This window comes from Parasegetibacter sp. NRK P23 (assembly GCF_023721715.1).
GTDB lineage: Bacteria > Bacteroidota > Bacteroidia > Chitinophagales > Chitinophagaceae > Parasegetibacter.
This window is the reverse complement of the sequence record NZ_JAMDLG010000023.1, coordinates 57,672-115,342: the sequence shown is the minus strand read 5'-3', so window position 1 is coordinate 115,342 and position 57,671 is coordinate 57,672. Positions and strand designations below refer to the sequence as shown.

Here is a 57,671-nt window from a genome sequence, read left to right as displayed (position 1 = left end):
CAATGGCAATGTCTGTCATGGGTATATTGGCGATTTGTTGGGCGGGCACCCTTACTTCATCCAAAAAGAACGTTACACCACCGCCTCGCCATGTGGCAGCGCCTGTTGGAGTTATTTGCAAACCGGCAACCCTTCCTTGCAAGTAGTTAAACAGGTTGAAAAACCCAATCGCGCTGGGATCATCCATAATGCTGATCAACCGCTCGTTTCCTGACCGGAATAAGCCACTCACATATTCTTCATTAAACTGTTGCGCCCGGGTTGTAGCGGTACGCTTTACAACAACCGCCGGCAGCATAGTACCGCGGTCAGCAAAAAGCGCTTCCGGCGTTTCAACCGGCATATTCAGGGTAGGCCGCACCGCAACCGGCGGGTTACCAATGTAAAAAGACCGGCCTGCCACGGCCACGGGTTCATAGCTGGAATCGAGCTGAGTTCTGATGCTGATGTTCAGCGGCTGGTTGTTGTTGTCTGTTCGATGGAAAGCCAACAATGCATTGTCTTCAAACAGCCAGTTACGGATAGCAAAGGAGCCGTCCGGGTCTACCGTTACGCGCTGCTCGGCCCATTCGCCGGTTTTGACCAGCAGCATCGCTTGTATACTGCCGATGTTCTTAACGTCTTTTACCTGGCCCACCACTTCGTAGAATCGCTGCTGCAAGCCGGCCAGCAAGGTGTATTTGCCAGGAGGTAACGAATTTGGCAAAAATATTGCACCTGAAGCGCGCCCTTCAATCACCGGCCAGCGGAGGCGTGTGCGCCGCCCTTCTTCGTTTTCTATTAACAGCTCAAGTGTTGCGAGGGACTTGTTCACTAACCGGCCACCGGCATCTTTGTAATCCACGGTTACTTGTAATGAATCGCCTGGTTGAAGAATGTTTTTGTTGAATTTTATGGCTAATCTGCCCGTTGGCTGCTGGGCCTGTATGGAAGCCGACAGCAGGAGGCAAATAAGTAATAACAGAGGGGTGCTTTTCATACATATACCTTATCAATATTGAAGCCAGGCACCAATATTAAAGTAAAATATTATGCTAAAATTCGGAGAAATCTATGCCAATGCACCCGACAACCAGGCATTGGTTTGTTGTCAGAAATAGGCGGCCAAATTACGAGCAGGAAAGGCGCCGAAGCCTTAAATCTTTTACTGCGGATTCAGCTCCTTATCCAACGCTCAATAATTCCTGATGGTGGCGTAAACCCCGTAATGCTCGTCCTCTATTGCATAGAATGGTTTCAATCTATACGTTTTCCCATTATTCTTCAGGCTGAAAACATTCGTGCCCTCTTCCTTAACAAGCTGCTTCAATATATCCTCCTGTGTACCTTTCAGGATCAGTTCCGACGCATCTTCAAACGCCAACAGGATCGGACCATAAAAAATCGCCAGCACATTGCTGTCATCGGGCATTGTTCGGATGTAAAAGTCGAATTGAAATTTTATCCTCACCTGGTCGTTGTGCTTCCAGGCTCGTTTCAGCGTGATGTAAGAATTCGGCGAAACACTTGTCTCTTGTTTTTGCCCATTCACGAAAACCTCCACTTTTTTCGCCCAGGAAGGCGCGAGGAAATGGATCGGCAACGCTGTTTTCGCCCCTGTTGTTATTGTAAATTCAACCTCCTGGTCATCGGTGAAATTTCCTTTCTGCTCCAGGGTAAATTTCTTTTCGGGCCAGGAAAGCTTCGAGGGTACAAAAAGGTTCACCCATAACCCGGTATCGTTGTGGTAATATATTCCGGTATTCAAGGCGGAAAACGCTTCTATTGAACTGCCGTTGCAGCAACGGAAATCATCTTCCTTCAGGAATATTTTCTTCCTGGGCGATCCTAGCGGTAAGTGATAGACGCACCTGCCGGTTTCCCCGCTTTGCAGGGCCATCGTGGAATTGTAAAACGTATTCATGTAGGCGTCCGCGAAAGCTGGTTTGCCGGTCCAGGTAAACAGGGTTGCCGTTAGTTTCTGAGTATTGTGCGAAACACAGGATTCAGAAGTTTCCCTCGTCATCGTGCTGCTGAGGTGGCCGGGTACGCCCCAGTGTTCGGCGGAGAGAGAAGTGGGCGCGGTAACATTGGGACGCGGACCACTGCTGGACCCGTTCACATAGGCATGAGACGTCATCAGCATGTTCCAGAAATTGACCGCGGCTTTACCGTATTTTTCTTCTTTCGTAACCTCATAACGTTTTGAAAAGCCATTTACCAGTACCAGGTGCGTATTGGCATGGAGACCAGACAATATATTCCTGTTTTCAGCCAACGGTACAGCGAACCAATCCCGGTCAAATATCCTGGCGAGCGCAAGGTGGCGAGGCTCACCGGACACTTTGTACAACGCGTACAAAACCTCATTCATAGCGCCCGCTTCGTTGGAAGGATTGGCCCCTACACTGTACAAAACTTTTTCTATGGTTTCCGGCGAGAGGCGGGCCATGCGCTTTTCCACATAAGCCGCCATGTCCTGCAGCATCTGGTAAGCTTTCGTATTACCGGTACGTACATACGCGTCCAGCATGCCCTGCATAAGTTTGTGGTAAGTATAATAAGGCGCCCATACGCCTCCGAAGTTCTTTTCGAGTGTATCAAAATCCCTTTCCGGGAATGCGCTGAGGTATTTATCCGGATGCTTTTGCTGGCATTTGTACAATTCATCTACCAGGTAAGTAAGTCTTCTTTTCAGCAGCGTATCTCCATAATTTTCAACCACCGTTGCAATGGCGGAGAGGTAATGGCCCACAAAGTGCCCCCTCAGCCCGATACCTGGCGCCTCCCACCCTTCCAGCGGCTTCGCTTCCGATGGCAGTTGGGCATTGACCCGGAAATTATGCAGCAGCCTGTCCGGATCAAGTGACGTAAGGTATTTGATGTTTACCATTTCCTGTTGTTTGATCCAGGAGGGTGTAAGTGTAACGGATTTTGCAGGAAATGGCTTGAACCGCACAACTGAAGATGAGGTCGGATGCTGGCCGTGGCCCGTAAGATGGGAAACGATCACCAATACAAAAATCAATATTCTCATACCTGGAAATTCTTTAAATGAATGTGCCAATACTTCAGTTATGAAAGTATTGGCACTTCTAAATTACGGAAGCAGGGTGTAAGTTACCAATCCTCCCTACTAATGTTTCACTTACGGAACAGTAATGTACGCATTGGTTTGCTTGCCCTTCGTCACCAATAAAGGTCCGGATTACCGGGAATATTTTTGTGGTCCCTGCTGTATACCGATGGCGTTCTTCCGAACAACATGAAAAACTGTTTTCTGAAATATTTTATATCACCGAATCCCGTCATGGCGGCGGCTTCAGCTACCATCATATTTCCTTCAGCGAGCAACAGGGCCGCTTTCATAAGTCTTACCCGCCTGATGAAACCATTAAGACTGAGTCCGGTGACCTGCTTTATCTTTTTGTACAAAGTGGAGTGGCTTAGCCCTAACTCCCTGCACAACACAGCAATATTAAATGCCGGATCATCCATATACCGCTCAATCACTTCGGTACATCTTGTAAGGAACAATTCCACCCCCGCTTCAGCTCCCGCTACAGGGGTGCATGCTTCAGCGGTGCCACGCAACATAGTGAGCGCCGGGGAAAAAGTAATTTCCTCCCGGCGCTTTGTTCTCAGTAATACGTTTTGCGGCATTAATCAGCGATGTTGAACAACTTAAAGCCCTTTATCCGAAGGTTCTGCGTACCGGTCACCATGTGTGCCACCACCCCTATGGATACTGTTTTTTCAGTATCCAGTGTGAAGCCGGCTTCAATGGTTTTATTGTTGAGCGAACCATCGGTGAGTTTTGCGTAACCAATGGAAGTGGCGTAGTTGGCCGCATCGGGTAAATCATTTCCTTCGGCCGCCACCAGGTAAGTGGCGGGCAATGGGTAAGCGATGCTTTCCACCGTAAGTTGTACGCTGTACTTTCCTGCAGGTAAGGTGACCGTTTGGAATATTTTCCCGTTGTTAATGGCCGGGGTTCCCCAATATTCAAAGGCCATGGTGCCGTATCCGGGATAATTATCGAATCCGCCATGTCCTGAAATATTTTTCGCGGCGGCATTGGTGGTCCAGTCGGCCAGTGTGCCGAACCTTCCGTTGGCCATGGAAGCGGCGCTGAAGGGGAATCCCGCGTTCTTCAGGTACATAGAGGTTACTTCCGCCGTTACGCCTTTAAAATCGGCCGCGGTATAGAAGGTATCCAATGCGAGGGAATCCGGTCTGAACGCGGTTCTGAAGGAGAACCTGGTACCCGCTTTAAAGTCGGGCAACTGGGTAATGTCCTCGTTGGGCAACACGCGCATGGTTACCTGGGCACCGCTCGCTTTTTCAAAGTTCAGTTCCGTGAACAACGCGTCCTGGTCGGCCCTGTACCATTGCACTTCGGCATAGCCTGTTTTCATTACCGTGCTTCTCACGAGACGGTTTAGCAGTGTTTGTTGGTAGGTTTCGCCATACACCGTACCACTTTTCTGTACAATCACGGAGCGGTTGTTATCGGCATCGAAGGTGATTATTTCAAAGTTGTAATTCCCTTCTGGAAGGTTGTTGAGCATCAGCTTCACGGTATCTACGCCTGAGGTTCGTTTGATGGTGGTTACCGCGGAATCGGTCCTGTTGTTCCAGTACACTTTCGCGCTCACCACTTTGGGATCCGCGGCGTGTATCCATTGCAGCATCACACGGTTCTTTCCGGGAAACAACTTTACCGAATCTGCTTTCCCGGTGTACAGTATCTCTTTGCCATCGGTAAAATCTTCCCTGTACGCGTCCATTTTGGTGCAGGCCGCGAGCGCCGTAGCCACTACCAGGAAAGTATATAGTATCTTTTTCATTTCGTGCTACTTTAAAGGTTATTTGTCGTTGCCGAAGAATGTCATTTCGGAAATATGGGCCGCCTGTCCTCCCTTACCGATCCAGGTATCCAATACGCGGATGCGGATGTAGCGTACCATTGGCGCCGACAGCGGTACATTGAACTCCTCCCCTCTTGCCGCGGCGGCAACATCTTCTGTAGAGTTCATGCCGGTAGGTTGGCCGGATGGTTTCACGGAGGTACAGGTCGTGAGTTTCACCCAATTGTTCCAGCTTCCGTCGGATGGCGGCGCCACTGAACCCCACACCTCATAATTTTTTGGATTGCCGTGGTTGTAAATCCATACCCCCTGCCGCTGCCAGACCGTAAAGCGACTGAGCTTCGCCGTTACACCAAGGTCGAAAGTGATGTGCATGGGCATGGGCGCATCGGCAGAGTGCCACATGTTGCCTTCGGCGCTGATTACCCCGTTCCACAAATTGGGAATAGGTAATCCCCATCCATCGGGCACATCACCAGGCAAAATCACGGTGCGGAATTTCGATTTATCCAGTTCTCTTTCAAAAATCGGCGTAAGGGAAGCGAAACTGGTATCGGTGCGGTTGTCCCACCTGTCGCGGATGTACACGGCGAATTCAGTGGGTTCAGAGGCGAAGCCCCTGGAGGTGAAGTTGCCTTCTTTCAGTTTTGAATAGAATGTTTCGTACAAACTGAATGCCCCGGTAGAATCTTTGTAACATACCACAATGGCAAGATCGGCTTCCGTGGGGTTTGAAAAGCGGATGTTCAGGCCCCCGAAATCTTCCTGCAAATGGAGCGATTTAAACACATCATAAATGGGTGGAGCATCGGCTTTCACGGGGATCTCCACCGGCTCCGATTTGTTTTCTGCCCTGTTCACCGCATACAGTTTCAGCGCATAGGTCGCGGTATCTGCAAACCCTTCCACGGTAAGTGTATTGGTATAATAGGAAGCTTTTTTATTCACTTCCTTACCATACTTGTCCGTATAACTGGCCAGCACGTAAAGCAGGTCTTTGTTGGAAGGAAGCGAATAGGTCAGTTTCACCGCTCCGGGCAAACTTTCGTAAGAAACGTTGAAGACCTTATCCGGCTTACCAGAACCGGATTCTATGGGCAGCCGCTCATCTTTGGTACAGGCCGTAGCCAGCACGATGGCGAGTAGGTTCACTAAAAATATCTTTTTCATATTTCAGCATTTTGAAGATTACCAGCCCGGGTTTTGAACCAGGTTGGGGTTAACGATCAGGTTGTATTCACGGATGGGCCAGAAATAATCTCTTGGTGCGGTGAAACGCTGGTTGAACAACAGTTTCTTCCTGTAGTACGCCGTCGCGTCTTCCTGTTCAATATCCCATCCGTATACTTGCGCGTTCAAAACCTCAGCGGCTTTTTTCCACCTGCGGAGGTCCCAGAACCTGGATCCTTCGAAAGCCAGTTCCACGGTTCTTTCCTGCTGAATAATGGCGCGCAGCCCTTCTTTGGTGGTGTATTTGGTGGGATTGGAAGAATACTGCGTCCATGATTCCTCCACGGTTTTTAGTCCGGCGCGTTTGCGAACTTCATTGATGTAGAAATAGGCTTCAGCAGTTGGTCCCGCTGATTCATTCAGTGCTTCGGCATACATCAGGTACAGGTCCGAGAGCCGGATAATTGGCCAGGCGTAACGCTCTATGGCGATGCCCTGTCCGGATTGTATCACGAATTTCCAGTTGGCGAGTTTCTTGGGGAAATAACCGGTAATGGAGTAACCGAATGCCGCTTTCCTGGATTGTGATTGTCCCGACCTGGCCTGCACTTTCCAGGTACCGTTTTGCATGTACCATAACCCGCCATCGAAGCCGATGTTCGCGTAGAAGCGCGGTTCCCTGTTGAAGTGGAGCCCAACGGTGGTGTACCCTTCCTGTACATGGTTCTTTTCGGCGCTTACCGCTGTTCTGAGTGAATAACGATCGGCGAAGTTCCAGGTTTTATCTTCGTTGATGGGTACGCCTTTGTCGCTGTAGAACGTTTCCGCCATCCGCATGGTGGGGGCGATTTGTCCGTACGTTTGTTCGTTACCGGGATAAGCCGGGTTCAGTCTTGGGATAGCCTGTTGCTGAATATCCGTTCCGGGTGCTATGGTATAACCCCAGATCACTTCGGAGTTCCATCTTTCTGAGAAAGCGTTGCGTATGCTCATTTCCCTGCGGATGGTATCATTCACATTCACCAGGTTGGTATCAAACTCGTACAACTTGATTTCCGCCTGTGCGCAGGCGTCGATCGCGGCTTTACATGCTTCAGCCGCCTTTGTCCATTTGGAGGCGTCGTAAGTGCCGTTCACCAGGGGATCGCCGGCTTTGTTCTTCAGGGAACTGAAATCGTTGTTACCATTGAACAGCGGACTGGCCGCGGCCAGCAGGATGCGCGCTTTGATGGCCAGCGCGATGGGTTTGGAAATACGACCGAGTTCAGACGTTTTGTTGGTGATCACCAGTGGCAGATCAGCGGCGGCTGTATCCATCAGTGCGGCGGCGTATTGGAACACGGAATCCACCGGCGCTCTTTCCACGCGCACCTCTTCGGTAGTGGCGTCGATCGCGAGATTGGTACGGATCAATGGTACCGGACCATACATTCTCAGCAGGTAGAAATGATAGTATGCTTTCAGGAACTTCACCTCGGCGATCCACCGGGCTTTCATGGAAGGATCAAGGTCCACTACTTTGTCCACGTTATCCAGGAAGATATTACAATCGCGGATGGCCCTGAACAGTGGTTTACCGTACACAAGTCCATCCCAGTAATTGAATTTGGGGTACACTTTCCCCTGGTTGCCGCGTGCCATATCCTGCGGTTCGAAAGGCAACCGGCTCAACGTAGTGATGGGCCAGTAGGTCCACATTTCGTCTCCGCCCAGGAGCGCGGGGTTTTCGTAAACATTGTTTTCCTGCGGCAGGAAAGAATAGCAGGTAAAGAGATATTTCTCCGCTTCGTTCCGGTTCGCGAAAGCGTTGTCGATCGTTGCAATATTGTCCGGAACGATATCCAGGTATCCTTTGCACGAACTGAAACAAGCCGATAGGAATAGTATAGCTATGATCGTTCTTTTCATGACTTTGTTTTTAGAATCCGAGTAATACGCCTATGTTAAACACTTTCTGAATGGGATATCCGAGGCCATTGCCACCCATTTCAATATCCCAGAGTTTGAAGGCGCTGAAATTAAGCAGGTTCGTGCCACTCACGTAAAAGCGCGCGGTGTTGAGGTAAGCCCTGGAAGCGATTTTCTTCGGCAGGGAATAGCCCAGTTCCACATTCTTCAGGCGAAGGAAAGCACCGTTGCGCATGAACCAGGTGTTCCACTGCGCGTTGTTGCTGACCACGTTGGTACTGAGCCTGGGCCAAAGCGCATACAGGTCGTTGTTATCTTCCGACCAGTGGTCATCGGCATAAGCTTTCAGCAATGCCTGCTGGTTGTAAAAAGGTGAGGTAGCTGTAGGATCGATCCAGAAAGAGGACCTTGCCGATCCCTGGAAGAACATGGACACATCGAAGCTCTTGTATCCGGTAGAAAAACCGAAACCGTAGATAATTTCAGGTACCGTGGGGTAACCGATGGGAACGATGTCCAGGTCGGTGATCTCGCCGTCGCCATTCACGTCCCTGTATTTGAGATCACCCGCCATGTATTCGCCGTAGTTTTGTCGTGGCGCGTTGGCCACTTCATGTTCGTCCACGAACAGGCGTTCCGCGACAAAACCATAGATCTGGTTAATGGATCTTCCGATACGGTATTTGTAGGGCTCGTTGTACGCGGGTTCTTCGTATTTGGTGAATTTACTTTTCGCGAAGGTGAAGTTGCCGTTTGCCTGGAGCCACACGCCAGAGGCGAAGTTCCTGTTATAGGTAGCCTGTACTTCCACCCCATTGGATCGGGCTTCGCCTAGGTTGGCGCTGATGCCTGCGGAAAGTCCCATGGTGGCTGGAATAAAAGCACGGTTCATCAGGATGTTATCCCTGTTCTGTACAAAGTAGCTGATGTCAACATTGAAATTATTGAAAAGCCCCATTTCCATCCCAAGCGTGAGCGATTTGGCGCGTTCCCAGGTAATGTCTTCGTTGTTGTACCTGTTTACGGTAATACCGTTTCTGTAATAGCCGAAGTTCTCGCCGAAAGTAGCGCCCACCGCGGCATCATTCATGTTTACTTCCGAGAGGTAAAAGAACCTGTCTGAAGCGCTGCCGATCGCGTCGTTCCCCACCAATCCATAAGTAGCTTTGAATTTCAACCTGGAGATGGTGTTCAGCAATGGTTCCCAGAACTTTTCGTTGGAGATGAAATACCCCACACCCGCCGCGGGGAAGAAACCATACCGTTCCGTTTTATAGAAACGCTCCGATCCGTTGTAGCCGAAGTTAAACTCCGCGAGGTAACGGTTATCGTACCCATAGGTGAAACGGCCGGATACCCCCTGGTTACGGTAGGGCAAAGACTGTTGCAGTGTACCCTGGTTCGCGAACAACTGGTGGCGCTTCATGTACACGAGCAGCCCGGAAACATCGTGGTTGCCAAACTTTGTATTGTAGTTCAGCGCGGATTCAAGATAAGCGGTGGTATTGATTTCTTTCGGTCCTTCAGAATAATTGAGGTATTCCGTAGCACTGTTTTCGTTCAGCAATTTGAGCGTATACAAATCCTTCTGCCTGTCGTAATAGGAAACGGAATAGAAGAATGGGTTGTACGCGCGGCTTACATCGAAATAGGAATACCTTGAAGTATTGAACAACGCTCTTGCGGACAGTCCTTTTATAACGAAGCCGAGGTCCTGTTTCAGTTCAGCCTGGGCGTTCATGGTAGAACGCGCGTAATCCTTGTACCCGCGAACCAGATCGGCATAAGGATTGATCAGCAGGGAACCGTCGGCGTTACCGAACAACGGATGGTTTACCCGGGGCATGATTTCCGATGGGAAATAAGCCGGGAACAACACCGGGTTGGAACGCATAATTTTACTGTACACGCCGGCTCCGCCATCTATCGGGCCACGGTAATCATCGAAAGTGCCCGTAAGCCTTACGATCACCTCGGTGGTCTTCGTCATGTTGATGTTCACGTTCGACCGGAGCTGGTAGGTTTTCAACTTGATGTTGTTGTTGAAATTGTTCATCTTCTCCACTTTCAGGATACCGTTGTCCTGGTTGAAGGATCCGGCTATATAATACCGGGCCACTTTTCCTCCGCCGCTGGCGTTGAAGTTAAGGCGCTGGTTATTGGTCTGCCGTTTGATGAGTTGAGCCATCCAGTCGTTGGCGGGGTATACATAAGGATCGGTTCCGGCGATGGTATTGTCGATCTTATTCTGAGAATATGGCAATACACCCAGGCGATTCCGGGTAAGCACCGCTTCATTTTCGAGTTGCATATAGGTTACCGGATCGGCGAGTTCCACGTCTTTCGTATTGGAAGAAGTGGAGTTTTCGAAACGGATGGATACGCGTGCGGGTCCTTCTTTACCAGACTTGGTGGTAACGAGTATCACGCCATTGGCGCCCCGTGCACCATATAATGCGGTGGCGGTGGCGTCGCGCATGATGGAGAAGCTGGCGATATCATCGGGCTGCATCCTTGCCAGGTCGGTTGGAGTTACTTCTACCCCATCCATCATGATCAGCGGATCTTTTTTATAGCCGAATGTAGTAACGCCGCGTATGAAGAAGGAAGCGTTGTCCTGCCCTGGTTCACCTGTGCGTTGGTAAGCGATTACACCGGCCAGCCTGCCGGCCAACGCGGTGGTCAGGTTACTCGACGGCACTTTCAGGTCGCTTGGATCAATCGTGGTAATGGCGCTCACCATACTTGATTTTTTCTGTCTGCCGAAAGCGACCACGGCCACATCTTCCATTTCATTGCCGAGCGCAACCATCTGAATAATGGCGGGTTTGCCTTTTTCCAGCACCTGCACTTTGTTGAGGTAACCTACACGGGAGAATTCGAGCGTGACACGATCTCCTGATACATCGAGTTCAAAATTGCCGTTGTCATCTGAACTTCCACCCTGCAGGCTCCCTTTGATGACAATGGTTACATGGGGCAATTTCTCACCCGACGCACTGTCGGTTACCACACCGCTGAATTTAGCGGGTGATTGCGCCCTGATAGCCTGACAAAAAAGAAGAAACATGCAGAAAAGAATGGGAATGGCTTTCCCAATGGGGACGAAGTGGCCCCAACGGTGTTTCAATCGAAGCATACGTTAGACTTTGGTTTTACGCGCCCGGATAGGCTCCGCTGCGCTGGTTTTAAATATGGGTCTATTCCTACAATCCGCTGAGGGTTAACGGGTATCAGCAGATCAATTGAAATGCGTTACTGAGATAACGGCTTCGTGTAGCCGACAAAATAAGTTTCTTAACCTACAACTTCTTCGAGTGCCGGTTCCAACGCGTAAATCCTGTTCATGACAAGCCATTTCTCTCCTTCTTTGGCCCAGGGCAAAGGGCGCTGGAAACGCGACATCAAACGCTCCCACTCCATCACTTTAGGATTCGCGGCATCCATTAAAGCTTTCTTTTCAAAACAAAAATCATCCACTGTTTCCATGATCATGAACAACCGGTTGCCGATGCAATATATTTCCATCTGAAGTACCCCGGCATCCCTGATACTCTGTTGTATTTCGGGCCAGGCATTTTCAGCTTTGTGCCATTCACGATAAGACTCAATAAGCTCCTTATCTTCTTTAAGATCAAGCGCCAGGCAATATCTTTTCATGTACATTCTTTTTGTTGAACGCCTTGCTTATCCTTCAGAAGACGGGTATAAAGTCGATCAGTTTATGTTCCTTCAATGCCTGCCAGAAACTTTCGGGAAGTCGGTTTTCAACAAGTCCCACATTTCCGGGCACACGCGAAGGGTCAGTAGTATTCAGTGCAATGCTCACAACACCGGGAACCCCAACCGCAAATTGCACGCATGCCGCCGCGGGCTTTACATTGAATTCATCGCATAACTCAAAGAAACGGCGCCGCCAGGTCAGCAATTCAAGATCACCGGACTGAACACCGCCCACCAACCTGTAATCGTAATACGCGCCGCCCACCAGGAAGCCGGAATGAAAAACAGCGGAATTAATTACACGAATTCCTTTGCTATAAGCCGCGGCGATAAAATCCAGCAGCTCGGCAGGATGACTTTTTACCGTCATGCTGTTCGCGATCATGATCCAGTCCAGGTCAACATATTCAGCGATGCGCCTGATCACGCGCCAGTCTTTCGCGCCTACACCAATCATGCTCACCTTTCCTTTGTCTTTCAGGTCACGCAAGGCCTGGTAAGCGTTCAGTATATCATCAAACCGCGCATGGGCATGAACATCGTTCGCAGCCCCCGCCAGGTATTCGTCGGGATCGTGCACGGAAACCATTTGCGGAATGTAGCCCTTCAACAATTCATTTCCCTGTTCAAAACACTCCAGTATGCCGTTATAGCTGATGCGCTGTACCGCGTCGTGCTGAAGGTCTTTCCATACCCCGGGCTCAAAGGTGGGCTCCGCTGTTTTCAAAGCAGTCCTGTACCAGCCAAGCTTATTGCTGACCACCACTTTCGCGGGATCGGCCTGCATGGCGGCAAAACAATCGCCCAGTACTTCCAGCGCAAGTCCCGCACCATACTTTCCCGCGGAGTCGAAAATGGTTTTCCCACTGGTACATTCGATACTCGCGCCTACAATAGCCTGTTTCGTTTCAAATGGAAGCGCTGTAAATAAATTACCCAATCCGCTTGTTCCGAAACATATCCCTGGCCATTCCGCAGCTAAAAACGCGCTCATTTATTACTACTTTAAAAAAACAATGTGACCCAAACTATCACCACCGCAAAACTACCCGGCACAAAAAATAAATTACTATCCGATTAAAAGATCCAAAGAACTGTGGATCCTGGGTGAGGAGCCATACAGCAACCGGCAATCGTACAAACTGTGCTTTACAAATGGTTATACATTCCCGCTATCTGAACAATACAATATTCAAATTCAGGTATCCGTTTCCGGTAGAACCAATGCAATGCATTTAGCATTATCAACTTTACAAAAATATTCACCCTTCACATTCTATATTTATCCTAAAAAGACTTTCCTTTATACAAAAGAGACTTTTACCCCTTTTTTCAAACGCTTGCATCTATGAACAAAAGAGTATTGAAACACAGCTTCTCCCTGCTGCATGTGGACCATGTAAAGCTGAGCGAGAAGTGGAACTATCCCAACGTACTCAGTCCTTATTACCGGATTTATTACATTGATGATGGAGAAGGTTATATACAGGACGGGAAAAAGAAAATCGTGCTGGAGCCCGGGCATCTTTATATTATTCCCAGTTTCACCTTGTGTAACCTGCGCTGCGAATCGTTTTTAAGCCAGTACTTCATTCACTTCTTTGAAGAGTTCGCGGAAACCACCTCCCTGTTCGAGCAGAACAGGAAAGTATTTAAAATTCCCGCGAGAGATGTTGACGTACAAAACATCCGGCAATTGCTGAAAAGCAATCCGGGCAGGGGCATTAACCGATCCGATAACCCAAGGGCCTACGAAAAAAAAGACTATTACACACACTATGAGGAACTCAATGAAAAAGTAAGCGACGCGGTTTACCTCGAAAGTCAGGGCATCCTGCTGCAACTGATTTCGAGGTTCATGCATTCAAATGAATTCGCGGCCAGCAATGTTGCTTCCTCGCCCTCCAAAATACTGGAGGCCATCAGTTATATTCATGTTAACCTGAAAGAAAACCTTACGGTGCACACCATCGCAAAGGAAGTAAACCTTCACCACGACTACTTCTCCAGGTTGTTCTTACAATTCACGGGAGAAAGGCCGCTCAATTATATTCACAACAAAAGAATACAACGCGCGCAATACCTGATAGCCACCACCGATCTTTCTTATAATAGTATCGCAGAAGAAACCGGATTTGAAAATACTCCTTACTTTTGCAGAATCTTCAAAAAGATTACAAAGGTTACACCCGGTGAATACAAGAAGCTCAACAACGTGAGCCTTACAAGCCGTTAATACTTTTACATTCTAATGTTTTCAACCATAAAACAACACAGTACAATGAGACGACGCCTCATTCCATTTTTTTTGTCTGCTACCTTGCTCACCACATTTTCCGCGCTGGCGCAAACTTCAAAAAAGAAGCAGTCGGCCAATGACAAGAAATACCAGGCTTACCTTTTCACTTATTTTAAAGGCAACGCGAAAAGAGATGAAGCCATTTGCTTTGCACTGAGCAAAGACGGGTATACCTATCATGCGCTGAACAACAATATGCCCCTGATCCGGTCGGAAGAAATCAGCAAAACCGGTGGTGTACGCGATCCCCATATTTTACGGGGCGCCGACGGCAAAACTTTCTACATGGTGGTAACCGATATGGTGAGCGCCAACGGCTGGAGCTCGAACCGGGGAATGGTATTGCTGAGATCGAACGACCTCATCAACTGGACCTCGAAAGCGATAGACATTCAACAAACCTATCCCGGCCAGGAAGACCTGGAGCGGGTTTGGGCACCACAAACCATTTATGATGCACAGGCAAAAAAATATATGGTGTACTGGTCGATGAAGTACAAAGGTGGAACAGATAAAATTTACTATGCCTATGCGAACAAAGACTTCACTGGCTTTGAAGAAGCGCCAAAGGAATTGTTCGTGAGCCCCGGTAACAAGTCCTGCATAGATGCCGACATCATTGAAAAAGACGGCGTGTTTCACCTCTTTTATAAAACTGAAGGAGATGGCAACGGCATTAAAAAGGCGGTATCCAAAAAATTAACGGGCGGCTATGTACAACAGGACCGCTACCTGCAACAAACCAAAGAGGCCGTGGAAGGATCAGGCATCTTCAAACTGAACGATGGCAGCGGGTACATCATGATGTACGATATGTACACCAGCGGTAAATACCAGTTCACGCATACCAGCGACCTTGAAAATTTCAAGGTGGTGGACCAGAACATCTCCATGGATTTCCACCCCAGACATGGCACGGTGATGCCGATCACGGAAAAGGAGGCCCAGGCCCTCACGGCAAAATGGTACTCCCCGCTGGCATTGCTGAAGTCGGCCAGTTCCCCTTCTATCAAGCCCATCAATACAGTAATTGATACCGCGGCTAAAACCGTTCAGTTTACCGCGATGCCCAATGCCGACAAACGCAACATCTCGCTGAAGTTCGCGCCACTGCCCGGTACTTCCGTTCAGCCCGCCACGCTGAATTTCACCACGGCAAAAACACCGGTCACCGTTACCACCGGCGGTAAAAAAACAACCTACCAGGCTTCACTGAAATTTTCCCATAACCCGGTGCTCCGCGGATTTTATGCCGACCCCGAAGTACTTTATTCAGAAAAAACAGGCCGGTATTATATTTACCCGACCAGTGACGGCTTCGACGGATGGTCCGGCACCTACTTCAAAGTATTTTCTTCCCCCGACCTGGTGAACTGGACAGACAGCGGTAAGATCATCCAGTTGGGAAGCGATGTGCAGTGGGCCAACAGGAACGCATGGGCGCCCTGCATTGTAGAGAAAAAGATCAACGGCGTTTACAAATACTTTTACTATTTCACCGCCGCGCAGAAAATTGGCGTGGCCGTAGCCGACAATCCTACAGGTCCGTTCAAAGACCTTGGTACGCCCCTCATCGCCGGGCATCCGGAAGGCATTAGTGGCGGTCAGGAGATAGACCCCGATGTATTTACAGACCCCGTTTCCGGGAAGAGCTACCTGTACTGGGGCAATGGCTACATGGCCGGCGCGGAACTCAACGATGACATGACCAGCATTAACAAAAGCACCCTTCGCATTATGACGCCTACCAACGATTTCAGGGAAGGCGCCTATGTATTTTACAGGAAGGGTAAGTACTATTTCCTGTGGTCACAAAACGATACCAGGGACGCCGACTACCAGGTGCGCTACGGCACCTCCGATTCCCCGCTGGGGAAAATCAGCTTTTCCAAAGACAACCTGATCCTGATCCAGGACAAAGAGAAGGGCATATTTGGCACGGGACACAATTCGGTGCTGCAAATCCCTGGTAAAGATGAGTGGTACATCGTTTACCACAGGTTCAATTACCCCAACGGCATCCATATGGGTGGCGCGGCAGGTTTTAACCGGGAAGTATGCATCGATAAAATGCTGTTCAATGAAGACGGCAGCATTCAAAAGGTGGTACCTACACATGAAGGTGTGCAGCCTTTGCGTTGAAAGTCCAAAAGATGAGCAGCGCTCCGGAAGATGCAGTGAGTGACACAACGGAAGCTGAAAAGTGTTCATCCGCTGATCTGCCCAGCCTTTGATGAAACAATAGAGCAGCAATAAAAAAGGTACTACCGGCGAATACGGTAGTACCTTTTTTGCTATCGGGAAATCCCGGATAAGGATCACTGTTACAGGCGGATCACTTGTAAAGTACGGGTTTCATTCCCCATCATCACTTTGATGAAATAAATTCCTGCAGCCTGGCCGGGCAGCAACAACCGCTGTTTCTCAAACACCGCGGCCGCCTGAATTTTCCTTACCCCCAGGATTCTTCCCGCTGCATCCGTGAGTACGATATCCAGTCTGCGGCCGGCGGCCCCACTCACCTGCACCCCTACTTCGTTGCCTGGCACAGGGTTTTGCATGAGTTGTACTGAAAGGCCCTTGTCTTCCGGAGCCGTAACGGTTTTGTTTGCAGTGATGATACCGGCAGGCAATGCGGCAGGCTCCGTACCATATACCAGTTGCCCCTTCAGATAGACGGTAAGGTGCACGTTCTCACCGAAAATATCTTCCGGTCGGAAAGAGTGGTCGTTGACCTGGTTGAAAGCGCTCCAGTTGCTTTTGGCCATGCGCTGCTGGATATTTCCCGTTGTACTGGCGGGGTACAAACTATCCGGCGCGGTGAAGGACAACTCCAGGTAAGTATCCGCGCCATTTAATGGTATCGCCGTTTTTACGATTTTCCCCTTCACATACGCATTGCCCATAGCGGCGTGGTCGAGGTAATAATTCACGGTACTGCCGCCATCCGCGGTAAACCAGTAGCGAAGCGTGATATCCTGGTAACTTACCGGCACATTGCCTTCATTATTCAGTTTTACGAAGGTGGCGATCGTATTGGCAGCATTGCCCGCATTGCGGCTGTATGCTTTCAGACTATTCACCAGCGGTATTTCCGATGGCTCTGTTCCGCCCACCAGCACTTCGTTCTGGTACACCGTTATGCGGTTGTTGACCGTGTAGTTGGCCGCGGGCGCGTAGGAATAATCGTTGGTCTTCTCGAAATTGGTCCAGTTGCTTTTGGCGGCCCAGGTTTGAATGGGTCCGGAATTGCCATTGGCCGATAGGAAGCCTGCGGTGCTGTCGAAACGGTATTCGAGGTAACCGTAAGCGCCTTCGCGCGGCGCAGACAGTTTCCGGTAGCTCATTTTCACCTTATTTGTTCCGATCTGCGCATAGTCGGTATAGAGCTGCGTCATCGCGGCGAATTCTTCGGCCGTGAGCCAGTAGCGGATGCTGAGTTCCTTATAAGGTATGGCTTCTCCTGTTTTATTTTCTATTTGCAGGTGGTTGTGGATGGTATTGTCTACCGACTTGTCGTAAGCGGGATCTTTGTGCAATATGGCAAGCCTGTCGGCTACCGGTATTGAAAAATAGCCCCATACCCTGAACTCCAGTATACCGGTAGATTCCAGTTCGTTCTTCATCACCACCCGGAGGCGGCTGGCATTGAGGCCATGTAGTGGCACCGTATTGAACGTATCCTTTACCAGCGGTACATCTGCCACGTGAACCCATGCCGTATCGTTCCAATATTCGAGGTAGGCCGTTGTGGGTGTGCGCACACCGCCGCCGTCGTCGAACCAGTAAATCTCAGCTTTATCCATCACACAATTGGCCGGCCATTCATACGCCACCCATTGCAGCGATGCGGGATTGTACCAGTTACCGTAAGCGCCGTGGGCTTTATCGTTGGAGCGCAGGGGCGTGAACCCATCGTTTACCGCGGCCAGCGATTCCCATGGAGATACATAGGAGGTGGAAGGTATAGCCTGCATGGCGAGGTTCTCCACCACTGTGCTAATTTTTACAACGGCGCTGTAAACACTGGTGCCGGAGCTGAACACCTGGCGCAGCCTGTAATAACTGTTGCCGCTGTTGCTGGCATGTACCACCTGGTAACTCTGCGCGCCATTTTTTGAAACGGTGCCCACTTTCATGAAATGAATGCTGTCGGTGCCATACTCCAGCTCATATTGTGTTACGGAATCATCTGCTATCGTTTCCCATTGCAGTTGGTTCGCGCCATCCGTGCGGGTACCTGCAAAAGACATCAGTTGGTAGCCCGGCGCGGGCAGAACGGAATCAGCGCCCCAAACCCGCCATTCAATGATACCGGTGGACTGCGTATTGCTGCGCATGGACAAACGAATTTTATCGGTGCTGATGTTGCCCGGCAACACCGTATTGAAAACATTGCGTTGCACCGGCACACTGCCGAGCGCAACCCAGGCGCCGTCTTTCCAGTATTCCGCGTAAGCCGTATCGGGGGTGCGCACACCGTTGTTGTCGTCGAACCAGTAAACATCCATTTTATTAATCAGATGGGCTTGCGGCCACTCGTACTGCACCCACTGGAAAGAATTGGGGTTGTTCCAGTTGCCGTAAACGCCATGTCCGCGATCGCCGGAACCCGCGGGTGTATAACCATCTTTGACCGCCGCCAGCGACTCCCAGGGAGACACATACGAAGTGGAAGGTGTGGCGCTCAGGGCAAGATTCTGTACAAATGCCGCGGGAATGCAGGGCGGTACCTCGCTGATGGCCATAGCTTCATTGGAGAACAAAGTATAAGCCGGGTTGATGTCTATATTAGACAGGTCCGTTGCGCCCTTACCATCGCATGCCGTGCGGCCATTGTTAAAATCAGGTGTTTGAAGGTATACGCCGGTAGTATTGCAATTTCCTATTTCCGCATCGCCTCCCACCACTACGCCATTACCCAGGGTAGCGCCCCACAACAGGGCATTCTGCTTTACGACCACTCTACCGGACGCATTGCAATAGTTGAGGACAGCGTTATCAGTTACCTGCACGTTACCGCTGAAACTACCACTGAAGATTCGGCCATTACCGCTTACCACCACATTATCGGTCAACACCGCGTTTTCCACCCAGGCTGTTCCTTCCACGCGTACATTGCCCGTAAGGCGCGATGTGCCCCGTACCAGGGCTTGTGGTCCTACGAATACGGAGGCGTCTACCGTTGCGCTGTTGCTCACCCATCCTCCGCCATTGGCATGGATATGCCCCGCAGACCTGAATTCATCCCGGTATCCGGACTGGTGGCCCTCCGGCACTGCATTGGCTACACTTATTTCGTAAGGGAACCTTTTTATTTTTGGAAAACCGGCTTCCCACACGTAGGTAGTATGCGAAGATGGCGCTCCCGCCACCACAAGGTAAAGCGCTGTTTCATCTTCCTGCATGGCGAAACTTACTTCGGCCTCCGGCGCGGAATAAGAAGCGCTGTACCGGGCGGTTTTGCCATCGGCTTTTACGGCCACGAAACCATACCGCCAGCCCGCGCCGGCAGCTTCCGCGTGTCCTTTGAACTTCAGTTTCACCATCCTGTTCGCGCAAGTAGGATGTAAGGGGATGATGTTGTAACCGTAATCCTGCGGCGCCTCATAATCCTGCACCACATAGCGTGGCGTTGAGTCGTTCACGCGCTTCAGTACAGTGTATTGCCGCCAGAGGTTATGTGGTTCCGCATCCTGGAGGCGGCGGCGTTCCGCACGGATGATGTCGCCGGTGCCCAGCACCTTATAATCGGCGATCACATCCCTTTTGGCGTATTGCCATATAAAATCATTCAACTGAGTTTGGGTCCATCCTTTCAGTCTGCGGTACGTCATCAGCGGATGTTCGTCGGCTGCCGATTCATACCAGAGCCGGTTCACCATTCCAAGGCTGTCCAGTTCCTGTATCGTCAGCAGCAGGTTAAACGCACAATAATGGTGTCGGGTAGAAGAGAACTGGAAGCTGCGCGTGGCCATCCAGCGTGACGCATCTTCTTTGGCGAACTGGGGGTACATCTGCAGGCGCATGAAGTTGGCGTGCGTTTCCCAGATAGCGCCCGTAGACGGGTTCCTGAAACCGCCGACCCGGTTGCGGTCGATATTGTTCTGGCCCTGCAGGGAATGCGTCAGTTCATGGCTCAGCACAGCGCCGTCGCGCGTAGCGTTGGGATGCACCCACATGGCGCCGATCACATCATCGTAGCTGCTGCCGAAAGCCCATCCGGTAGGACCGCCCGGCGGCCAGGTATCGTTCATGACGATAATAATTTTGTACTTGCCGAGATTGGTGGAAGTATCGTCGTTGCAGAATTTGATTTCGTGCACGAATTTCTCATACACTTTCTCCAGCGTATCCAGTACTTGCGCGGGCGTAAAACGGAGGTTAGGGTCGGCATAAGTTTCGGGGTGCTCCCCCACTACCGGTCCCCAGAAACATACAAAGTTCTCCGATTGCGCCGAACGGCTGTACGACCAGGTACTGAGCGCGGGATCGGTAGTAAATACATGGGGAATATAAATTTGCTTTTGGGCGCTTACAATAAGTGTAAGGCATAATAGGATAAGTGTGCAGTAATAGCGCATCAGATTGCGTTTGGTTTTGATTAAATCTATCTGTATTAAGATTTAATGAAGATAGAGTGATGCGTATGCCTTACTGTTACAAATATTAACTTAAAGTAATAAGAAGTTGACCGGTTTATTTGGTGCATTTATTTGACAGACCAACCGCTCCTCCATTTTCCAAGATAACTTTCCACCATTTTTTTTACCTTACTCCGCAAAACACATCAGATGCCCTTACTGGAAGTTCGCAACCTCAAAAAACACTATGCCACACAGAAAGCCGTGGATGATATCAGCTTTTCGCTGGAACCCGGCTCCATCTTCGGACTACTCGGCCCGAATGGCGCGGGAAAAACGACCTTACTCCGGATGATCACCGGTATCTTCTACCAGGATTCCGGAGAAATTTTGTTGAACGGTCAGCCCTTCAACGCCGAAAAAGATGTGCTGAACATCGGCTACATGCCTGAAGAACGCGGCCTGTATAAAAAAATGAAGATCGGCGAACAGGCGCTTTACCTGGCACAGCTGAAAGGCCTCGACAAACAAACCGCGCTGGAAAGAGCCAAACACTGGTTCACCCGCCTCGAAATGGAAAGCTGGTGGAACAAGAAAGTAGAGGACCTCTCTAAGGGAATGGGACAGAAACTCCAGTTCGTGACCACCGTAATGCACGAGCCCAAACTCATCATCCTCGATGAACCCTTCAGCGGACTTGACCCCGTGAACGCGAACCTCATCAAAGATGAAATATACCAGCTCGCGCAACGCGGTGCCACCATTATATTCAGCACCCACCGTATGGAACAGGTGGAAGAAATCTGCGACCATATTATCCTGGTGAACAAAGGACAGAAAATACTGGATGGCACGGTAGACAACGTGAAGCAGTCGTTTAAAGAAAATATTTTCCGGATCGAGTTCCAGGAAAAACTATTGCCCGAACTCCTCGCCATTCACCTGTTTGAGGCGATCAAAACGGAGGAAAAAGCGCTGGTGCTGAAAAAGAAAGAAGAATTTTCCACCAACGATATCCTGCAGTACTTCATCAACAAAGGCGCGGGCATCCAATCTTTTGTGGAGATACTGCCTTCGCTGAACGATATCTTTATCCGGCTCGTGGAAGGCACCAACGCCACCGCACGCCAGTTTCAACCAGCCCTTTCCTAATTCCCAATCAAATTTCACATGAACAAGACACTCATCATCATAAAACGTGAATTCTTTTCACGCACACGGAAAAAAACTTTTCTCCTTACCACGATCCTGCTGCCGTTGCTGCTCTTCGGCTTCTACGCGGCCATGATTTATTTCAGTGTAAAAGGAGAAAGCAGCAAGAAGATCGCGATCCTCGATGAACCGAATCTTTTTGAAGGCAAGATTGAAGGTTCTTCCAATGTCACATTTACATTTGTTTCCGGGAAAAATCCCGACGCTTATAAAACCGACTTCTCCAAAGAAGGGTATGACGCTTACCTCCATATTCCCGCTAACCTTGACCTGAAGAATCCGTCCAACATTGTAGTATACGGTAAGGACCAGGTAGGCATCGCCACGCAGGAACGCATGGAGAGCCGCGTCAACAAGGCGATTGAAAGAAAGCAGATGCAGGCCGTGCTGGGAACAGGCATTTCAGTAGATGAACTCAACAAAATAAAATCGGATGTAGATATCCGATCCGTGAGCCTGAAAGATGGCCAGGAGAAAGAAGGCAACGCGAAAGCCGCTTCGGCGGCGGCCTTCATCATGGGACTACTGGTGTATTTCGTGCTGATGATCTACGGCAGCATGGTGATGCGTGGCGTAATGGAAGAAAAAACCAACCGTATCGCCGAGGTAATGGTGAGCAGCGTGAAGCCCTTCCAACTGATGATGGGCAAGATCATCGGCATCGGGGCGGTTGGACTGGTACAGTTCCTGATCTGGCTCGTGCTGCTGGGCGTACTGCAACTGTTGTTGCCCGTTATATTCCCCGGCGCGTTGGAACAAATGGCCAGCAACGCCCCCGCAGGAATGGCCGCCGGAAAAGCGTCCGGTTTCTCCCTCACCAATATCGGCGGACTGAATATCCTGGCAATGGCCGGGTACTTCATTGTTTATTTCCTTGGTGGTTATTTCCTTTACTCCTCTCTGTTCGCGGCCGTGGGCAGCTCGGTGAATGAAGACCCGCAAGACGCACAACAACTGATGCTCCCCATTATGATGCCGATCATCTTCTCGTTCGTGATCCTCACCAAGGTGATCCAGGATCCGCACAGTGGTCTGGCGCTCTTCGGCAGTATGTTTCCCCTCACCTCTCCCATCGTGATGATGGGCAGGCTCCCCTTCGATGTACCCATGTGGCAGATACTGCTTTCCCTCGCATTACTCGTGGGCGGCTTCCTTGGCACCACCTGGCTGGCCGGTAAAATATACAGGACAGGCATCCTGATGTACGGTAAAAAAGTGACCTGGAAAGAGATGATGAAGTGGGTATTCAGGTAGCCCCGGCGGTTTTTTGTACCTTTGCCCCGTGAAAGGTGCACGCCATACATATCTTCTGAAAGCAATATTGCTTTTTATAACGCTCTTCCTGCCCGCGTTGAAAGGGAATCTTTCCCTTGCGGAGCAGGAAGGGCTTTTTGCTGCCCCTTCCTCTCCCACCTGGAAGAAATTTCATCTCAAAGCGGCCCCTCCCCAACAACTCAATGGCGAAGACGGTCAGCCTCAAAAGCCTTTGCTGGCACGACGGCAGGGGCAATGCACACACGATTTTATTCCGGGAACAGGGTTTCGTTTCGCTTATCCTGACGTGGCTATTGCTGTAAGCAGTGGCGGGTTCGTGGAGCATCTTTTTTTTCAGCAGAAAAGGTTGTTGTTTCCGGTGCATTGGTTTTGGTGAGGGGGTGTTTCATTTTTCATTTTATCTTTTCACGCAATTGCTTTGTGCTGTGCACATCGCAACGCAAAGGAGCAAGGACGCAAGGCCTTGATTACATGCAAACATCTTATGCTTTGTAGTCAGGCGATTATTTTCCGCGGAAGCCTGAAGTATAGAAGGGTATCTTTTTCACCTTTCATGATGCTACTTTCCTGCAAGAACATTCTGCCTTACTGAATTATCTCTTAAGAAATTCGCATATCAACAGCCCCTTGCGTCCTTGCTCCTTTGCGTCTTCGCGTGAACCATTCCTTCACCGGCACAAAAAACACCAATGGTTCATTTACCCGATCTCATCCGCGACCTCGCGGTTATCCTCATCACAGCGGGCGCCACCACCATGCTGTTCAAAAAACTGAAACAGCCCGTGGTACTTGGCTACATCATCGCGGGCTTCATGGTAGGCCCGCACTTCAGTTTCTTTCCCACCATCATCGATAACGAGAGCGTTACGGTATGGGCGGAACTCGGCGTGATCTTCTTATTGTTCAGCCTGGGCCTGGAATTCAGTTTTAAAAAACTCGTTAAAGTGGGCGGCTCCGCTTCCATCACCGCGATCGTGGAGGTGATCACTATGCTGGGACTCGGCTTCCTCACCGGGCAATTACTGGGCTGGAACACGATCGACAGTATCTTCCTGGGCGGTATCCTTTCCATCTCCTCCACCACCATCATCATACGCGCGTTCGAAGAACTTCAGATCAAAACACAAAAATTCGCCGGGCTGGTTTTCGGGGTGCTCATTGTGGAAGACCTCGTGGCGATACTGCTCCTCGTTTTGTTGAGCACCATCGCCGTGAGCCAGCAGTTTTCAGGAGGAGAACTGTTGTTCTCGCTGGCCAAACTGCTTTTCTCCCTAGCATTGTGGTTCATTGCAGGAATATTCCTTTTACCCACTTTCTTCAAAAGAATCAAAAAACTCCTGAGCGATGAAACCCTGCTCATAGTTTCCTGTGCGCTCTGTCTCATGATGGTGCTGCTCACCACACAAGCCGGGTTCTCCCCTGCGCTCGGGGCGTTCATCATGGGTTCCTTGCTCGCGGAAACCAACAAAGCGGAGCGGATAGAACACCTGATCCTTCCGGTGAAAGACTTCTTCGCCGCCGTGTTCTTCGTTTCCGTAGGCATGTTGCTCGACCCGCAGATACTGGTGGAATACGCATGGCCCGTGCTCCTCATTACCATCGTGACCGTAATCGGTAAATTCCTCAGTTCCGGACTCGGCGCCCTGGTTTCCGGTCAACCGCTGAAAACATCAGTTCAAACAGGACTCAGTCTTTCCCAGATCGGTGAATTTTCTTTCATCATCGCCACGCTCGGCCTCACCCTTAAAGTGACCAGCGAATTCCTCTACCCCATCGCCGTTACCGTTTCGGCCATCACCACATTTACCACGCCGTACCTCATCAAACTCAGTCCGGCCGTACACCGGAAGATAGAGGCCCTGCTACCGGAAAAATGGCAGAACGCCCTGGCACGTTACAGCAACAGCACCCAGACCATGACCTCGGAAAGCGACTGGAAGATCGTGCTGCGCTCCGTATTGCTCACCGGCATCACGAACAGCATCATCTGCATCGCCATCCTGCTGGTTTCCACACAATACCTTTTGCCCTGGCTCTACCATACCTGGACACCGGGCTGGCCGGCCAAAGTGGTGGGCGCACTGGTGACCATAGGCGCCATGTCGCCTTTTATATGGGCCATCGCCGTCAAAAGGATCAGGACATCGGCTTACTCCGAACTGTGGCTCAACAAAAGGTACAACCGCGGGCCACTGGTGATGATGGAAATTATACGGGTGAGCGTAGCCGTTGCATTGGCCGGGATCACGCTGCAGCAGATATTCATGACCTATTACACCTGGCTCTTCATTGTTCCCGCCACCATTGTGGTGTTCATGATCTTCTCCCAGAAATTGCAGCAATTCTACCAGCGCATCGAAACCAGGTTCCTCACCAACCTGCACGCAAAGGAAAGCGCGGAGAAAGAACGGGAACAACTGCTACCCTGGGACCTTCACCTCACCAGTTTCACCATTGAACCCGAATTTTCCCAGGTAGGCATCCCGTTGGTGGAACTCAGGCTGCGGGAGCAATTCGGGATCAATATCGTGTCCATCGAAAGAGGGAACAAAAAGATACACGCCCCCGCCAAAAACGTGGTATTGTACCCTCAGGATAAGTTGGGCGTGATTGGAACGGATGAACAACTGGAACGATTCCGGGAATACCTGCACCTGCATTCCGGCACGTTATCCGAAAACCACAGCGAACCTGTAAAGCTGGAACAGTTTGTGGTACCGGCCGGATCGCCATTGGTAAACAAAAGTATACGCAGTACGGGCCTGCGCGAAAAAACCAGCGGACTCGTAGTAGGCATCGAACGCAAAGGGGAAGCCATGCTGAACCCCTCCTCCGAAACCATTATCCAGGCCGGCGACCTGGTTTGGGTGGTAGGCAAAAGAACCCTCATCAGGGGCTTCCTCGAAAAATGATCTTTTTGGATGAACGGTGTAACATTTACCCCGTTCATCCGTACATTTATACGAACTTTATCGTAAATCAAAAAAGCATCAGCCATGAACACAACATTTTTATTGAACCTCCGCCGCACAGGAATGGTATTGGGCGCAGCATTTCTATTGACTGCGGGCGCTCAGGCCCAAACCAAAGACCAGAAGGTGGAAGAAAAAGCCAAGGCGGAAGCCGCTAAGGAAAAAGCGTTGAAGGAAGCGGAAAACGCACTGAAACTCGCCGAAGCCGAACTGAAAAAAGTGGATTGGAGCCAGATCGAAAAAGACATCAAACAGGCACTGGCTTCCATCGACTGGAAATCTGTTCAGAACGATGTGCAGCTCGCCCTGAAAGAAGCAAGCGATGAACTGCAGAAAGTGGATTGGAAAGAAGTGGAGAAAGAGATAAAGAACGGGCTGAAAGAAGCGAACAGCGCGGAAACCAAAGCCGAGATCAAAAAAGCCATGAAAGAAGTGGAGAAGGCGATGAAGGAAGCACAAAAAGAAATGAAAGCCGCGCAGAAGGAAATGGAAAAGGCACAAAAGGAACAGCAAAAAGCGATGAAAGAAATGGAAATATAGGATCGCAATCGACTTGTCGTGTAGATGTAGCAACACCGGTTATTGGTCAGCCATGACGATAGCCGGTGTATTTTTTTGCAGCGCTATGACTGTCATAAAAAAAACCGTCTCTTTGGGAGACGGCTTTTTGCATAAATCTATATGGTTTAGTCAATTCTTGTGGCGTCGGTAAGTTTTACTTCCACCACATAAGTACCTTCCATTTTAATCTGGAACGCCACCACCGGATTGGCGTTATTGTCTGGCAATCCATCGATATTGATGAACTGCCTGGGAATCCTGTAGTACAGCAGGTAACCCCAATCGGTTCCTCCGGCAATATATTTCTGCAGGGGGAATGGCGCCACTTCAAAATCGCAGATCACCGCGGTATCGGAGTATATTACCGGATTAAATTTAGCGTGGGTTTCAAAGAATGGACGGTCGCCACGTTTGATGATCTGGCCTTTTGATGGGTCAAAAGCGCGGCCGTTTTTATCCACATATTTCAGGATTACCCTTGCACCTTCGTTTGAAATCTTCTTCGCGGTAACCACCGGCGCTTTGATTCCTGTAAATACTTCGCTGGTATTAGAGCCGGTGGCAGCGGTATATGTGAGTTCGAACACATCGGATGTGGAAGGTTCCACCACATGAATGTCGGCGAAATCGGGGTAAGACTTTGAACCCCATACGTTTCTTGCTTCAAGATCAAAGGTATATTCTCCAAGTGGAAGGTTTGCTGAAGCACGATTGAACACCAATTGTCCACTGACTTCATTGAACACCATCGGAGTAATTTTCTTCAGTTCTCTTTTTTTGTTCAGAAGTTCAACAGTGGTATCCTGTTCGGCGATGAATACCTCACCTTCTTTAAAAACCAATACTTCGTATTCGGTAAAAAACGCTGCCGGGGCAGGTTCACCGGTTTGTTTATTGCGCAGGTTCTGCAATTCAAAATGAATGGGCGGAGTGGAACCATCTGAATTGATCGCGTCAGACATGGTAAGCGCCATTCCCCTTTTCGCATAAAGCACCCTGTCTTTGTAGCGGATCGTGTCGCTAAGGAATCCTTCTCTTATTTTCTTACAACCGATAACAATTGCGGCTGCAGCGATGATACCCAGTAATATTTTATTTCTCATACTTTAAGATTAAATAGATGAACAGATCAGGGTAGTGGTTCTGTATTGAAGAACAAACGATGGTAGTTGTTCAGCACATGGATCACCCCGGTTGTTGTGATGATACCTGATGTTTGACAGTCTTCCGTTCGGTCGCGCAGCGTTGGAGGTATTTGCGTGCCAACCGGTTCATCCGCGTCCAGTGTTCCTATCACCATCGTGTAGTTCAGGTAATCTACATAATCTACATAAGCGTTATAATCCAATGTGCGCCTGAGTTTAAGGTAGAGTTTCTTATCGCCCGCCATTGGACCGAACAAGCTTTGATAGTAAGCGCCCTTCGTATTCAATTTATCACGGGTGAGTAATCCGTCAAACATGTACATTTTCAATGAATCGCCTAAAACCTCCTTGTCCAGGGAATCCATACTGAAAGAGATGTTCTCGTTTCCAACCGCGATAATCTTCTGCTGTTTTTTCGCCAGCATATAGTCATTCACGCCCCAGTTCGTCACCGCGAAGAAGGTGATATTACTGTTCACCAGGTCTTTGAGTCCTGCGAGATCGATCGCCTTTACAAGTGAATCAAAGATAGGCTTGGAGCTCAGGTACTCATAGGTGGTCATGTTTACCTTTTCATTGTGCACGCCCCCATCATTTTTGTAACTATTCTTCTTACAGGAGAAGAGACTGCAAAGAAGGAAAGCGAACACGAGAAAATATGCAGATCGGGTTTGTTTCATAATACATTAGTTTGGGTTACATTTTATATTTTACCTCTCCAGTACTGTGTTTGCACCAGGAACCTGTTATTGCTGAATAACTGCGGGCTCACCGGCCAGTAAAACCCTTCCTGCCTGAAGCGATCGGCATTCAGATATGGCACGAGGTCGAGGGCTTTCCTGGTTCTCACGAGGTCGTAGTATAAATGTCCTTCCACGAAAAGCTCTTTTGCTCTTTCAATAATATATTCCGACATAACGGTGGCCTTCGTAGCGTTATCCGGAACAAATCCGAGGGCCGACCCTCCGTTTCTTCTTCTGAAACCATTGATAATTTCAATGGCTGTGGGCACCTGATTCCTGTACAACGCGATTTCAGCTTTCAACAACAACATATCAGACAAGCGGAAAATATTCATATTGTTACTGAAGTACCCGTCTCTTTGTTGTCCCGGGTTCCTGTAAATAACATTGCTGTACTTGATAGAGGTAGGATAATTTGTATTGGTGAACTGGAAGTTTCTCCTGAACCTGAGGTCCGTGGTATCCAACACTTTTGAGGCCACACCTTTCCATACCCACGCGTTGTTTTCCCATACCCACTGCCAAACTGTTTTGATCTCATAAAAATGACTGGTGAGGTAGGAAGGTTTCACATAGTAATACGGCGTGGAGGTGAAATACGGAACATTGGTATTATTGAGGAACCAACGCCCTATATGATCGCTGGAGCCTTCCTGAGTATCCTCACTTTTGTTTATTTCAAAAATGCTTTCTGTAGACCTGCCGATAAACGTCTGGTAATACCTGTTGGTATCGGTCAGCGCATATCCTCCGTTTGCTTCTATCTGGGCAATGGCATCCGCGGCTTTGTCCACATCGGCCATAATGGGTGCGTCATTCTGAACATTTGTAACGGTAGCTCTCCAGAGATACAGGTGCGCGAGCAGTGCGTAAACGGAGCCTTTGTTTGCTGTCACGGCCCTGTCTGAGGGGCTTGAATAACTCCAACCCAGTAATGCCAGCGCGGCTTCACAATCTTTTTCAATTTGCGCCATTACCTCCAGTTTGGGAGTCCTTCCCAACTGTGGCGCAGTAATAGGATCTTCGTAAGCTTCTGTAACCAGCGGAACATCGCCCCATATCCTTACCATCATAAAATAAGTGAGTGCCCGGATAAACAGGGCCTGCCCCAGTACATTGTTCCTGTAAGTGATGGGGTCCTGGTGGTAGTTCAGCAATTCATCGGGCACTTCCGACATCTTTTTATAAACGATGTTGGCCATCGCTACGGTTCTGAGATAGCCGCTCCAATCGCCAAGAGCCAGCACAGTGTAATTACTTTCGAATCTTCCAGAATGCACCTCTGCGTTTCCCTGCCCGTCGTTGTACCTCATGGCATATTCAATATCAGCCGCGGCATCTCCATACATATAATACCTGTTCCAAGTATTGTATATGCCTGTAGACAGTGCGTCTCTCAGCAAAGCATAATTGCCTGCCACCGCGTTGGCCCCGGCTCTGGGGTCGGACCAGAACGCATCGCCATATGTTGAGTTCTTTGGCTCCTGTTCGAGTAATTTCTTACAGGAAAAAAGCGTTCCCAGACTGCAAAGGAGCAGTATATTGAAGAATAGTTTCCTTTTCATTTTTTCCATTTTTGAATTAAAACTGAACCTGTACGCCTATCGTGTATTTTTTCGGAATCGGATATCCTCCACCGGAGTACTGCCCGTAAAAATCAACCGCTTCAGCATCAGGTAATCTTTCTGAACGCTGGAACATCAGTACATTGTCCATTACGCCGTAGAAATACAACTGGCGGAGCTTTAACTTCTTGAGCAGCGATTCTCCGATATTATACCCTACGTTGATGCTCTTAATGCGCACGAAATCACCTTTGTCTACGAAGAAACTCTGGCCCCTTACATAATAGTAGCGGTAAGTGTTGATCGGAAACATCGGGTAATCGGCCTGATCACCGGGTTTTCTCCACATGTTCAGTTTTGAGAAATCGGGCAGGGAAAGATCCGCGAAGCGGCCAAGATCACTATTGGAAGAGAAACTGTCATAGATATCAGATTCAAAAAGATTCAGGACATCCCGGTCAAACACGAATGTGGTGAATACCCCCAGTGTAAAATTCTTAAACGTGAAATTATTCAACCATCCGCCGGTGAATTTGGGATTTGGATCACCATAAGGGATTTTATCCGGATTCATGTTGTCGTTGAAAGGGTTTATCCTGTAATCATTGTCCAGATCATAAAACCACATATCGCCTGGTTGATAAGGAGAGGTAGACCCTGAACTCACGGAACCCACGCCATAGCGATCCCCGGTATAGGGGTTAACGGGAATATCTGTAAGGTCGGAGAAAATACCTCTTGTATGATAGAGATAAAATGTATTGATGGCCTTTCCTACTGACAGGATATGTGTTTTATCGAAAGAGCCGTTGGAGAAAATAATATCTCTTCCATCATTGGGAAGTGACATCACCTGGTTACGGTTGTATGAGATGTTCAGGCGACTCATCCAGCTCAGGGCTCCCTGCCTGGGCAGTGGGTTGGCCTGCAGCACCAGTTCAGCGCCATAGTTACGGATACCTACAGAGTTGGTTTTGGCATAGTCGTACCCGGTTGTTACAGGAAGGATAACATCCATCAATGTTTGTTTCCTTTCCCTGTTATAGATATCAAACATCGCCTGGTATTTCCCGTTGTACCATTCAGTTTCTATACCAATGTTCCATTCACTGGATTTCTCCCAGCTGATGCCTGGTTGGGCCACGCCATTCACAAAATTAGGCGTGATGGCGGCCACGCCATTATAAGAGGTGGCGCCTGAACTACCAAAGTATCCGCCGGCATTAACCCTGTAAAGATCATAAGCGAGGTAGTTGTTCCCGGGAAGGTTACCGGAAGAACCATAGGTGGCCCTCAATTTCAGGAGAGAGAGATTACGAAACTTGTCGCGCATGAAATCTTCCTCTGAAATGAGCCATGCTGCCGAAGCCGCGGGGAAAAAGCCCCATTTATTGTTTTCACCGAAGCGGGAGGATGCGTCACCACGAATTACCCCTGAGAGAATATACCTGTCTTTAAAATCGTAAGCAACCCTGGTGTATGCTGATAACAAGCCATGGGCATTGTAGCTGGAAGAGGCACTGAGGTTTCTTTGCTGGAAGCCAGCCACCACCTGGATCTGATCGGCTACACCGTTACTTCCGGAGGCAAAAACATCCTTATATTGGTTGAACTCGGCATCCGTGCCAAAAATCAGATTGAGGTTATGCTTTCCGAAGTGGTTTATATAAGTAAAGTAGTTGGAAGTACGCACATTCAAACCCACACTGCTGTAAGCGGAAGAGTAGTTACCCTGACCTCCGTTGAGCTCATTCGTCCTGTTGTAATCCCTTCTCGCGTCATTCATCATGTAAGATGATTGGGACGTAAAGTTGAACTTGCGGGAAAACTCATAACCAAGGTTCATATTCAGGGAGAACATACCGTTCAGGTTCTCATCGAGATTCTCATTGTAGGCGCCCAACATACCGGCTTTCTTCGCCTCGGTCAGGTTGAAAAGAGAGCTTGGCATAGTGGTGGATGAAAGTCCTACGGATCCGGAACCTCTTGCTCTTTGCGTTCTGCTATAGGAAATTATCGGGTTAATGGTAAGTTTCTGCCGCATGGCCCTGGACATAAGATTCAGGCGCATGGTATAACGGGTAAAGCCCGTTGCTTTCAAAATACCTTCTTCGTCATAATATGTAGTGCTGAAGCGATAAGTCATTCCTCCCTGCCCACCGCCACTCAATCCAAGATCAGCGCTGTTTACTCTGCCCACCTGGTAAAACATATCCTGCCAATCTGTATTGGCATTATAAGCCGGGTTAAGGCTGTCACTCAGCAGGTACGGCAAATTTCTCATGTAATTCGCGTCAATACGACTTTGCGCCAGCAGGTCGCCCAGCAGATCAAGCTTTTGTCTTCTTTCCGTAACCCCTATCGAAGCATTCCTTAATTCAGGCCGCTGCGTAAACCCTGTAAAGATCGAGAGATTTACACGCGGCTCGGTGTTTACCCCTTTTTTAGTAGTAATCATGATCACCCCGTTCGCGGCCCTGGAACCATAGATGGCAGCGGCGGAAGCATCGCGCAGTACGTCGATGCTTTCAATGTCCTGCGGACTGATGCCTGCGATAAAGTTGGTACCCGTTCCCATACCAGGGTTGTAGTTCTCCTGTGCGGGCTGAGGCACACCATCCACCACATACAATGGCTGGTTGATTACTGCATACTGATCATAATCGCGGCTGATGGAGTTGTTACCCCTTACCTGAACCGAAGGCGTTGCCCCAGGTTCTCCCGTAAAGTTCTGGACGTTCACCCCTGCCAGGCGGCCCTGTAGCAACTGATCGAAACTGGCGGCCGGAAGGTTGGCGAGTTCCTTGCCCGAGATACTGGATACGGCGGCGGTGTTCTTCTTCCTGGAAATTTTCTGGTAGCCTACCACCATCACCTCATCCATTCGGCTGTCCGTAGGTTTCAGCACCACATCAATATCGCTCCTGTTGTTTACAGCGATGACCTGTGTGGTGAAACCTACCATGGAAATTTCAAGGGTGGCATTGCCTGCGGCCTTTACCGAAAAGACGCCTTTGTCGTTCGTTTGCGCAGCGGCGCCGGTGCCACGTACAAGAACAGATACAGCCTGCATAGGGCTGCCCATATCGTCCTTTACGGTACCGGTAACCTGTTGAGCCCGTAGGGTGTTACCCACGAGGCAACAAATGAGAAATAGCATGAGAATCCTCATAAGCCAAGTTTGATTAGCGTGTTAGTTAATTGGTTTAAAAAAATATGAGCGCGGATATTAAATGCAGATAGCAACAATCGAAACGGGTACGCAACTCGCGCACCCTAAACCTTTTTACAGATTTTCATTCCCCGGTAAAAACCGACTTCTCCAATGACCGAGACAAATTTATATTAGGTGTTCATAGAACACTTGCAAAAAATTACCCCATCAAAGCCGAAAATTGATAAGTTTATCATGCCCATCTTTTTTGGGTCTCATCATTTCTTGTTCGTTCAGCAAGGAATGTTTAACTTATGTGGGATTTTATTTCCTGTTCCTGTTGGTAAATGGTTGAATGCTTTGATTAATAGTGAAACACCGCTGCAACGCGGTCATCATTTATTCATCACTAACAACCTATCAGCATGAAAATCGTCAACAACCTGCTTTTCGGCAACGATGGCAAACAGGTTACTTACCACCCCACACCCAACAAAGGCGGTAAATACACACCCATTTTCCTCGTAATTCATTACACGGCGGTTACCAGGGCCGCGGGTTCCGTATCCTGGTTTCTTAATAAAACGGCCAGCGCCTCCGCCCACCTCATCATCGACCGCGACGGCTCCATCATTCAGTTCGCGCCATTTGATGTAGTCACCTGGCACGCAGGTGAAAGCAGGTGGAACGGTTACAACGGGCTGAACCGCTATTCGATTGGCATTGAACTGGTGAACGGCGGAAGACTGAGCCGTTCGGGAAACGCCTGGATATGCCCGGTAGACAAACGTACCGTGCCCGAAAGCGATGTTTATATGGGCATCCACAAAAACGAACAACGGGAACAGGCCTGGCACGAATACACCGAGGAACAGCTCCAGGTGACCGCTGAGATCGGCGCGCTGCTCGTGAAAACTTACGGCCTTGAGGATGTGGTGGGACACGATGATATTTCGCCCATCCGCAAAAGTGATCCGGGACCGGCTTTCCCGATGAACAGCTTCCGCTCCAAGATCATGGGCCGGAAAGACGACGCGCTGGACACTTATAAAACCAGTACGGCGGTCAATATCCGGAAAGGCCCGGGCACACAGTATGAACCCATCACCAACCCATTGCCCGCAGACACTAAGGTGGAAGTCTTAAAAAGAGAAGGCAACTGGAGCTTTGTAGACGTGATCGGGAAAGTGCACAACATCAATGACCTGGAAGGATGGGTGAGCACAAAATACCTGGTTAAATAATTATTGGTCGCAGAGCGCAAGTTTCGCGTCCTGGTATTCGTTCCACAATTCAGTAACGATGGCAGCGGCCGGCTGAATGGTATCCACGAGGGCGCTTACCTGGCCTATTTCCAGTTCGCCTTCCTGCATATCACCTTCAAACATGCCTTTTTTGGCGCGCGCCCTTCCAAGTATTGTTTTCAATATTTCGGGAGACGCGCCTTTTTGTTCAGCCGCCTGTACCTGGAGGAAGAAATCATTCTTCAGTAACCGAACGGGCACCAGTTGTTTCATGGAAAGCATGGTGTCTCCTTCCTTGCTTTGGAGCACCGCATGCTTAAACGCGGGATGCGAAGAAGCTTCTTCACTGGCCACGAACCGTGTGCCCACTTGCACGCCCGAAGCGCCTAACGCCAATGCCGCAAGCATTTGTCTTCCTGTAGCAATGCCGCCCGCCGCAATCACCGGGATGGAAACGGCCTTTACCACGGCTGGAATCAGCACCATCGTAGTGGTCTCTTCTCTTCCATTATGGCCGCCCGCTTCAAAACCTTCTGCCACCACGGCATCGCAACCCGCATCTTCCGCTTTCTTCGCGAATTTGCTGCTGCTGACTACATGCACCACTTTAATGCCGGCCGCTTTTAAAACCGGCGTCCAGGTAGCGGGATTTCCGGCTGAAGTAAATACGATGGGAACTTTTTCTTCTTTAATAATTTCGATCAGCGCCTCAATGCCCGGATACAACAATGGGATGTTCACACCGAAAGGCTTATCTGTGGCCGCTTTGCATTTACGAATATGTTCGCGCAGCACATCCGGGTACATACTGCCCGCACCCAGCAATCCCAGGCCACCGGCATTACTAACAGCACTGGCTAAACGCCAACCTGATGCCCATACCATACCCGCCTGGATGATGGGATATTTTATTTGAAAGAGGTTGGAAAGCATGGTAATTCAAAATTCAACATCCAAAATTCAGCATTACTACTGTTTCCCCAGGTCAATCTCCGTATTGTCCCCGATGTTCAGGCTACGGCTTTCTCCTTTCACTTCAGTATCACTTCCGATCAGGGATTGAATCAATACGATATCATAGAGGTCGGCGTAAGAGCCGATGATGGAATCTTTGATGATGGAGGAATCGATGGTGGCATGTTCCCCAACGGCAACATTGGGGCCGATGATGGAATTTTTTATGGTACAACCCGGCGCGATACTTACCGGTGGTACGATGATGGAGTTCTCGAAATTAGAACCTTCGGGAATGCTGCCGCCAAGTTTCTTCAGCAAGGTGGCATTGGAAGCGAGGAGCGAATCTTTTCTTCCGCAATCGAACCAGTTCTGCACTTTAAATGTACGCAGCCTGGCGCCGTGTTTGATCATACATTCGATGGCATCGGTAAGGTTGAATTCCCCGTGCGCCTTAATGCCGTTCTGAATGTTGTTCTCCAGGCAATTGAAGAGGAATTTCGTTTCCCTGATTTTATAGATGCCCACCAAAGCCAGGTTCGATTTCGGAATATGTGGTTTCTCCACCACCCGGGTAATCAGGCCTTCCTCATCCATTTCCGCCACACCGAAATTGCGGGGATCATCCACTTTTTTTACACCTAGCAGCGAACTGTCTTGGGCCACAACGGCTTTCACATCGTATTCGCAGATGGAGTCGCCGAGTACGATGAACATTTCGTCTTCCCCTACGATTTCTTTGGTAAGATATATAGCGTGTCCCAGGCCCTGTCTTTCAGACTGCACAACGAAGTGGGCGTTCAACGAAGGGTAATTTTCTTTCACATAATCCTGGATCTTATCCCCGAGGTAACCTACGATGAACACAAAATCGCGTATTCCGGCCTCCACAAGCTGGTCGATGATGATGCTCAGGATGGACCTGCCAGCAAGAGGGATCAGCGCTTTGGGCTGTGTATATGTATGGGGGCGGAGTTTGGTGCCTGCCCCTGCTACCGGTATAATCGCCTTCATCAAATGTATTTGAGTTCCTTACGGCGGGCAAATTACAATATTTAACCAAACAATATATCTTTGCGCCATGCAAAGAGATACCCTCGTATTCGACCTCATAGGAAAAGAGCTCGAACGTCAACGTCACGGCATTGAACTGATTGCCTCCGAGAATTTCACCAGCCTCCAGGTAATGCAGGCCATGGGAAGCGTATTAACCAATAAATATGCGGAAGGTTACCCCGGACGCCGTTATTATGGCGGATGCGAAGTGGTGGACCAAACGGAACAACTCGCCATCGACCGCCTGAAAGAAATTTTCAATTGCGAATACGCCAACGTGCAGCCCCATAGCGGCGCACAAGCCAATGCCGCCGTTATGCTGGCCATCCTGCAACCCGGTGATAAAATCCTGGGACTGGACCTCAGCATGGGTGGACACCTTACGCACGGGTCGCCCGTGAACTTCTCCGGGAAGCTCTATCAGCCTGTATTCTACGGTGTTACAAGGGAAACCGGGCTTGTAGACTATGATATGCTGGAAAGAGTGGCCCGCGAAGAAAAACCCAAACTGATTATTTGCGGCGCTTCCGCTTACAGCCGCGACTGGGACTACGCCCGCATCCGCGCCGTAGCCGACGAAATCAACGCTTTTGTATTATGTGATATGGCGCATCCCGCCGGGCTTATCGCCAAAGGTTTGCTGAAATCGCCTTTTGAACATTGTCATTTCGTGACCTCCACCACCCACAAAACACTTCGTGGTCCCCGCGGTGGTGTGATTATGATGCACAAAGATTTCGAGAACCCATTTGGTCTTACCGATGTGAAAGGCAACACCCGCATGATGAGCAACCTCATCGATATGGCCGTGTTCCCCGGTACACAAGGTGGTCCGCTGGAACACGTGATCGCCGCCAAAGCAGTGGCCTTCGGTGAAATCCTCAGCGACGAATTTACCGTGTACGCCCAACAAGTGATCAAAAACGCGCAGGCCATGGCCAAAGCATTCACCGACCGCGGCTACCAGATCATCAGCGGCGGAACCGATAACCACCTGATGCTGATCGATCTCCGCAATAAAAATATCTCGGGTAAAAAAGCGGAACTGGTGCTGGGTAAGGCAGATATTACCGCTAATAAGAATATGGTTCCTTATGATGATAAGAGCGCTTTCGTAACTTCCGGTATCCGTTTTGGCGTGGCGGCTATTACGAGCAGGGGCATGAAGGAAGAACATATGGAATTCGTGGTGAACGCGATTGATAAGGCGTTGATGAATGCAGATGATGAAGCGGTGCTGGAAGGATTGAGGAAAGAGGTGAATGGGTTTATGAAGGATTTTCCGTTGTATCCTGAGTTGTAGGGGTCACGTGATTGCTTTGTGCTTTGCACTGCGCAACGGACTGCTTCTTTCATCGCAGGGCGGGGACGCAAAGAGTGGTTGAGGTGTGGGATTGTTGCTTGGAATGCGGACTTGTGGTGAAGGCACGATTTTTTTTGTTTTGGGTGCGGGCTTCTTGTAAAGGCGCGAACTGCTTATGGGGTGAGGGGTTGGTTGGGAGGTAGTCGATGGGAGATCGCTTCGCTGGCGCTCGCGATTTAATTAAAAAGATATGATTCAAAGAGTTCAAACATTGTGGTTACTGCTGGCTGCGGCGGCATCGTTCCTGACGCTGAATTTTGCTTTTTACAGTGGAACTACGGCGGAAGGCGCTTATCTGGAATTGAATGCGAAGGAAAACATTCCTATTTTGATTCTTTCTGTGGCAACGGCGGTGTTGGCATTGGTTACAATATTTCTTTATAAGAACCGTAAACTGCAGTTGAAGCTTACATTGGTGGGATTGGCTGTAAGCATTCTTACCTTGGTATTGTATTTCAGAAAAACCAGTGAATTCGTGAATGGGAACTACAGCATATGGGCCATATTGAGCCTTGTGGTACCCGTGTTCCTTTTCTTTGCCACCAGGGGAATTTATAAAGATGAGAAGCTGATCAAAAGCCTGGACAGGCTGCGGTAACTTCCTTCACCATAAGACACTAAAAAAGCAGGATAGGGAATGTCCTGCTTTTTTATTTTCGGTTTTCCAAGGTTCAGCCCTGGCGGTTATTTACCGGGCCGGATGCTCAATCGATAAATCGTGCAGTCTGGCTTTTCTTAATTTTCTTCAATCCTTCCGGCACACCCGCATATACCAGTTCTCCTCCATTCAGGCCGGCCTCGGGTCCAAGATCGATGATCCAGTCTGCACTCCTGATTACATCAGTATTATGTTCTATAACAAGGATGCTATGGCCTTGTTCGATGAGGGCGTTAAAGCTTTGCAAAAGTTTCCGGATATCGTGGAAGTGAAGTCCTGTAGTAGGTTCGTCAAAGATGAACAGAATAGAACCCTGTACCCGGCCCCTGCCCAGAAACGAGGCCAGTTTTACCCTTTGCGCCTCTCCTCCCGAAAGTGTATCCGATGACTGGCCGAGCTTCACGTAGCCTAATCCCACATCGCTGAGCGGTTGTATCTTACGGGCCACCTCTTTCGCCTCGGCGAAGAATTCAATGGCTTCGTCCACGCTCATTTCCAGCACATCGTAGATATTTTTTTCCTTATAGGTTACTTCCAGCACTTCTTCTTTGAACTTTTTGCCGCCACACACCTCGCAGGTGAGGTGCACATCAGCCAGGAACTGCATTTCCACCACCTGTTCACCCTCTCCTTTACAGGCATCACAACGACCGCCGTCAACGTTGAAAGAGAAGTGTTTGGGTTGAAAACCACGCATTTTACTGAGTGGCTGCTTCGCGAAGAGGTCACGGATCTCATCATACGCTTTGATGTAAGTAACAGGGTTGCTGCGCGAAGATTTCCCGATCGGGTTCTGGTCCACCATCTCCACCTGCACGATCTTATCGATATCGCCGGAAACAATCTTGTGCAAACCAACTTTGTCCGCCGGTTGGCCCAGCCATTTCATGAGCGCCGGGTATAAGATTTGTTTTACCAGTGTTGTTTTTCCGCTGCCGCTTACGCCGGTCACCACGCAGAACACGTTCAGCGGGAATTCCACCGTAATGTCTTTCAAATTGTGTTGACGGGCGCCTTCCACTTTAATGGCGTGTTTCCATTTGCGGAGCGTTTTCGGCGGATCAATGCTCAGCTCACCTTTCAGGTATCTCCCCGTTAAACTATTCTTGTTGGCAATAATTTCATCGTAATCTCCTTCGGCAATCACTTCTCCGCCCAAATGACTGGCCAACGGTCCCATATCAATGATGTGATCGGCTTCGCGCATCATCAGTTCATCGTGTTCCACAACCACAACGGTATTGCCCAGGTTTCTCAGTTCCTTCAATACATGGATCAGCCGCTCTGTGTCGCGGGAATGAAGGCCGATCGAGGGTTCATCCAGGATATACAGGGAATCCGTGAGGTTACTGCCCAGTGAACGGGTGAGTTGGATGCGCTGGCTTTCGCCGCCGGAAAGTGAATTGGCGAGGCGGTTCAGTGTAAGGTACCCCAATCCCACATCCAGTAAAGTTTTGATGCGGTGCTCAATTTCGAGCAGGATGCGTTTCGCCACCTGGCGGTCGTAATCGGAAAGTTCCAGTTTACTGAACCAGTTGTAGAGATCGGTTACGGGCATTTCGCAAATTTCACCGATGTGCAGTCCGCCCACTTTCACGTACAGCGCCTCTTTACGGAGCCTGTAACCGCCGCAATCGGGACAGGTGGTCCTTCCGCGGTACCGCGATAACAATACACGGTATTGTACTTTATAGAGGTTCTGTTCTACTTCCTTAAAGAAATCGTTGATGCCGTTCACATACTGGTTGCCTTCCCACAATACACGGTATTGCTCTTTGGTGAGGTCCATAATGGGCTTGTGCACCGGAAAGTCGAACTTTTTCGCTGCCCGCACAAACTGGTCCTTCCAGGCACCGAGCTTCTCTCCTTTCCAGGGCGCTACGGCACCTTCGTACACACTTAGTCTCTTGTCCGGGATCACCAGTTCATCGTCGATGCCCAGTACCTGGCTGAAACCTTCACAAGTGGGGCAGGCGCCATAAGGATTGTTAAAAGAGAACAGGTTGGGAACGGGTTCCTCGAAACGGATGCCATCCAGTTCGAAGCGGTTGGAGAAATGAAGCAACTGTTCGCTGTTCACTTCCAGGTAAATTTCACCTTCTCCTTCATAGAAAGCCGTTCCAACGGAATCCGCGATGCGGTGCAGGTCATCTTCTTCAAAATCACGTTTCACCAAACGGTCTATCAATACATAAGTATCTTTTCCCGGTTTCCATTTGTGCAAGGGACTCTCTTTCCCGGCATCCAGCACATCTTCGATGCGGAGTAATCCTTCTCCCTGGATATCGAACAACCTTGAAAAGCCTTTTTGCAGGAGGATATTCAGCTCTTCCTTTACATCACGTTTGCCATGGAACCGGAAAGGCGCAAGCACGAGTATCTTATCGCCCTCTTTCATGCCGTTGATGGTTTCCACCACATGGGTCACATCCTGCTTCATTACCTGGCGGCCACTTACCGGAGATATTGTTTTACCGGCACGCGCGAAGAGCAGGCGGAGGTAATCGTAAATTTCCGTCATGCTGCCCACGGTAGAACGGGGTGTACGGGTGATCACTTTCTGTTCAATAGCGATCGCCGGGCACAAACCTTTGATGAAATCCACCTCTGGTTTACCCATTCTTTGCATAAACTGGCGGGCATAAGCGCTCAGGCTTTCAGCATAACGGCGCTGGCCCTCCGCGAAAAGTGTATCGATGGTGAGGGAAGATTTACCCGAACCGGAAACCCCGGTCACAACGATGAGCTTATTCCTTGGAATAGAAACGGTTACGTTCTTCAGGTTGTGTTTCCGCGCCCCTTGTATATGAATAGAATTGTTGTTGCTGCTGCTTTTCTTCTTTGCCATAGTATGTCCACAAAATTATCGGAAAACACTTACTAAAACTAAATGAATGAACAGTGTTAACCTGCATTTGTTTGTATTGGTCAAAATTTTTATTCGTTTTTTTGGCCATATGAATTAAAAATTTGTATTTTCGATAACACAATAAAAATCCAGTATTCAAAAACCATTTAAAAGATTACGCCTATCGTACACTCCTCTACACAAGATTTCCCAAGTATTTCCGAGTAAACCCAATATCCAAACGTCCATCAAAAACCGTAGATTTCTATGAAATCATTTGTGCAAAAAACCGACAATGAACTGATTCGTCTGTTCATCGAGGGCAACATGACTGCCCTTGAAGCCCTTGTGCTGCGCCACAAGGACAAGATTTACACGTCTGTACTGTTCCTGGTAAAAGACAAGTACCTCGCGGAGGACATCTTCCAGGAAGTATTCATTCGTGTGATCGACACCCTTCGCTCCGGCCGTTACACTGATGAAGGCAAGTTCCTTCCCTGGGCCATGCGTATCGCACACAACCTGTGTGTGGACCATTTCCGCAAGGTGAAAAGAACACCTGTTATCAAGACTGGTGACGACCGCGACATTTTCGAGGTGCTCAACTTCACTGAAGATGGCGCCGATGTGAAAATGATGAAACGCCAGAGCCATGACCGCGTTCGCGACATGCTCGACCGTTTGCCCGAAGACCAGCGTGAAGTGATTATCCTGCGCCACTACGCGGATATGAGCTTCAAGGAAATCGCTTCCATGACCAATTGCAGCATCAACACTGCACTCGGAAGAATGCGCTACGGCCTGATCAACCTGCGCAAAATGATGACCGAAAAAAAGATCGCTTTGTAAGATTTGACAGATGATTCTTAGCACCTAAAGTCCAAACCAGGTAAAGAATTAAAATCCCCCGCTTCAACGGGGGATTTTCTATTGGGTTCCTTATATTTACTGAACATTAAAACTGTAGTGTATGTCGTTACTGAATAACTCCAATAAAGGGAAAGACAAGAAGAAACCGGGTCAACCCCAGGCGAAGCCTGGCATGATGGTGAACAAAGGCAGTGTGAACAATAAGACCTCGGCCAAGAACACGCGTGTAACGGGCAGGGCCCAGCGCGGATCCTAAGTTTTGTTTTAGTGAGTGGAATAAAAAAGCCGCAGCGAAAAACTGCGGCTTTTGTTTTTTATTTTTTTGCGGCTTCGAGCCCGCATTTCAACCAATCTCCATATTCAGTAACAGATGGGGTGTACCCAACCGGCCTGGTAAGCAGCTTCTCATCTCCTGTGATGATCGCATATAAAGGCTGCGACGCATTACCAAAGTTTTCCGACTGCATGGTGATATATTTGTCTCCAACTGTCTTGATGGGCTTTTTGCTACCGTCAGAAACAGGGTAAAGAAACTGCGCATCATCCGGCAATACTTTCCTATCGTCCACATAAAGTGAAACGAGGATAAAATTCTTTTCGATCAGTTCTTTTATTTCAGGTTGCACCCACACATTCTCCTCCATTTTACGGCAGTTCACACAGGCCCAACCTGTAAAATCTATCAGCAATGGTTTGCCTGTCTCTTTGGATAAAGCCAGGGCTTTTTCATAATCGTTTACCACGTTAGGCTCTACTCCTTTACCGGCTGCCGCTTCGTGACCGTACACGCTATAACTCATGGGCGGCGGGAACCCGCTCACCAATGCGCGGTTCGCATATTTGGTATTGGTAAGACCAGGCACCAGGTAAATGGTAAACGCCAGGAAGAGCAGGCCTAATGCAATCCTGCCTTTGCTCAATTTGGCCGGCGGGGGATCGTGTTTGAATTTAAGAATACCGAAGAGATAAAGTGAAAGGGCCAGGCCAATCAGCACCCAGATGCCAAAGAACACCTCTCTTTTGAGAATGCCCCAGTGCATCACGAGGTCAGCGTTGGAAAGGAACTTGATCATCAGGGCCAGTTCGATAAAGGCGAACACGATTTTCACCGTATTCATCCATGCGCCGGAACGGGGCAGGGAACTGAGCCAGTTCGGAAACAGAGCGAACAACCCAAAGGGAAGCCCTAGTGCCAGTCCGAAACCGCCCATGGCTACTGTAAGCTGAAGCGCACCACCGTCCTGGTTCAACGCACCTACCAGCAATGATCCCAAAATAGGACCTGTACAGGAGAAGGATACGATGGCGAGCGTGAGCGCCATAAAGAAGATACCACCCAGGCTACCTATATTCGATTTGGAATCCACTTTGTTGGTCATGCTGCTGGGCAAGCCGATTTCGAACAATCCAAAGAAGGAAAGCGCGAACACGAAGAAGATCACTGCGAAAGCGATGTTCAGCCATGCGTTGGTGGAAATATTATTCAGGATATCCGAGCTGCCCGCATCCAGAAAATAAAACGGCACACTCAGTAATACATAAATCAGGAAGATAAAGAACCCGTACATGAAGGCGTTGAAGATGCCTTTTCTTTTATCCTGTGACTGCTTTGTAAAAAACGAAACAGTAAGCGGGATCATGGGGAAAGTACAAGGCATGATCAAACCCAATAGTCCACCCAGGAAACCGAGGATGAATATTTTCCAGAGACTTTGTTTTTCATCTCCTTCAACACCAGTTCCACCGCAGTTTTCAACCGGATTCTTCATATCAATGGAAGCCCTCTTGATGGAACTGGCCGCATCTGCTGAAACCGCCAGCTCTGTTGATTTACCCACGAGGTTACCGGAAGCATCAAAAGCAAAGCGGAACTCGGCATTTTCCGGCCCTACCACATCTTCACCTTTCATGGCCATGTAGGCCACTGCACCTTTCACATCCGCAGACTTGTCCGTGACGCTCACATCCACGCTCCATTCCGCAGTTTGTTCAAATACCTTCACCTGCATCCCATCAAATAACGGCTCATTCACCAATTTTGGCGCTTGCACTTCCTTCACCGCTCCAACAATGTTGCCTTTGGTGGAAGAATCAAGTGTTACGCGGGAATTCGGCTCATCATCTGAAGCGGAGGTGGCAAAAAGTCGCCAGCCGTTTTCGATTGCGGCTTTTATCTGGATGGTGTATACATTGCCTTCTTTCAGAACGGCGCTGTAAGTAAATTTAACTGGAGCGTTGGCAGCAGCGGAGTCTTGCGCAACAACTAGGGATGGCAGGAAGAAGAGCGCCAGTCCAAGTATTGCAGATACTAATTTTTTCATCTTGGTGTTGTTCTCGGTTGAGTTGGCTGGGTGAAAAAACAAACGAGTTCCTGGACAAGAACCCGTTTTGTAACTATTATTTATTCAATCATCGGAGACGGAGCAATTATCCTCCAATAGCGATCTTGAAAGGAACTTCTGCGGGAGGAAGACATTCTTTGTCGTTACAAACCATGAATTCAACAGTTCCGGCAAGGTTTGTCTTGGCTTTACCTTTTACTTTCACCACCTGTACGAAATCAACGGTCTTCTCGTAGAAACGAACTTCAGAACCGAAAGCGTCTTCAAACACTTTCTTCATTTTACCCACTTCCTTCACATTACCTTCAGTGGTAAGGAGCGGATTCTTGGTAAACTTGAATGAAGTGGAAACAGGACCATCGCCGCCATCCTGTGCGTACAGGTGCCAGTTACCATTGATGGTAGCGGTCATGTGTACTTCGTAAGTATTGGCTGCAATTTTCTTGGTCGTGTATTTCCAGGTCACTTCCTTGTTCGACTGCGCGAAAACAGAAAACACCGTTCCGGCCAGCAGCATCATTGTAAAAAGTAATTTTCGCATCTTCATAAATGTTTTTCTTGTAAGAAGAATCAATGCTACCAAAGTTGCATTTTACTATCCTAATAAAAACTTAAAAGTCGACGAACAAGGAATTGCACTACACCAATACAGGCAATTCTTTTATTAAAATAGAACGGAATACTTCCCGGCCATCTTTATTGCCCAACTGCCCGTTGCAGGCACGCTCGGGGTGCGGCATCATCCCAAAAACAGTACGGTTTTCATTGCAGATACCCGCTATATTGCGGGTAGCGCCGTTCGGATTGGCATCCGCGGAAACATTTCCATCGGCATCACAATAACGGTAAATCACCTGCCCGTTAGCTTCCAACTGGTTCAAAGTAGCTTCATCGGCATGGTATCTTCCTTCGCCATGCGCGATCGGAACCTGAAGTACTTTGCCTTCCGCGTCTTTCAGGAACACATTTTTACAGATGAATTTCTGGTTGGCGTTGCGCAGCAATACACCGGGCAGAAGTCCGGCCTCACAAAGAATCTGGAACCCGTTACATACGCCCAGCACTTTTCCGCCCCTGCCCGCAAATTCAATCACGCTCTGCATCATGGGACTGAAACGGGCGATGGCGCCGCAACGCAGGTAATCGCCGTAGGAAAATCCGCCGGGTAATACAATGCAATCCTCTGTGGTGAACATGCTCAGGTCCTTGTCTTTGTGCCACAGCATTATAACTTCCTGGCCCAGATCAGTAAGGGCGTCCTGCATATCTCTGTCGCAATTGGAACCGGGGAATACTACAACTCCGAATTTCATATATAAATTATTTCAAATAGATAATGAAGGTACAAAGGTAGCACAATTTGAGGGACGCTGTCACACATTTTCAAACGCGCCTCCAGCGCGGAAAACCAGGCCCGAACGCTGAACTTATTTATTGAAACAGAGTTATATACACATTGAATTACCTTCACCGATAATCTTACGGCACCATGAGAACCATCGTTATTACCGGGGGAACCGGACTGGTGGGAAGCGCACTTTCCACATTGCTGAATGAAAAAGGCTATAAAGTAATTGTGCTTACGCGAAATGCTTCCGGAAAAAACAGCACGGATCAGTTGCAATACAGGGAATGGGATGTTAGAAAACAGACCATCGACGCAACCGCTATCCGGGAAGCCGACGTTATTATTCACCTGGCAGGAGCCGGCGTGGCAGACAAAAGATGGAGCAAAGCTTATAAAAAAGAGATTTTGGAAAGCAGGACCCTGAGCGCGGCATTGCTGGTAAAATCATTAAAAGAAATTCCAAACAAAGTGACTACGGTAGTCAGCGCCTCGGGTATCGGCTGGTACGGACCCGATATGCCCGGAAAAATACCGTTTACAGAAGACGCCCCGGCTGAAAATGGATTTCTCGGCCAGACCTGCATCGCCTGGGAAAATAGTATAGCGCCGGTAAAAGAACTGGGCAAAAGGCTGGTGATCCTCCGCACCGGGCTCGCGCTCAGCAACCAGGGTGGCGCATACAAGGAATTCGCGAAACCGGTTAAAATGGGTGTTGCGGCCATCCTGGGAAATGGAAAGCAGGTCATGAGCTGGATCCATATCCACGACCTGTGCAGGCTTTACCTCCATGCCATTGAAGCAGCCGAAACCAACGGCGTGTACAACGCGGTGGCGCCCAAACCCGCGACCAATAAAGAGATCACACTTGAAATCGCAAAATGCGTAAAGCCCGGCTTTCATATTCCGCTGTACGTGCCGTCGTTCATGCTGAAAATAGTCTTGGGAGAGATGAGCATAGAAGTGCTGAAAAGCACCACCGTAAGCGCGGAAAAAGTGCGCAAAACAGGATTTCAGTTCAAATATCCTTCCGTCGAAGCCGCTGTTGCTGAACTAACGGCGCATCATTAGAGATCACGTTTTTTGTTGAGCCAGAAACAGAATGCCCAGAGCGCCGCTGTAAAAATAAGCGTGTACACAACATGCGTATTCATGGCGGCTAAAGCGGCGTCGTACCCTTTACTGAACCTGGCATAGAAGCCCGGAGGCGGAATCATTCTGTCTGAAAGTTCAAGCGGGAGGAAACGCCCCATGTCGTTGGCTTTGATCTTCATCACCTGCACACCGATCGGTTCCAGGATCAGGTAGTAGAAGATAAAGATCGCCAGGGCGATGAATGATTTCCGCAGCAGGAACCCGATCGCGAAAGCCAAACTAAGTTGGGAGAAGGTCTGCAACGCGAAAAGTCCGATAAACTGAAGTTTGCTTTCCTTCGCTTCCACCACGCTGGTATTCACCGAACCAATGATCAGTGTAACGGCGGTGTACAGTACCGTGATCAACGCTGCAATAATGACCACATCAATGAACTTACCCAGCATGAACTGCTGCCGGCTCCATCCTTCTATGATGTTCTGCCGGTGCGTTTTGTAGGTGTATTCGTTGGTGATGAGCATGATCACCACGATGGCGGGAATGAAAATAAATATGGAAGAGAAATAGGCAACGGTATGCCAGGCTTCCGGCAATGCGAAAGGGTTACCCAGCAACATCTTCGCCATTTCAGCGGTCATGTCTTTTTGCTGGGTGAGCGCCTCGTAGGCGTTGAACATGATGTAATTGATACCTGGATAAGAAAGCGCGGTAATGCCAATCACCCACCAGAAAGCGGGATAATTCTTTATTTTAAGCCATTCGGTTCTTGCGATGTTCATGGTCTGGGTTATTGGGTGAGTTCAAAGAAGCGTGCTTCCAAACGTTTTTTCTTCAGCACAAGGTGGTTGAGTACGATGTTTCTTTCAAAGCAGAACCTGTTCAGTTGTTCCAGCGAAGCGGTTCCCTTTGGAAGTCCCAATAATATGGTATTGCCATCGGTTTTCGCGTGCAACAAGCCCGGGTATTGTTTTACCATGGTTTCCAATGCGCTGATGTCAGCGGCACCTATTTCCACCTGGTCCTCATCGGTTAATACCGCGTCCACTTCTCCATGCGCGATCAGGTTTCCTTTTTTCAGGATAGCGACATGGGTACATATTTTTTCCACCTCATCCAGCAGGTGACTGGCCATAATGATGGTATGTCCCTTCTGGTTCAACTCCCGGATCAATTCCCGGATTTCCGCGATGCCTACGGGGTCAAGTCCATTGGTCGGTTCGTCCAGTACCAATACGGAAGGGTCACCGAGCAGGGAAGCCGCGATGGCCAAGCGTTGCTTCATCCCAAGACTGTATGAGCTGAATTTGTATTTTCTTCTCTCGTAGAGGTTTACTTTCTTCAATACGCTTTCAATACCGGCGGCGTCTCCCCTTCCACTGATGGAGTGGGTAATGCGCAGGTTGCGTTCCGAAGAAAGATAATGGTAGAAGTTGGGCGTCTCCAATAAGGAACCGATTTTTTTACGTTGCTCCGGCGAAGGCGTTTCTCCGAACCAGCTGTACGCTCCTTTATCGGCGTGCAGCACATCAAGGATAATGCTGAGCAGCGTGGTTTTTCCGCTGCCGTTTGGACCAAGAATTCCGAATACGGAGCCCTGTGGCACATCGAATCCCACACCGTTCAGCGCTTTGATGGAGCCGTACGATTTGTGTATGTCTTTTAATGAAAGTATCGTCACCTGGAAATATTTGTAACAAGATAGCCAGGCGACACTGAACGTGCAAACTTAATTGGGATGAATGGTTAATTTCTGATGGGCTTTCCTCCTTTCAGTACGCTTTGTATCCGTTCCAGGGTTTTCTTTTCGCCGCAAAGGGAAAGAAACGCTTCGCGTTCCAGGTTGAGCAGGTATTGTTCCGATACCTGCGTGGGTTCACTCAGGTCACCGCCGCACATCACATACGCCAGTTTTTTGGCTACCAGTACATCATGGTCCGTGGCGTAGTTGCCGCGCCACATCCCGTTGATGCCCGCATATAAGGCGCCGAGCGCGGAACGGCCGGGTACAAGAATATCCGTCCTTTGCAACGGTTGCGCATACCCTTTATCGAACAACTCCATCACGGCTTTTTTGGCATCTGCTATGCGCCGTTCCTGGTTGACGCTGATTTCGTCTATCCCTTTACGGTAAACGCCGATGTCAAAACCTTCCTGCGCCGAAGTAGCTACTTTAGCCGTGGCAATATTGAAGAACCGGTGTTTCAGTGTATTAAAATCGGGTTCGTCCTTGTGCAATTCATCCGCCGCACGCAAAGCGAACTCTTTGGTTCCACCCCCGCCGGGTATGAGTCCGACACCCAGTTCTACCAGCCCGGTATAAGTTTCCGCTGCCGGACAACATTTATCCGCGTGCAGACTCAACTCACAAGCCCCGCCCAGTGCCAGTCCGTGCGGCGCCACCACCACCGGAACGGCTGAATAACGCATACGCATCATCGTTTGCTGGAACATGCGGATGGCCATATCCAGTTCATCGTAATCCTGTTCTATAGCAAGCATGAAGATCATGCCTACATTGGCGCCCGCCGAAAAATTAGCGCCTTCATTGGCGATCACGAGTCCTTTGTAACTTTTTTCCGCCAGTTCCACTGCCTTCTGCATACCCGACAATACATCCCCGCCAATGCTACCCATTTTCGTGTTCCAGCTCAAGCCCAGCACATCATCACCCAGGTGCACCAGGTTACAGGACGCGTTGCTCCATACTTTCTGGTCCAGGAAACGGTTCATCGCGATAAACGCTTCGCCACCCGGAAGCGGTTGGTATCCGCCTGAACTGATATCGTAATAATATTTCTGCCCCTTTTCAATTTTATAGAACCGGGAAATGCCGTCGGCCAACATCTTTTCCACCCAGGGCGCCACGGTAAATCCGGCTGCTTTCATTTTCTCCGCGGTCTTCTGCACCCCAACGGCATCCCAGGATTCAAATGCACCGATCTCCCAGCCAAACCCGGCCATCATGGCATCATCAATACGGTAAAGCTCATCTGAGATTTCAGGGATACGGTGAGAAATATAAGAGAACAACCCATAATGAAACAGTCGGTAGAATTCAGCAGCCTTGTCGCTTCCAGCCAACAGGATGGGTAAGCGCTGGTGCAGGTTGTCGATCACTTTGGCCGCTTCCAGGGTTGCGAATTTAGGCTTCTCCCGAGGGCCATATTCCAGTGTAGAAAGGTTAAGTGAAAGAATTTCTTTTTCTCCGCCCGCCCCTTTCGTTTTTTTGAAAAAGCCCTGGCCTGTTTTATCACCCAGCCATTGTTTGTCTACCATTTGTTGCAGCCAGCCCGGTATTTCAAAAACGGCCCGTTGCTCGTCGTTCGCACAATGCTCCTTCACACCGTTGGCTACTTTCACCAGGGTATCAATGCCTACCACATCAGCGGTTCTGAAGGTAGCGGATTTCGGGCGACCGATCACGGGACCCGTCAATGCTTCCACAGCATCTATGCTGAGGCCGAGTTGATCTACCAGTCCGAAAATGTGCATGATACTGTAAACACCAATCCGGTTGGCAATAAACGCTGGCGTATCCTTACACAGCACCGTGGCCTTGCCCAAACGCTTATCGCCATAGGCAAGAAGAAAATCCACCACGGCGGAATCCGTATCTGGCGTGGGTATGATCTCCAGCAAGCGCAGGTACCGCGGGGGATTGAAGAAATGCGTTCCGCAGAAATGCTTTTTAAAATCATCGGTACGGCCTTCGGCCATGAGGTGAATGGGAATACCCGAAGTATTGGAGGTAACCAATGTTCCCGGTTTCCGGAACTGCTCTACCTGGTCGAATACAGTCTTTTTAATATCAAGTCTTTCCACCACCACTTCAATAATCCAGTCACAATCTGCGATCCGTTTCATGTCGTCCTCGAAGTTGCCGGTGGAGATATTTTTCAGGAAAGAAGGATGGTATAGGGGCGAAGGATTGCTTTTCACCGCCGATTGAAGCGCATCGTTCACCAGTTTATTGCGCTCTGATTTCTTATCGGAACCGGCGGCTTCTTTGGGAACTATATCCAGCAGCAGCACTTGGTGGCCCGTTCCGGCGAAATGACAGGCTATTCTAGATCCCATTACGCCACTTCCCAATACGGCCACTTTCTTGATGATTCTCTTTTCCATCGGAGGTGTTTTTGATTTGGCAGGAGCAATCCTGAAAGTCTAATTTCCGTAAAAATAGTTAGCTAAACAACTATTTTTTCTTCTTTTTATTCTTGAGCAGCCCGGCGCTGGTACCCGCCCCTTTGATGATGATTTTTACCAGGTAGTTGAAGACGGATTTTTCCGTATTGCGCTGGTGTTTAAACACCCCTTTCCGGTATTGGTTGGAATGTTTTACGAGCAGATGATCGGCCAGGAAGGTAGCGATCGAGGCAAAAAAGCCTTTTTTCTCCATGTTGCCTTTCTTGAGAATGCGCAGGTGCAGGTTCTGGTAGCGCAGCAGCATTTCACCCGTTGCGGTATTTTTATCGGCTGAGGCATTCATGGTAAGTTGTGAAAACCTTCCACTCTTAATGTATACAGAGCCTAATGCCGGCAGCATGGCATTCAATCCTGTAAGCGTTCCGGGGCCCGCCAGCAGGTAAACCTGCATTTGCCGGAGGGTGTCCAGGTAAGGCTGGTCTATGGAAACCTGGAATGGGATATTTTCCATGAACCGACCCTGTGCGGTGAGGAAAAGCGTATCCCCGGCCTGCGGTGTTGTTGTAACCGGGAAGAGCTGCGCCTTGTTCACATGCAGTGTTACGAAGCCTTCTTTGTCTGTTTTATCGTTCCATTCGCCATAGGTAACCTTCATGTCGCGGGCGTTTACTTCCCGGATAGAAACGGGCATCCCCGCATCTTCCAGCATCTGGGTGGGCATTTTCTTTTCGGAGCCATGCTGGAACGGTAGGCGCTTGTCGCGGTACGCGGAAATATTCGTTCCGTTCAGTTCAAGTGCGTCTGCGGTCCAAGTGGAATCCGCCTGCCGGTTGATGTTTTTTAGCCAGGAACGACCACCGCTGGCGGTGATGTAATCCGTTTGGAAGACCTGTTGCAGGAAAAAAGAATCCTTGCTCAACAAGGGTTTCAATTCAAATCCATCCACTGAAATACTGGCTGAATCGGATATATATTGTGTACCGGTCCATTTTAACTGATCCCTTCCATTGCTCCAAAAGCCTTCGTTTACACCAATTTTCCAACCAGGCAACCGCATCATGTCAAAACCGGAGGTTTCTTTCTGAAGGAGCAGTTTCGAGTGGTGCACTTCAATGCCTTTCAGAAAAAGATCATTTGCGCCGGGTAAGCTGATAAAGGGGATTGAAACACGTGAAACAGTAATGCTGGCTTCGGTGTTTTTACGCATCGGAATACTGATATTTTCCAGCAATGCTTCAGTGGAAAAACGGTAATTGGGCGTTTTACTGCCTGCCAGATGCAGGTGAAGCGAATCGGAAAAAGCAGCGGATGTTATGGTAAAAGTTTCTTTCTCTCCATCAAGTTTTAATCCTGAAAACCGCCACAGCTTTGGGATATCTGTAAGCTGCGGATGCAATTCCATTCTTCCGGTTACCGTTTCTTTATAAATGTGTACCGCCGGGTGGTGCAGGGTCAATTCACCGATCGCGAAACTTTTTTTCACGGATGGTGCTTCCGTGTTTTCCTCAATTTTTGTTGCAGAGTCAAGAAATAGATGAACTTCGGGCTGGTAGAGGTTCAGGCGCTTTACATCAATACTATTTCCCGTAATGGCAGGAAGCGGCGCGTCTGTTTCAAGGGATGGCATGGTCACCTTTAACTGAACGCCAGGTTGATCCAATACGAGTGATGGATTGGATATACTGAATGTTCCCGCTTCGGTATAGGTGTAGGCACCGCCTGAGAACAGCATCAAGGCATCTGTGTAATAAAGGCTATCACCCGCCATTGATAACTGTGGAAACCCGGATTGCAGGAAACCCACGTCCAGCGGTCTTACATTACGCAGGTGCAGGTAGCGGAACGCGGTTCCCGCGCGGGCGTTGTTGGGAAGATCGAAGTGGAGCGCCGTGTTTTTACCGGCGATGGAAGCAATGAACAGCGACCTGTTGGAGCGTTTATCGCGATCCCGTTTGCGTTGCAATGGACCAGTGGCATAACGGATATCGGCTTTCTCCCAGCTGATGCTTCCCACATTCAGTTGTTGCAGGGAATCCACGGGCACAATGGAAGAAACGGTAAAGCCATTTGCGGTAGCCTGTAATTGCTGATCGGCATCAAAAAGTTCAAGTCTTTCGCCGCGCAGCATGGCATCGTCGGGCCTGTAATCGGCTTCCCGCATGGCCAGGCGCCACCTGCCGGTGCGCAGGCTGGCATCACGGATATGGAGCTGCCCCACCGATTGCTCCATTTCCCGGCTATTGCTGGCGTAAAGGAGTTGGTTACCATGCACCATTCCCGACACTCCGGTGAATTCAAAACGGGTTTGCTGCGGCAGTTCAAAATAAAACCGGCCATTCTCCACACGGATATCCCTTACCGTTACGAGATTGTTCACCACGTCCAACGCGTCGAATACGCTGATTTTAGGGCCGCTGCCCGGCGTTGTTTTGCGGAAGAATACGGTAGGGTCGGTAAGTGTGACATCCTCGGCTACAATCTTTTTGTCGAAAAGAAGGGCCTGCCAGTCGATGCCGTTCAGGGTGAGCAAAGGAATATTATGGTCCCGGAAAGGCTGCCCCTGTTTCTGTAAGTGGGTTTTGATCGCGACGTTTTCTAACCGGAGGGTTTGATCCTCCAGTCCGATGCTGCTGAGTTTGATCTGGTAAACACTATCCGGGCTGTATGATTCGTAGTTGTTCGCTTCCAATACGAACCTGTCCACCCGCAACGGACTTGCACCGTCAGGATCAATGTGAAGACCATCCATTTCGATGAGGCGGTTATCGCCTTTGAAAGTGATCTCCTTTTCCTGCCTGCCGCCTTTCAATTGGACCACGGCATTGCGCAGCCCGACATAACGGAGCTCCATTGAGGTGCCGATGTCGTTGAGTACCTCACGAAGGGATAGTTTTTGTTTTGCATCATTGGGAGGGAGCAATGAGAGGCGAAGATTCGGGCTGGAGCAGTAAACAGAGTCCGCAACAATTGTCTCATCGTTATAAAGCGCAGCGAAATCAATGCGGATCAGCCGGATAGAATCGAAAGTTGCTTTCAGTTGGTTGCTTTCTCCTTCGGGCCGGAGCGACTGAATATAAAAACTGTCTATACTGATGAGTTGCGCCTTCATGTTGATGTTGAAGCGGGCAAAGCCCAGCCTTTGCTTACCGCCAGGCAGATCAATATGCTGGTTGCGGGTATTAAAGCGGATATTCTCCACGAAGAAGGGACGTTGTGGATCGGTACTGTCGCTGATGCTGAGGTTGTCGATCTGGAAATCGATGTCAGAGATGACCGTTTCAGTAGGTGGCGCGCTGCTGTTGTCTTTCAGAACGAATTTTCCGTTCAGGAGGTGCATTTCCCTGATCTGTAGTTTCTGAAGTGCCTGTCTGATGCCATTGTACACGCTCCCCATTTCTGTGGAAAGCGAGATATTTTTTTTTCGGTTGCGCCGGGCGTTACGGGTCACTTCAAAGACAGGGGAAGCGATCGTGATGCTATCAATACCCAGCTTTTTCTGGAAGATGAGTTGCCGGAGCGAAAGGAGCCGTAGTCTTATTTCGGGTATCTGGAACCGGTAGGCGGAAAGCGTATCATCCGGATCATTGTAAAGCACCGCGTTTTTTAACCTGAGCTGGCGCGTCCGGTAATTGTAGTTGATCTTCTCCAGGTCAAGTTTCACCTTGCCATTGGATTCCCGCCGCACCACTTCACTGATCAGTTGTTCCGCGTGGTTTACGAGCCAAAAGTGCATCGCCGCCATCAACAGGCCCAGTGCAACCACAACAACGAGTATGCGACGGAAGATTTTTTTCATGATAAAGCGGTAAACAAGACCGGAAGATCCACTGATACAAAGCAAATCTTCCGGCCTCCTGAAAATACGACAATCCCGGCATTTATCAGCTTACGCCGCTACCCGGCGCTATTGAAGTACCGGGCTGCACGAAATATAACTTCCCGTTTTCTTCCGCCATCAGGATCATACCATTGCTTTCGATGCCCCTCATTTTTCTTGGCGCAAGGTTCACCACCACAACCACTTGTTGTCCTATGATCTGGTCAGGCGCAAAATGCAGCGCTATTCCTGAGACGATGGTTCTTTTCTCAAAGCCCAGGTCCACTTCCAGTTTCAGGAGTTTATCAGCTTTTTCAACTTTTTCAGCCTGTACAATTGTTCCTACCCGTAGTTCTATCTTCGCGAAATCATCGAATACGATGGTTTCTTTTTCGCCTTCCCGTTTATTGACTTCCACAGTTTCCTTTTTTTCTTCCTGCTTGTTTTCAGTTGCGACGGGCTTTACCAGTCCCGCGCGTAATTTCTCCACCTGCGCCTCAACTTCCGCATCTTCGATTTTACGGAAAAGCAGTTCCGGGGCGCGGAGCGTATAGCCTACACTCAGCAGTTTTGTTTTTCCCGCGTTCTCCCAATCCAGCATTTTCTCCACCACCTTCATCATGCCGCACATCTTTCTGGCCGTGAACGGAAGGAAAGGATTGATGAGAATGGACAGGTTAGCCGTGAGTTGCAGGCAGATGTGCAGACAGTTATCAATCAGTTGCTGCCCTACCCCATTGGCATATCTTTCGGAGTCCGGGTTATTTTTAAGTTCCTTATCAATCAGCCACGGCCCTTTATCCTGCATGTATTTGTTGCCTTTTCGGGCCAGGTCGATCACTTCGAACAGCGCGTCGCGGAAGCGGTATTCTTCCAGGTTCTTCTCCACGCGGCCGCGTGCGGCATCGAATTCCGCCAGCATATTTTTATCGGCATCGTCCAGCAGCGCTTCGTGCAATGGCGGCACTTTGCCGCCACAGAGTTTGTGCATCAGCACGAAGGTCCTGTTCACGAAGTTGCCGAATATGGCCACCAGTTCCGAGTTGTTCCGGTCCTGAAAATCTTTCCAGGTAAAATCATTGTCTTTGGTTTCGGGAGCGTTGCTGCACAATACATAGCGGAGAATATCCTGCTGATCGGGGAAATCGTTGATATAATCGTTCACCCATACCGCCCAGTTGCGGCTGGTGGAGACTTTATCTCCTTCTATGTTGAGAAATTCGTTGGCGGGCACATTGTCGGGCAGCACATAACCTCCGTGCGCCTTCAGCATAGCGGGGAAGATGATGCAGTGGAAAACAATGTTGTCCTTCCCGATGAAATGCACCAGTTTTGTATCCTCCTGCTGCCAGTAATCCGCCCATTGTTCCGTAAGTTCTTTGGTGGCGCTGATGTAACCTATTGGCGCGTCGAACCATACATACAATACTTTCCCTTCCGCATCCGGGAGTGGTACTTTTACGCCCCAGTTGCTGTCGCGGGTCATGGCACGGGACTGAAGTCCGTTGTCGAGCCAGCTTTTGCATTGGCCGAAAACATTGTTCTTCCATTCCGTATGTTCTTCCAGTATCCATTTTTTAAGGAAGGATTCATAGTTCTGCAAAGGGAAATACCAGTGTTTGGTTTTCCTTTTTACAGGCACCGCGTCGCTCAATGCGCTTTTGGGATTGATCAGTTGTTCCGGGCTCAGCGAGGTGCCGCATTTTTCACATTGGTCCCCATAAGCATTGGGATTGCTGCAAATGGGGCAGGTTCCGGTGATGTACCGGTCTGCCAGGAAAGTATGCTTTTCCTCATCGTAGAACTGTTCGGTTTCTTTCTCTTCAAAAAGTCCTTCATCGTACAACTTCTTAAAGAACGCCGAAGATGTTTCGTGGTGCACCGGATTCGAGGTGCGGGAAAAAATATCGAAAGAGATGCCCATGGCCGCGAAGCTGTCTTTGATAAGCGCATGGTATTTGTCCACTACCTGTTGGGGCGTAATGCCTTCCTTCATGGCACGGATCGTAATGGGCACGCCATGTTCATCGCTTCCGCAGATGAATTTGATATCCTGCTTCCTGGCTCTCTGGTAACGCACATAGATATCCGCGGGAAGGTAACAACCCGCAAGGTGACCGATGTGCACGGGACCATTCGCATAAGGGAGGGCCGCGGTAACCAGGTATCTCTTAAAATCTTTCATCCGTATATTTTTTCTCTTTCTTTAATGATTGTTCCGGCCGGAAATAAAAAAGCATCCCATTTCCGGGATGCAAAATTACCTCATGGAAAGCACATCTACTTAAATTCCGTTTTTTTCCTGGCCAGTTCCTGGGGAATAAACGGTTCCGTACCCGGTGTTTTCCACTCTTTCACCTTACCGTTGATGTTCTGGTAAGCGGCTATTTTCCCGGTTTCCGGCTCTACCACTACGTAGCCGATCCCTTTCACGGCATCATCTGGCAATACGCCCCAGGTATAATAAACTTTGTCTTTTTTAAGTGGCGTGGCCTCACTCATGGCTTCCCGGAAGGCGGCATAATCGGCGCCGAGTAATTTTTCAAGGTCGGAACGGAAAGGCTGGGTATCCCACAAACCACTGCTGGCGGGGCGCTGGTCAAGCATTTTACCAAAATCGGCATAGTCGAGGTGAACGCCGCTGTCTTCTATCGCCTGATTGATCATGCTTTCCATGCTGGCCACCGCAACAGTATCGGCGGGCTCTTTGGTACGTTCGGGCGCGTTGTTGCAGGCTGCCAGAAAAAGAAGGGATGCCGGAATAAGGATAGT

General features: G+C 49.3%; 39 protein-coding genes (2 of these 39 cut by a window edge). 13 read left to right on the top strand and 26 right to left on the bottom strand.

All coding sequences use genetic code 11. The features are described 5' to 3' along the window. The 9 genes from M4J38_RS19255 to M4J38_RS19215 all read right to left on the bottom strand — a co-directional run. On the bottom strand, positions 1-979 hold the 5' portion of the coding sequence (locus M4J38_RS19255) for a hypothetical protein (protein ID WP_251761443.1). 173 nt of this gene lie to the left of the window's left edge; only the first 979 of its 1,152 coding nucleotides appear in the window; its start codon is at positions 977-979; its stop codon lies beyond the left edge, outside the window. A 195-nt stretch (positions 980-1,174) separates the two neighbouring features. Then, entirely contained in the window at positions 1,175-3,016 is a 1,842-nt protein-coding gene (locus M4J38_RS19250) for a beta-L-arabinofuranosidase domain-containing protein (protein ID WP_251761442.1), read from the bottom strand. Between the two features lie 152 nt (positions 3,017-3,168). Beyond that, the gene (locus M4J38_RS19245) at positions 3,169-3,642 is read right to left on the bottom strand and encodes a helix-turn-helix domain-containing protein (protein ID WP_251761441.1); all 474 of its coding nucleotides are present in this window, start codon (positions 3,640-3,642) and stop codon (positions 3,169-3,171) included. Further along, a complete protein-coding gene (locus M4J38_RS19240; protein ID WP_251761440.1) occupies positions 3,642-4,829 on the bottom strand; it encodes a DUF4998 domain-containing protein in 1,188 nt (395 codons plus the stop codon). Before M4J38_RS19240 ends, M4J38_RS19245 begins: the two co-directional genes overlap by 1 nt. An 18-nt stretch (positions 4,830-4,847) precedes the next feature. Then, complete coding sequence (locus tag M4J38_RS19235; protein ID WP_251761439.1) at positions 4,848-6,020, bottom strand: DUF5000 domain-containing lipoprotein; 1,173 nt, start codon at positions 6,018-6,020, stop codon at positions 4,848-4,850. An 18-nt stretch (positions 6,021-6,038) separates the two neighbouring features. Continuing rightward, positions 6,039-7,928 (bottom strand): RagB/SusD family nutrient uptake outer membrane protein, encoded by a 1,890-nt coding sequence (locus M4J38_RS19230; protein WP_251761438.1) that lies wholly within the window; start codon positions 7,926-7,928, stop codon positions 6,039-6,041. Positions 7,929-7,938: 10 nt separating this feature from the next. Further along, positions 7,939-11,067, bottom strand: coding sequence for a TonB-dependent receptor (locus M4J38_RS19225; protein WP_251761437.1), 3,129 nt, complete (start codon positions 11,065-11,067; stop codon positions 7,939-7,941). Between the two features lie 158 nt (positions 11,068-11,225). Then, positions 11,226-11,588, bottom strand: a complete 363-nt coding sequence (locus tag M4J38_RS19220) for an L-rhamnose mutarotase (protein WP_251761436.1) — start codon at positions 11,586-11,588, stop codon at positions 11,226-11,228. A 34-nt stretch (positions 11,589-11,622) separates the two neighbouring features. Further along, positions 11,623-12,645 carry an aldo/keto reductase gene (locus M4J38_RS19215; protein ID WP_251761435.1) on the bottom strand — a complete coding sequence of 341 codons (1,023 nt, stop codon included), beginning with the start codon at positions 12,643-12,645 and terminating at the stop codon, positions 11,623-11,625. Between the two features lie 354 nt (positions 12,646-12,999). Here M4J38_RS19215 and M4J38_RS19210 point away from each other — a divergent pair, with 354 nt between their 5' ends. Together M4J38_RS19210 and M4J38_RS19205 are read left to right on the top strand one after the other, a co-directional pair. Continuing rightward, positions 13,000-13,887 carry a helix-turn-helix transcriptional regulator gene (locus M4J38_RS19210; RefSeq protein ID WP_251761434.1) on the top strand — a complete coding sequence of 296 codons (888 nt, stop codon included), beginning with the start codon at positions 13,000-13,002 and terminating at the stop codon, positions 13,885-13,887. Between the two features lie 45 nt (positions 13,888-13,932). Continuing rightward, the gene (locus tag M4J38_RS19205) at positions 13,933-16,092 is read left to right on the top strand and encodes a family 43 glycosylhydrolase (protein WP_251761433.1); all 2,160 of its coding nucleotides are present in this window, start codon (positions 13,933-13,935) and stop codon (positions 16,090-16,092) included. 182 nt (positions 16,093-16,274) lie between these two features. On the opposite strand, the gene M4J38_RS19200 is transcribed toward M4J38_RS19205, so the two are convergent. Next, positions 16,275-20,534, bottom strand: a complete 4,260-nt coding sequence (locus M4J38_RS19200) for a DUF6055 domain-containing protein (protein WP_251761432.1) — start codon at positions 20,532-20,534, stop codon at positions 16,275-16,277. Positions 20,535-20,744: 210 nt separating this feature from the next. Between M4J38_RS19200 and M4J38_RS19195 the strand changes: the two genes are divergently transcribed. From M4J38_RS19195 to M4J38_RS19175, 5 genes are all read left to right on the top strand, one after another. Continuing rightward, positions 20,745-21,686 carry an ABC transporter ATP-binding protein gene (locus tag M4J38_RS19195; protein ID WP_251761431.1) on the top strand — a complete coding sequence of 314 codons (942 nt, stop codon included), beginning with the start codon at positions 20,745-20,747 and terminating at the stop codon, positions 21,684-21,686. Between the two features lie 18 nt (positions 21,687-21,704). Further along, complete coding sequence (locus M4J38_RS19190; RefSeq protein ID WP_251761430.1) at positions 21,705-23,000, top strand: ABC transporter permease; 1,296 nt, start codon at positions 21,705-21,707, stop codon at positions 22,998-23,000. A gap of 28 nt (positions 23,001-23,028) precedes the next feature. After that, on the top strand, positions 23,029-23,397 hold the full coding sequence (locus M4J38_RS19185; RefSeq protein ID WP_251761429.1) for a hypothetical protein: 369 nt from the start codon (positions 23,029-23,031) through the stop codon (positions 23,395-23,397). Positions 23,398-23,710: 313 nt separating this feature from the next. Then, the gene (locus M4J38_RS19180; RefSeq protein ID WP_251761428.1) at positions 23,711-25,933 is read left to right on the top strand and encodes a cation:proton antiporter; all 2,223 of its coding nucleotides are present in this window, start codon (positions 23,711-23,713) and stop codon (positions 25,931-25,933) included. An 84-nt stretch (positions 25,934-26,017) separates the two neighbouring features. Next, positions 26,018-26,533 (top strand): hypothetical protein, encoded by a 516-nt coding sequence (locus M4J38_RS19175; RefSeq protein ID WP_251761427.1) that lies wholly within the window; start codon positions 26,018-26,020, stop codon positions 26,531-26,533. 146 nt (positions 26,534-26,679) lie between these two features. On the opposite strand, the gene M4J38_RS19170 is transcribed toward M4J38_RS19175, so the two are convergent. Genes M4J38_RS19170 through M4J38_RS19155 form a run of 4 tightly spaced genes read right to left on the bottom strand, consistent with a single transcriptional unit; the run spans position 26,680 to position 33,179 of the window. Continuing rightward, a complete protein-coding gene (locus M4J38_RS19170) occupies positions 26,680-27,657 on the bottom strand; it encodes a DUF5007 domain-containing protein (RefSeq protein ID WP_251761426.1) in 978 nt (325 codons plus the stop codon). A 26-nt stretch (positions 27,658-27,683) separates the two neighbouring features. Then, the gene (locus tag M4J38_RS19165) at positions 27,684-28,379 is read right to left on the bottom strand and encodes a hypothetical protein (protein ID WP_251761425.1); all 696 of its coding nucleotides are present in this window, start codon (positions 28,377-28,379) and stop codon (positions 27,684-27,686) included. 23 nt (positions 28,380-28,402) lie between these two features. Continuing rightward, positions 28,403-30,007: a RagB/SusD family nutrient uptake outer membrane protein gene (locus tag M4J38_RS19160; RefSeq protein ID WP_251761424.1), complete on the bottom strand. Its 1,605-nt coding sequence runs from the start codon at positions 30,005-30,007 to the stop codon at positions 28,403-28,405. Positions 30,008-30,023: 16 nt separating this feature from the next. After that, positions 30,024-33,179 carry a SusC/RagA family TonB-linked outer membrane protein gene (locus M4J38_RS19155; RefSeq protein WP_251761423.1) on the bottom strand — a complete coding sequence of 1,052 codons (3,156 nt, stop codon included), beginning with the start codon at positions 33,177-33,179 and terminating at the stop codon, positions 30,024-30,026. 407 nt (positions 33,180-33,586) lie between these two features. On the opposite strand from M4J38_RS19155, the gene M4J38_RS19150 reads away from it, so the two are divergent. Next, positions 33,587-34,405, top strand: coding sequence for an N-acetylmuramoyl-L-alanine amidase (locus M4J38_RS19150; RefSeq protein ID WP_251761422.1), 819 nt, complete (start codon positions 33,587-33,589; stop codon positions 34,403-34,405). Here the strand turns inward: M4J38_RS19150 and M4J38_RS19145 are convergent, their stop codons facing one another. Beyond that, entirely contained in the window at positions 34,406-35,338 is a 933-nt protein-coding gene (locus M4J38_RS19145) for a nitronate monooxygenase family protein (RefSeq protein WP_251761421.1), read from the bottom strand. Between the two features lie 36 nt (positions 35,339-35,374). Further along, the gene (locus M4J38_RS19140; RefSeq protein WP_251761420.1) at positions 35,375-36,373 is read right to left on the bottom strand and encodes a sugar phosphate nucleotidyltransferase; all 999 of its coding nucleotides are present in this window, start codon (positions 36,371-36,373) and stop codon (positions 35,375-35,377) included. 67 nt (positions 36,374-36,440) lie between these two features. Between M4J38_RS19140 and glyA the strand changes: the two genes are divergently transcribed. Together glyA and M4J38_RS19130 are read left to right on the top strand one after the other, a co-directional pair. Beyond that, positions 36,441-37,718 carry a serine hydroxymethyltransferase gene (gene glyA, locus M4J38_RS19135; protein WP_251761419.1) on the top strand — a complete coding sequence of 426 codons (1,278 nt, stop codon included), beginning with the start codon at positions 36,441-36,443 and terminating at the stop codon, positions 37,716-37,718. Between the two features lie 250 nt (positions 37,719-37,968). After that, entirely contained in the window at positions 37,969-38,376 is a 408-nt protein-coding gene (locus tag M4J38_RS19130; protein ID WP_251761418.1) for a DUF4293 domain-containing protein, read from the top strand. Positions 38,377-38,482: 106 nt separating this feature from the next. Here the strand turns inward: M4J38_RS19130 and uvrA are convergent, their stop codons facing one another. Further along, on the bottom strand, positions 38,483-41,284 hold the full coding sequence (gene uvrA / locus M4J38_RS19125; protein WP_251761417.1) for an excinuclease ABC subunit UvrA: 2,802 nt from the start codon (positions 41,282-41,284) through the stop codon (positions 38,483-38,485). 267 nt (positions 41,285-41,551) lie between these two features. Between uvrA and M4J38_RS19120 the strand changes: the two genes are divergently transcribed. Continuing rightward, on the top strand, positions 41,552-42,133 hold the full coding sequence (locus M4J38_RS19120; protein WP_251761416.1) for an RNA polymerase sigma factor: 582 nt from the start codon (positions 41,552-41,554) through the stop codon (positions 42,131-42,133). Between the two features lie 121 nt (positions 42,134-42,254). Beyond that, positions 42,255-42,410, top strand: a complete 156-nt coding sequence (locus M4J38_RS19115) for a hypothetical protein (protein WP_251761415.1) — start codon at positions 42,255-42,257, stop codon at positions 42,408-42,410. Between the two features lie 58 nt (positions 42,411-42,468). Here M4J38_RS19115 and M4J38_RS19110 read toward each other — a convergent pair whose 3' ends face one another. From M4J38_RS19110 to purQ, 3 genes are all read right to left on the bottom strand, one after another. Continuing rightward, the gene (locus tag M4J38_RS19110; protein WP_251761414.1) at positions 42,469-44,475 is read right to left on the bottom strand and encodes a protein-disulfide reductase DsbD; all 2,007 of its coding nucleotides are present in this window, start codon (positions 44,473-44,475) and stop codon (positions 42,469-42,471) included. Positions 44,476-44,581: 106 nt separating this feature from the next. Then, positions 44,582-45,037: a protein-disulfide reductase DsbD domain-containing protein gene (locus tag M4J38_RS19105; RefSeq protein WP_251761413.1), complete on the bottom strand. Its 456-nt coding sequence runs from the start codon at positions 45,035-45,037 to the stop codon at positions 44,582-44,584. A 97-nt stretch (positions 45,038-45,134) separates the two neighbouring features. Beyond that, positions 45,135-45,809: a phosphoribosylformylglycinamidine synthase subunit PurQ gene (gene purQ, locus M4J38_RS19100; protein WP_251761412.1), complete on the bottom strand. Its 675-nt coding sequence runs from the start codon at positions 45,807-45,809 to the stop codon at positions 45,135-45,137. 176 nt (positions 45,810-45,985) lie between these two features. On the opposite strand from purQ, the gene M4J38_RS19095 reads away from it, so the two are divergent. Next, on the top strand, positions 45,986-46,912 hold the full coding sequence (locus M4J38_RS19095) for a TIGR01777 family oxidoreductase (RefSeq protein WP_251761411.1): 927 nt from the start codon (positions 45,986-45,988) through the stop codon (positions 46,910-46,912). Here the strand turns inward: M4J38_RS19095 and M4J38_RS19090 are convergent. The 6 genes from M4J38_RS19090 to M4J38_RS19065 all read right to left on the bottom strand — a co-directional run. Then, positions 46,909-47,715 (bottom strand): ABC transporter permease, encoded by an 807-nt coding sequence (locus tag M4J38_RS19090; RefSeq protein ID WP_251761410.1) that lies wholly within the window; start codon positions 47,713-47,715, stop codon positions 46,909-46,911. The genes M4J38_RS19095 and M4J38_RS19090 overlap by 4 nt on opposite strands. Before the next feature lie 8 nt (positions 47,716-47,723). Then, complete coding sequence (locus M4J38_RS19085) at positions 47,724-48,614, bottom strand: ABC transporter ATP-binding protein (protein WP_251761409.1); 891 nt, start codon at positions 48,612-48,614, stop codon at positions 47,724-47,726. A gap of 65 nt (positions 48,615-48,679) precedes the next feature. Next, complete coding sequence (locus M4J38_RS19080; RefSeq protein ID WP_251761408.1) at positions 48,680-51,061, bottom strand: 3-hydroxyacyl-CoA dehydrogenase/enoyl-CoA hydratase family protein; 2,382 nt, start codon at positions 51,059-51,061, stop codon at positions 48,680-48,682. Between the two features lie 70 nt (positions 51,062-51,131). Beyond that, positions 51,132-54,878, bottom strand: a complete 3,747-nt coding sequence (locus M4J38_RS19075; protein ID WP_251761407.1) for a DUF748 domain-containing protein — start codon at positions 54,876-54,878, stop codon at positions 51,132-51,134. 85 nt (positions 54,879-54,963) lie between these two features. Then, a complete protein-coding gene (metG, locus tag M4J38_RS19070; RefSeq protein ID WP_251761406.1) occupies positions 54,964-57,084 on the bottom strand; it encodes a methionine--tRNA ligase in 2,121 nt (706 codons plus the stop codon). 95 nt (positions 57,085-57,179) lie between these two features. Next, positions 57,180-57,671, bottom strand: the 3' portion of a protein-coding gene (locus tag M4J38_RS19065; protein ID WP_251761405.1) for a hypothetical protein. It continues 9 nt past the right edge of the window; the window shows 492 of its 501 coding nt (coding positions 10-501); its start codon lies beyond the right edge, outside the window; its stop codon occupies positions 57,180-57,182.

Coding starts and splice junctions, on each gene's coding strand:
- M4J38_RS19145 (WP_251761421.1), bottom strand. CDS start 35,338: ATGCTTTCCAACCTCTTTCAAATAAAATATCCCATCATCCAGGCGGGT.
- M4J38_RS19095 (WP_251761411.1), top strand. CDS start 45,986: ATGAGAACCATCGTTATTACCGGGGGAACCGGACTGGTGGGAAGCGCA.
- M4J38_RS19235 (WP_251761439.1), bottom strand. CDS start 6,020: ATGAAAAAGATATTTTTAGTGAACCTACTCGCCATCGTGCTGGCTACG.
- M4J38_RS19195 (WP_251761431.1), top strand. CDS start 20,745: ATGCCCTTACTGGAAGTTCGCAACCTCAAAAAACACTATGCCACACAG.
- M4J38_RS19105 (WP_251761413.1), bottom strand. CDS start 45,037: ATGCGAAAATTACTTTTTACAATGATGCTGCTGGCCGGAACGGTGTTT.
- M4J38_RS19075 (WP_251761407.1), bottom strand. CDS start 54,878: ATGAAAAAAATCTTCCGTCGCATACTCGTTGTTGTGGTTGCACTGGGC.
- M4J38_RS19245 (WP_251761441.1), bottom strand. CDS start 3,642: ATGCCGCAAAACGTATTACTGAGAACAAAGCGCCGGGAGGAAATTACT.
- M4J38_RS19115 (WP_251761415.1), top strand. CDS start 42,255: ATGTCGTTACTGAATAACTCCAATAAAGGGAAAGACAAGAAGAAACCG.
- M4J38_RS19230 (WP_251761438.1), bottom strand. CDS start 7,928: ATGAAAAGAACGATCATAGCTATACTATTCCTATCGGCTTGTTTCAGT.
- M4J38_RS19240 (WP_251761440.1), bottom strand. CDS start 4,829: ATGAAAAAGATACTATATACTTTCCTGGTAGTGGCTACGGCGCTCGCG.
- purQ (WP_251761412.1), bottom strand. CDS start 45,809: ATGAAATTCGGAGTTGTAGTATTCCCCGGTTCCAATTGCGACAGAGAT.
- M4J38_RS19250 (WP_251761442.1), bottom strand. CDS start 3,016: ATGAGAATATTGATTTTTGTATTGGTGATCGTTTCCCATCTTACGGGC.
- M4J38_RS19225 (WP_251761437.1), bottom strand. CDS start 11,067: ATGCTTCGATTGAAACACCGTTGGGGCCACTTCGTCCCCATTGGGAAA.
- M4J38_RS19210 (WP_251761434.1), top strand. CDS start 13,000: ATGAACAAAAGAGTATTGAAACACAGCTTCTCCCTGCTGCATGTGGAC.
- glyA (WP_251761419.1), top strand. CDS start 36,441: ATGCAAAGAGATACCCTCGTATTCGACCTCATAGGAAAAGAGCTCGAA.
- M4J38_RS19180 (WP_251761428.1), top strand. CDS start 23,711: ATGGTTCATTTACCCGATCTCATCCGCGACCTCGCGGTTATCCTCATC.
- M4J38_RS19160 (WP_251761424.1), bottom strand. CDS start 30,007: ATGAAAAGGAAACTATTCTTCAATATACTGCTCCTTTGCAGTCTGGGA.
- M4J38_RS19130 (WP_251761418.1), top strand. CDS start 37,969: ATGATTCAAAGAGTTCAAACATTGTGGTTACTGCTGGCTGCGGCGGCA.
- M4J38_RS19190 (WP_251761430.1), top strand. CDS start 21,705: ATGAACAAGACACTCATCATCATAAAACGTGAATTCTTTTCACGCACA.
- M4J38_RS19200 (WP_251761432.1), bottom strand. CDS start 20,534: ATGCGCTATTACTGCACACTTATCCTATTATGCCTTACACTTATTGTA.
- M4J38_RS19150 (WP_251761422.1), top strand. CDS start 33,587: ATGAAAATCGTCAACAACCTGCTTTTCGGCAACGATGGCAAACAGGTT.
- M4J38_RS19220 (WP_251761436.1), bottom strand. CDS start 11,588: ATGAAAAGATATTGCCTGGCGCTTGATCTTAAAGAAGATAAGGAGCTT.
- M4J38_RS19090 (WP_251761410.1), bottom strand. CDS start 47,715: ATGAACATCGCAAGAACCGAATGGCTTAAAATAAAGAATTATCCCGCT.
- M4J38_RS19110 (WP_251761414.1), bottom strand. CDS start 44,475: ATGAAAAAATTAGTATCTGCAATACTTGGACTGGCGCTCTTCTTCCTG.
- M4J38_RS19120 (WP_251761416.1), top strand. CDS start 41,552: ATGAAATCATTTGTGCAAAAAACCGACAATGAACTGATTCGTCTGTTC.
- M4J38_RS19140 (WP_251761420.1), bottom strand. CDS start 36,373: ATGAAGGCGATTATACCGGTAGCAGGGGCAGGCACCAAACTCCGCCCC.
- M4J38_RS19170 (WP_251761426.1), bottom strand. CDS start 27,657: ATGAGAAATAAAATATTACTGGGTATCATCGCTGCAGCCGCAATTGTT.
- M4J38_RS19175 (WP_251761427.1), top strand. CDS start 26,018: ATGAACACAACATTTTTATTGAACCTCCGCCGCACAGGAATGGTATTG.
- metG (WP_251761406.1), bottom strand. CDS start 57,084: ATGAAAGATTTTAAGAGATACCTGGTTACCGCGGCCCTCCCTTATGCG.
- uvrA (WP_251761417.1), bottom strand. CDS start 41,284: ATGGCAAAGAAGAAAAGCAGCAGCAACAACAATTCTATTCATATACAA.
- M4J38_RS19215 (WP_251761435.1), bottom strand. CDS start 12,645: ATGAGCGCGTTTTTAGCTGCGGAATGGCCAGGGATATGTTTCGGAACA.
- M4J38_RS19165 (WP_251761425.1), bottom strand. CDS start 28,379: ATGAAACAAACCCGATCTGCATATTTTCTCGTGTTCGCTTTCCTTCTT.
- M4J38_RS19080 (WP_251761408.1), bottom strand. CDS start 51,061: ATGGAAAAGAGAATCATCAAGAAAGTGGCCGTATTGGGAAGTGGCGTA.
- M4J38_RS19205 (WP_251761433.1), top strand. CDS start 13,933: ATGAGACGACGCCTCATTCCATTTTTTTTGTCTGCTACCTTGCTCACC.
- M4J38_RS19155 (WP_251761423.1), bottom strand. CDS start 33,179: ATGAGGATTCTCATGCTATTTCTCATTTGTTGCCTCGTGGGTAACACC.